The 57,671-nt window shown below is 72.7% G+C and carries 42 protein-coding genes (2 of these 42 running past the window's edge); 36 read left to right on the top strand and 6 right to left on the bottom strand.

The genetic code is table 11. The features are described from left to right. The 5 genes from JYK18_RS32820 to JYK18_RS32840 all read left to right on the top strand — a co-directional run. Positions 1 to 359 carry the 3' portion of a TetR/AcrR family transcriptional regulator gene (locus JYK18_RS32820; RefSeq protein ID WP_206807283.1) on the top strand. 223 nt of this gene lie to the left of the window's left edge, so 359 of the gene's 582 nt are visible here — the last part of the coding sequence; its start codon lies beyond the left edge, outside the window; it ends in the stop codon at positions 357 to 359. 32 nt (positions 360 to 391) lie between these two features. Next, a complete protein-coding gene (locus tag JYK18_RS32825) occupies positions 392 to 1,036 on the top strand; it encodes a CatB-related O-acetyltransferase (RefSeq protein WP_206807284.1) in 645 nt (214 codons plus the stop codon). Positions 1,037 to 1,066: 30 nt separating this feature from the next. Then, positions 1,067 to 1,975: a DUF5829 family protein gene (locus JYK18_RS32830; RefSeq protein ID WP_242582343.1), complete on the top strand. Its 909-nt coding sequence runs from the start codon at positions 1,067 to 1,069 to the stop codon at positions 1,973 to 1,975. A gap of 39 nt (positions 1,976 to 2,014) precedes the next feature. Next, positions 2,015 to 2,935 (top strand): NADP-dependent oxidoreductase, encoded by a 921-nt coding sequence (locus JYK18_RS32835; RefSeq protein WP_206807285.1) that lies wholly within the window; start codon positions 2,015 to 2,017, stop codon positions 2,933 to 2,935. 136 nt (positions 2,936 to 3,071) lie between these two features. Continuing rightward, the gene (locus JYK18_RS32840) at positions 3,072 to 3,371 is read left to right on the top strand and encodes a hypothetical protein (RefSeq protein ID WP_206807286.1); all 300 of its coding nucleotides are present in this window, start codon (positions 3,072 to 3,074) and stop codon (positions 3,369 to 3,371) included. A 17-nt stretch (positions 3,372 to 3,388) separates the two neighbouring features. Here the strand turns inward: JYK18_RS32840 and JYK18_RS32845 are convergent, their stop codons facing one another. Beyond that, on the bottom strand, positions 3,389 to 4,378 hold the full coding sequence (locus JYK18_RS32845) for a TauD/TfdA family dioxygenase (RefSeq protein ID WP_206807287.1): 990 nt from the start codon (positions 4,376 to 4,378) through the stop codon (positions 3,389 to 3,391). A 301-nt stretch (positions 4,379 to 4,679) separates the two neighbouring features. On the opposite strand from JYK18_RS32845, the gene JYK18_RS32850 reads away from it, so the two are divergent. From JYK18_RS32850 to sbnB, 22 genes are all read left to right on the top strand, one after another. Beyond that, entirely contained in the window at positions 4,680 to 6,167 is a 1,488-nt protein-coding gene (locus JYK18_RS32850) for a condensation domain-containing protein (protein ID WP_206807288.1), read from the top strand. Further along, complete coding sequence (locus JYK18_RS32855) at positions 6,164 to 6,373, top strand: MbtH family NRPS accessory protein (protein ID WP_206807289.1); 210 nt, start codon at positions 6,164 to 6,166, stop codon at positions 6,371 to 6,373. The genes JYK18_RS32850 and JYK18_RS32855 overlap by 4 nt, the downstream gene beginning before the upstream one ends. Further along, positions 6,370 to 11,250 (top strand): non-ribosomal peptide synthetase, encoded by a 4,881-nt coding sequence (locus JYK18_RS32860; RefSeq protein WP_206807290.1) that lies wholly within the window; start codon positions 6,370 to 6,372, stop codon positions 11,248 to 11,250. The genes JYK18_RS32855 and JYK18_RS32860 overlap by 4 nt, the downstream gene beginning before the upstream one ends. Next, positions 11,247 to 18,416 (top strand): non-ribosomal peptide synthetase, encoded by a 7,170-nt coding sequence (locus JYK18_RS32865; protein ID WP_206807291.1) that lies wholly within the window; start codon positions 11,247 to 11,249, stop codon positions 18,414 to 18,416. The genes JYK18_RS32860 and JYK18_RS32865 overlap by 4 nt, the downstream gene beginning before the upstream one ends. Further along, positions 18,413 to 19,366, top strand: coding sequence for an ornithine carbamoyltransferase (locus tag JYK18_RS32870; protein ID WP_206807292.1), 954 nt, complete (start codon positions 18,413 to 18,415; stop codon positions 19,364 to 19,366). The genes JYK18_RS32865 and JYK18_RS32870 overlap by 4 nt, the downstream gene beginning before the upstream one ends. After that, on the top strand, positions 19,363 to 20,589 hold the full coding sequence (locus JYK18_RS32875; RefSeq protein ID WP_206807293.1) for an MFS transporter: 1,227 nt from the start codon (positions 19,363 to 19,365) through the stop codon (positions 20,587 to 20,589). The genes JYK18_RS32870 and JYK18_RS32875 overlap by 4 nt, the downstream gene beginning before the upstream one ends. A gap of 226 nt (positions 20,590 to 20,815) precedes the next feature. Beyond that, positions 20,816 to 21,436 carry a hypothetical protein gene (locus JYK18_RS32880; RefSeq protein WP_206807294.1) on the top strand — a complete coding sequence of 207 codons (621 nt, stop codon included), beginning with the start codon at positions 20,816 to 20,818 and terminating at the stop codon, positions 21,434 to 21,436. Between the two features lie 127 nt (positions 21,437 to 21,563). After that, entirely contained in the window at positions 21,564 to 24,320 is a 2,757-nt protein-coding gene (locus tag JYK18_RS32885; RefSeq protein WP_206807295.1) for a LuxR family transcriptional regulator, read from the top strand. Continuing rightward, positions 24,317 to 26,587, top strand: a complete 2,271-nt coding sequence (locus JYK18_RS32890) for an AAA family ATPase (protein WP_206807296.1) — start codon at positions 24,317 to 24,319, stop codon at positions 26,585 to 26,587. Before JYK18_RS32885 ends, JYK18_RS32890 begins: the two co-directional genes overlap by 4 nt. Then, entirely contained in the window at positions 26,584 to 29,412 is a 2,829-nt protein-coding gene (locus JYK18_RS32895) for an AAA family ATPase (protein WP_206807297.1), read from the top strand. Before JYK18_RS32890 ends, JYK18_RS32895 begins: the two co-directional genes overlap by 4 nt. A 371-nt stretch (positions 29,413 to 29,783) precedes the next feature. Then, positions 29,784 to 30,677, top strand: a complete 894-nt coding sequence (locus JYK18_RS32900; RefSeq protein ID WP_206807298.1) for a CdaR family transcriptional regulator — start codon at positions 29,784 to 29,786, stop codon at positions 30,675 to 30,677. Positions 30,678 to 30,955: 278 nt separating this feature from the next. Then, entirely contained in the window at positions 30,956 to 32,575 is a 1,620-nt protein-coding gene (gene hutH / locus JYK18_RS32905; protein ID WP_206807299.1) for a histidine ammonia-lyase, read from the top strand. Further along, a complete protein-coding gene (locus JYK18_RS32910; protein ID WP_206807300.1) occupies positions 32,572 to 34,329 on the top strand; it encodes an AMP-binding protein in 1,758 nt (585 codons plus the stop codon). Before hutH ends, JYK18_RS32910 begins: the two co-directional genes overlap by 4 nt. Before the next feature lie 293 nt (positions 34,330 to 34,622). Beyond that, positions 34,623 to 37,253 (top strand): AAA family ATPase, encoded by a 2,631-nt coding sequence (locus tag JYK18_RS32915; protein WP_206807301.1) that lies wholly within the window; start codon positions 34,623 to 34,625, stop codon positions 37,251 to 37,253. 94 nt (positions 37,254 to 37,347) lie between these two features. Then, positions 37,348 to 38,301 carry a 2,3-diaminopropionate biosynthesis protein SbnA gene (sbnA, locus tag JYK18_RS32920; RefSeq protein ID WP_206807302.1) on the top strand — a complete coding sequence of 318 codons (954 nt, stop codon included), beginning with the start codon at positions 37,348 to 37,350 and terminating at the stop codon, positions 38,299 to 38,301. Beyond that, the gene (locus JYK18_RS32925) at positions 38,298 to 38,606 is read left to right on the top strand and encodes an acyl carrier protein (protein WP_206807303.1); all 309 of its coding nucleotides are present in this window, start codon (positions 38,298 to 38,300) and stop codon (positions 38,604 to 38,606) included. Before sbnA ends, JYK18_RS32925 begins: the two co-directional genes overlap by 4 nt. After that, positions 38,606 to 39,832: a beta-ketoacyl synthase gene (locus JYK18_RS32930; protein WP_206807304.1), complete on the top strand. Its 1,227-nt coding sequence runs from the start codon at positions 38,606 to 38,608 to the stop codon at positions 39,830 to 39,832. The genes JYK18_RS32925 and JYK18_RS32930 overlap by 1 nt, the downstream gene beginning before the upstream one ends. After that, entirely contained in the window at positions 39,829 to 40,842 is a 1,014-nt protein-coding gene (locus JYK18_RS32935) for a beta-ketoacyl synthase N-terminal-like domain-containing protein (RefSeq protein ID WP_206807305.1), read from the top strand. The genes JYK18_RS32930 and JYK18_RS32935 overlap by 4 nt, the downstream gene beginning before the upstream one ends. Next, positions 40,839 to 41,576, top strand: coding sequence for a 3-oxoacyl-ACP reductase FabG (gene fabG, locus JYK18_RS32940; RefSeq protein WP_206807306.1), 738 nt, complete (start codon positions 40,839 to 40,841; stop codon positions 41,574 to 41,576). Before JYK18_RS32935 ends, fabG begins: the two co-directional genes overlap by 4 nt. 21 nt (positions 41,577 to 41,597) lie before the next feature. Then, positions 41,598 to 42,830, top strand: coding sequence for a beta-ketoacyl synthase (locus JYK18_RS32945; RefSeq protein WP_206807307.1), 1,233 nt, complete (start codon positions 41,598 to 41,600; stop codon positions 42,828 to 42,830). Further along, on the top strand, positions 42,827 to 43,903 hold the full coding sequence (locus JYK18_RS47065) for a beta-ketoacyl synthase N-terminal-like domain-containing protein (RefSeq protein ID WP_206807308.1): 1,077 nt from the start codon (positions 42,827 to 42,829) through the stop codon (positions 43,901 to 43,903). Before JYK18_RS32945 ends, JYK18_RS47065 begins: the two co-directional genes overlap by 4 nt. 2 nt (positions 43,904 to 43,905) lie before the next feature. Next, positions 43,906 to 44,925, top strand: coding sequence for a 2,3-diaminopropionate biosynthesis protein SbnB (gene sbnB / locus JYK18_RS32955; RefSeq protein ID WP_206807309.1), 1,020 nt, complete (start codon positions 43,906 to 43,908; stop codon positions 44,923 to 44,925). Here the strand turns inward: sbnB and JYK18_RS32960 are convergent. Then, positions 44,907 to 45,785, bottom strand: coding sequence for an LLM class flavin-dependent oxidoreductase (locus JYK18_RS32960; RefSeq protein WP_206807310.1), 879 nt, complete (start codon positions 45,783 to 45,785; stop codon positions 44,907 to 44,909). The genes sbnB and JYK18_RS32960 overlap by 19 nt on opposite strands. A gap of 280 nt (positions 45,786 to 46,065) precedes the next feature. Here JYK18_RS32960 and JYK18_RS32965 point away from each other — a divergent pair, with 280 nt between their 5' ends. Beyond that, positions 46,066 to 46,362 carry a DUF1540 domain-containing protein gene (locus tag JYK18_RS32965; protein WP_153032740.1) on the top strand — a complete coding sequence of 99 codons (297 nt, stop codon included), beginning with the start codon at positions 46,066 to 46,068 and terminating at the stop codon, positions 46,360 to 46,362. A 49-nt stretch (positions 46,363 to 46,411) separates the two neighbouring features. Here the strand turns inward: JYK18_RS32965 and JYK18_RS32970 are convergent, their stop codons facing one another. Further along, positions 46,412 to 47,257, bottom strand: a complete 846-nt coding sequence (locus tag JYK18_RS32970) for a hypothetical protein (RefSeq protein WP_206807311.1) — start codon at positions 47,255 to 47,257, stop codon at positions 46,412 to 46,414. A gap of 180 nt (positions 47,258 to 47,437) precedes the next feature. Between JYK18_RS32970 and JYK18_RS32975 the strand changes: the two genes are divergently transcribed. After that, the gene (locus JYK18_RS32975; protein ID WP_206807312.1) at positions 47,438 to 49,300 is read left to right on the top strand and encodes a LamG-like jellyroll fold domain-containing protein; all 1,863 of its coding nucleotides are present in this window, start codon (positions 47,438 to 47,440) and stop codon (positions 49,298 to 49,300) included. Here JYK18_RS32975 and JYK18_RS32980 read toward each other — a convergent pair whose 3' ends face one another. Beyond that, positions 49,301 to 50,050 carry a MerR family transcriptional regulator gene (locus JYK18_RS32980; RefSeq protein ID WP_242582349.1) on the bottom strand — a complete coding sequence of 250 codons (750 nt, stop codon included), beginning with the start codon at positions 50,048 to 50,050 and terminating at the stop codon, positions 49,301 to 49,303. A gap of 46 nt (positions 50,051 to 50,096) precedes the next feature. Here JYK18_RS32980 and JYK18_RS32985 point away from each other — a divergent pair, with 46 nt between their 5' ends. Further along, complete coding sequence (locus tag JYK18_RS32985; protein WP_206807313.1) at positions 50,097 to 50,369, top strand: hypothetical protein; 273 nt, start codon at positions 50,097 to 50,099, stop codon at positions 50,367 to 50,369. On the opposite strand, the gene JYK18_RS32990 is transcribed toward JYK18_RS32985, so the two are convergent. Both JYK18_RS32990 and JYK18_RS32995 read right to left on the bottom strand, forming a co-directional pair. Continuing rightward, entirely contained in the window at positions 50,370 to 51,809 is a 1,440-nt protein-coding gene (locus JYK18_RS32990; RefSeq protein WP_374195078.1) for an MFS transporter, read from the bottom strand. A 109-nt stretch (positions 51,810 to 51,918) separates the two neighbouring features. Next, complete coding sequence (locus JYK18_RS32995) at positions 51,919 to 52,704, bottom strand: IclR family transcriptional regulator (RefSeq protein WP_206807314.1); 786 nt, start codon at positions 52,702 to 52,704, stop codon at positions 51,919 to 51,921. A gap of 123 nt (positions 52,705 to 52,827) precedes the next feature. Between JYK18_RS32995 and JYK18_RS33000 the strand changes: the two genes are divergently transcribed. The 6 genes from JYK18_RS33000 to glyA form a co-directional block, all read left to right on the top strand. Further along, positions 52,828 to 53,178, top strand: coding sequence for a bifunctional 3-phenylpropionate/cinnamic acid dioxygenase ferredoxin subunit (locus JYK18_RS33000; protein ID WP_206807315.1), 351 nt, complete (start codon positions 52,828 to 52,830; stop codon positions 53,176 to 53,178). Further along, on the top strand, positions 53,178 to 54,353 hold the full coding sequence (locus JYK18_RS33005; protein ID WP_206807316.1) for an NAD(P)/FAD-dependent oxidoreductase: 1,176 nt from the start codon (positions 53,178 to 53,180) through the stop codon (positions 54,351 to 54,353). Before JYK18_RS33000 ends, JYK18_RS33005 begins: the two co-directional genes overlap by 1 nt. A gap of 34 nt (positions 54,354 to 54,387) precedes the next feature. After that, on the top strand, positions 54,388 to 55,530 hold the full coding sequence (locus JYK18_RS33010) for an aromatic ring-hydroxylating dioxygenase subunit alpha (RefSeq protein ID WP_206807317.1): 1,143 nt from the start codon (positions 54,388 to 54,390) through the stop codon (positions 55,528 to 55,530). Positions 55,531 to 55,555: 25 nt separating this feature from the next. Then, the gene (locus JYK18_RS33015) at positions 55,556 to 56,644 is read left to right on the top strand and encodes an S-(hydroxymethyl)mycothiol dehydrogenase (protein WP_206807318.1); all 1,089 of its coding nucleotides are present in this window, start codon (positions 55,556 to 55,558) and stop codon (positions 56,642 to 56,644) included. After that, positions 56,641 to 57,261 (top strand): MBL fold metallo-hydrolase, encoded by a 621-nt coding sequence (locus JYK18_RS33020; protein WP_206807319.1) that lies wholly within the window; start codon positions 56,641 to 56,643, stop codon positions 57,259 to 57,261. Before JYK18_RS33015 ends, JYK18_RS33020 begins: the two co-directional genes overlap by 4 nt. A 97-nt stretch (positions 57,262 to 57,358) precedes the next feature. Further along, positions 57,359 to 57,671, top strand: the start of a protein-coding gene (gene glyA / locus JYK18_RS33025) for a serine hydroxymethyltransferase (RefSeq protein WP_206807320.1). Its footprint extends 989 nt past the window's final position; 313 of the gene's 1,302 nt are visible here — the first part of the coding sequence; it begins with the start codon at positions 57,359 to 57,361; its stop codon lies off the right edge, out of view.

A 57,671-nucleotide genomic window follows, 5' to 3' on the forward strand; every position in this document is an offset into this window, starting at 1 on the left:
TGCGCGAGGCGGCGGGGACCGGCACCGTCGCGGACAACCTGACCGACGCGCTGATCGCGGTCTTCGGCTCGGTGGCCGTGGCGATCGTCGCGCTGATCACCTTCCGCGACGAACTCCGGGCGCGGCTGCGGGAGACGTGGCCCGCCGGAGTCCCGGTGCTGACCGAGGCGGTGGAGATGATCAGGGACTACCTCGAAGCCGAGCGCGGGCTGGACCGGGTCGCCGGTGATCCGGACGGGCTGGCGCCCACGCTGATCGGTTCGGCGCACCTGCTCTTCGCCGACCGGACGGGCCCGGCGCCGGACCGCGCCGCCGTGCACGGGATGGTCACTTCGGTGCTGGGCCTAGGATCCGCGTAGAAGTCCGCGCGAACTTGAGGAAAGTGCCCCGCATGCCGTTGCCCGATCCGAACACGCTCCACCCGATGCCCGGCCAGACGCGCGTGGTGCTGCTCAAACCGCTGGTGACCTCACCGCTGATCGAGGCCGGGGAGTTCAGCTACTACGACGATCCCGAGCACGCCACCGAGTTCGAGACGCGCAACGTGCTCTACCACTACGGTCCCGACAAGCTGGTGATCGGCCGGTTCTGCGCGTTCGGCACCGGGGTGCGGTTCATCATGAACGGCGCCAACCACCGGATGGACGGCCCGTCCACCTTCCCCTTCCCGATCATGGGCGGCTCGTGGGCCGATCACTTCGACCTGATCACCGGGCTGCCGGGGCGCGGCGACACCGTGGTGGGGCACGACGTCTGGTTCGGCAACGGCGTGACGGTGATGCCGGGTGTCCGAATCGGACACGGCGCGATCGTCGCCTCCGGGTCGGTGGTCACCTCGGACGTGCCGGACTACGGCATCGCCGGTGGCAACCCGGCGAAGGTCATCCGCACCCGCTACGTCCCGGAGGAGGTCGACCGGCTGCTCGCGGTCGCCTGGTGGGACTGGCCGGTCGAGCACCTCACCACGCACCTGCGCATGGTGATGTCCGGCAGCGTCGAGGAACTGGAACAGGCCGCTCCAGCGAAGCCCGAGTGATCGATCCGCGGCGGGTTCTACGATCTCGGCATGCTGTTTCGCAGGTTGTCGCGGATGTCACTGGCCTTCGCCGCGGGCCTCACCCTCGCACTCACCGGAGCCGTCGAAAGCCAGGCCGCCGACGGGCAGTTGTTGTACTACAACCACTCCTACGGGGTGCTGGACCGCGAGACCGCCGACGCCATCGAGGATTCGGGTTACCTGCGCGAGTTCGCCAACTTCGAGGTGCGGACCACCACCGGTGCGGATGGGACTGTCTGGACCGGACGGTACCTGGTGGGCCGCGAGACCTATGTGGAGCTTTTCGGCATCGGTGATCTGCCCGCCCCCGACGGGGAATCGGGTTCCGCGGGCCTGGCGGTGTCCAGCGAACGGGACGGTGACCTGGCCGAAGCGGTGGCGAACCTGCACGAGCTGGGCGTCACCGATCCGGTCGAATTCCTGCAGACGCGCGACTTCGGCGACGGCGTGCCGGTGCCGTGGTTCGACGCGGTGTTCACCACCGGCCAGTACGACAAGTTCGGCGCGTGGGGCATGGAGTACCGGCCGGAGTACTTCGCCGATCCGCGGAGCAAGACCGAACCGGCGAGCTTCCCCGGTGACGTGGGCCGCGAGCGCTACCTGTCCGACGGTTACCGGGATCGCCTGATGCGGGACGTCACCGCGGTCCACCTGGCGATCACCGAACGGGATCTCGGCAACACCGTGCCGTTGCTCAAAGCCGGCGGGTTCACCGTGCTGGAGGTGCCGGGCGGGGTGGTGGCCAAGGGCGGCGGCACGACCGTCCGGCTGGACGCGGTGCCGCTCGGCGAGGTGGGCCTGCGGCAGGTGGAGTTCGCGCTGAACCGGCCGGTGGCGGGGCGGGACGCCGAGCGGATCGGGCACTCGGAGCTGGTCGTCGGGCCGGGCGCGCGGGCTGTGTGGACGTTCACCCGGTAGGGCCGGAATGCCCCGGCGCGGCGGGCTGTTGTGCTGGGCATGAAGGCGATCACCCAGGCCGGCTACGGCGGCCCTGACCAGCTCACCCTGTCCGAACACCCGGAACCGAAGGTCGGCCCCAGCGAGGTGCTGATCGAGGTGAAGGCCGCTGGGGTGAACCCGGTGGACTGGAAGCTGGGGGCCGGTTACCTGGACCCGATGATGGAGGTCCAGTTCCCGCTGGTGCCCGGCTGGGACGTGGCCGGGGTGGTCAGCGCGTTGGGGCCGGACGTGCCGGAGTTCGCGGTGGGGGACGAGGTGTACGGCTACGTCCGCAAGGACTCCGCGCACCTCGGTGCCTACGCCGAGCGCGTCTCGGCGAACGTGCGGATGCTCGCGCGCAAGCCGGCCGCGCTGAGCTGGACCGAGGCGGCGGGCGTGCCGCTGGCCGGGTTGACCGCGCTGCAGTCGATCGACCGGGTCTCGGTCGCGGCGGGTGACACCGTGCTGGTGCACGGCGCGGCCGGGGGAGTGGGCTCGCTCGGGGTGCAGATCGCCGTGGCGCGCGGGGCGCGGGTGATCGGCACGGCGAGCGAGCGGAACCACGAGTTCCTGCGCTCGCTCGGGGTGGAGCCGATCACCTACGGCGACGGGCTGGCCGACCGGGTCCGGGCGCTCGCGCCCGAGGGCGTCGACGTGGTGCTGGACTTCGTGGGCGGCGGTGCCGTGCACGCTTCGGCGGAGGTGCACAAGACCCCGTCGCGGCTGGTGTCCATTGCGGACGGTGACGCGGCCGGCCTCGGCGGCCACGTCCTGTGGGCCCGCCCGGACTCGGCGCGGCTCGCGGAACTCGCGCGCCTGGCGGACGACGGGAAGCTGGCGGTGCACGTCGCGCACGAACTCCCCTTGGCGGAAGCGGCGCGGGCGTGGGAACTGAGCCAGGAGGGCCGGACGCGCGGGAAGATCGTGCTCACCGTGTGACCTTGACCGGGGATGTCACGAATGTGGCTTTCGAGACGCCAGACGTCTCGAAAGCCACATTCGTGACATGGGCCGGGTGCGCGGCAGGTGCTGCCGTGCTTGACAGCGGTACTCGGGAAGCTGCGATTCTTTGTGCATGAGCGCGAAGAAGCTGCCGGGGCTGTACGCGGCGCTGGTGCTCCTGCTGGCCGGGTGCTCCGACCAGCTCGAGGACCGCGGCGGTGACGAGGGCGCCGCCCCCGACTTCATCGGGGACGTGGACCACGTCGAGGTCTATCGGAACGCGGACGCTTTTCCGAACATCGCGCGTGCCTGCGTCCAGGGGCTCGGCTTCGCCACCACGTCCACCGGCCGCGGTGAGTCGAGTGGCGGGGGACCGCTCGTCCGCGTCCCGGAGTGGGACGCCTTCTGCGCGTCGAAGCGGCCGCCCGGCTGAGGGCGGCCGCTCCCGGGTCAGTTCAGGACGTTGCCGTTCTCCGGGCGGGAGGGGCGTGAGCGGCGCGCGTCGAGCTGGACGTAGGTTCGCTGCAGCCAGCGGTCCTGGCCGTCGTACCGGGGGCGGAAGGACGTCCGCCCGTGCACCGCGATGCGGTTGTCCACGATGGCCAGATCGCCCGGCGTGAGCACGAAGGTCCGCCGCACGTCGTCGAAGGCCTGGCGCAGTTGGTCCAGCGCGCTCGCCGCGGTCACGTCGAGCGGGTCGGTGCTGGCGAAGTCCACCCGGATGTCGGGGTCGGCCGGGTCGCCGTCGAGCACCGGGCGCGGCAGCGGCGTCTCCGCCCCTTCGAACGAGCCGGGCGCCGAGGTGACGAACCGCGGCTGGCCCAGCACCTCCCGCGTCGACTCGGACAGCAGCTCCACCGCGCACCGCACCGACGAGGTGAGCAGGCCCGCCACGTTGTCGTGGTCGTTGCGCAGGCACATCAGGATCACGTAGTCCGGGCTGTTGCGGTGGAACGCGTTCTCCGTGTGCATCTTCAACCGCACCGAACCCGCGTTGCCCTGGAAGTCCTCCTTGCCGGGCACCGGCACCACGTTCTGCACCAGCGCCCCGCCCTTCTCCTGGCGGAAGGCCACCACCTCACCGAGTTGCATGCTGGTCAGCACCAGCGCCGCCGCGGGCACCGTCGGCTCGTGCTGCACCGAGCCGGCGACGGTCGGGGTCGGCGGCAGCGCCGGCTCGTCCACCGGCAGCCCGCGGAGCAGGAGCACCCCCTCCCGCCCGGCGTCCCGGCGGAACCGGCGCACCGCGGCACCCAGCGCCGAGGGCAACCGGCTGGCCGCCTCCCGCGCCTGGTCGACCCAGCCGGGGTCGTCGATCCGGCCCGCCGGGTCGGCGAGCTCGACGGCCAGCCCCCGCACCGCGCTCCGGTCGGCTTCGGACAGCACATGCGACATCGGGACACCGGCCTCGGGTGCACGACTGTCGAGCTGCAGCGTCATCTGGAAATCCCTTCTGTGACAGCACGTGCCGCCGAGCATCACCGGGCGGGCGCACCCCCCACATCACCCATGTGGTCACCCGCCCGCCACCCGGGGCAGGCGATAGCAACATGGGTGATGTGGCCGCGCCGGGCCCCGGACAGGGTGGTTCGTGCCGGATGAACTCCGGTGCCAGAGCACCTCTCCCCAGATCCCCACCCCAGAGCCGAAGAGGGGGTGAGCCGCGATGAACAACAACTTCACCAACGTGAACAACAACAACGTCAACAACAACAACGCGAACAACAACAACAACTGATCGGTGCCCGTGACGTCCCGGCCGGTGCGCGCACCGGCCGGGATGGCGCACCAGGACGGATTCAGCATGGAACGCGCACTGTCCGTGGGGCAGGAGGCGCTGTGGTTCATCAACCGCATGGCGCCGGACAGCTCCGCCTACAACGTGGTCTACACCATCGGCCTGCACCACCGGCTGGACCTGCCCGCGCTCTCGCGCGCGGTCCGGCTGACCGCGGGGCGCCACGACGTGCTGCGCTCGGCGTTCACCGAGATCGACGGGATGCCGCGGCGGGTGGTCCGCGAAGGCGGGCTGCTGGAGCTGGAGGTGCGCGACGTCGGTGACGTCGGCGAACAGGTGCTGACCGCACTGGTCCGCGACGAGGTCACGCGCCCGTTCCACCTGCCCTCCGGCGCGCCGGCCCGGCTGGTGCTGCTGCGCCGGGCCCCCGACGACGCGCTGCTCGTGTTCGTCGCCCACCACATCGCGCTCGACGGCCCGTCGCAGGTGCTGGTGCTCCAGGACCTGCTCGACGCCTACCAGGCCCTTCGCGACGGCGGAACCCCCGGCTGGGCCCCGCTCAAGGCCACCTACGACGACTTCGTCACCGCCGAGCGGCGCCTGCTCGACTCCCCGCGCGCGGCCGAGCTGGCGGCGTACTGGCGCGAGCTGTGCGAGGGCGCGCCGTCCGTGCTCGACCTGCCCACCGACCGGCCCCGGCCGGGCCGCCAGCGGCTGCGCGGGGCGACGCACGTGTTCCAGATGCCCGAGGACATCGTCGCCGGGCTGGTCCCCGCGTCCCGCGCCCACCGCACCACGCCCGCGCGGTACCTGATCGGGCTGTTCCAGTCGCTGCTGCACCGGTACTCGGGCCAGCGCGACTTCCTGATCGGCTGCGCGGCCACCTCGACCATGGGCCTGAACCGCCTCGGCGTGGCCGGTTACTTCGTGAACTCCATCCCGCTGCGCACCCGCTGTGGTTCGCAGGCGACCTTCCGCGAGGTGGTCGCCGAGGCGAGCGAGCAGCTGCGCGAGGGCATGGCCAGGGTGGACTACCCGTCCGCGCTGCTCCCCAAGGCGCTCGGCCTGCCGCGTGCCTCCGGCACTTCCGGCCTGTTCCAGGTGCTGGCCACCACGATGACCGCCGGGCGGCAGGCACCGCTGTTCGCGCTCGCCGCCGGCGGCCACGGCACCACGGTCGACTACGCCGGCCTGCGGCTGTCCTGCTTCGACGTGCCGCAGCAGGAGGGCCAGTTCGACGTGACGCTGGAACTGGTGCGCGACCGCACCTCGATCCGGTGCGCGCTCAAGTACGACTCCGACCTGTTCGACCCCGGCACGATCGCGCGGCTGGCCGAGCACTACCGCTTGCTGATCCGGGCGGCGCGCACCGATCCGGACGCACCGGTGGCCGGGGTGGCGCTGCTCGACGACACCGAGCGCGCCCGCCTGCTCGCCTTCGCCACCGGCCAATCCCACCTGACCGCCGCTTCCTACGGAGGAACACGATGACCTACCCCGGCGACAACGGCCCCGTCTACCGGGTCGTGGTGAACAGCGAAGAGCAGTACTCCCTGTGGCCCGTGCGGCGCGAGCTGCCCGCCGGGTGGCGCGCCGAAGGCACCGAGGGGTCGCGCGAGCAGTGCCTGGCGCGGATCGGTGAGGTGTGGCAGGACCTGCGCCCGCTGAGCGTGCGCACCGCCGGGGCTTCGCGATGACCGCCACCCTGCTGCACGACGCGTTCGCCCTCCAGGTGGCGCGCACGCCCGGCGCGATCGCCGCGGTCGACGGCTGGGACAGCGTGTCCTACGCCGAACTCGACCGGCGTGCCGGGCACGTGGCGGCCGCGCTGCAGGCGCGGGGCTGCACCCCCGGCCAGGTCGTCGGGGTGCGCGTGCGCCGCGGCACCGACCTGGTGGCCGCGCTGCTCGCGGTGTGGCGCGCCGGTGGGGTGTACGTGCCGCTGGACCCGGACCACCCCGAGGAGCGCATCGCCGGCATCGTCGAGGAGACGGGCTGCCGGATCGTGCTCACCGACGAGTCGGTCGCCGAGCTGACCGCCGCCACCGGCGCGGCGCCCCCGGTGACCCGCCCCGGGACCAGCCAGGACAGCCCCGCCTACATCATCTACACCTCGGGTTCCACCGGACGGCCGAAGGGCGCGGTGGTCACCCACGGCGGCATCGCCAACCGGGTGCACTGGACCGTGCGGACCCACGGCCTGTCCTCGCGCGACCGCGTGCTGCAGAAGACCTCGCTGTCGTTCGACGCGGCGGGCTGGGAGATCTTCGCGCCGCTGGTCAGCGGCGGCACCGTGGTGCTGGCACCGGCCGGGGCCGAACGCGACCCGGTGGCGATGATCGAGGCGGTCATCCGAGACGAGGTGACCGTGCTGCAGGTGGTGCCCTCGGTGCTGCGGCTGCTGGTCGCGCAGGAGCGGCTGGCCGAATGCACCTCGTTGCGCCTGCTGTTCTCCGCGGGCGAGCCGCTGCAGTACGAGCTGTGCCAGCAGGTGTGGGCGAAGGTCGACGTGGAGCTGTGGAACACCTACGGCCCCACCGAGTGCGCCATCGACGCCACCGCCTTCCGCTGCGACCGCGAGCAGACCACCGGCCCGGTGCCGATCGGCGCGCCGATCAGCGGGGACCACGTGGTGGTGCTCGACGAGCACGGCGAGCTGACCCCGATCGGGCTGGCCGGCGAGCTGTACATCGGCGGTGCCGGGGTCGGCCTCGGGTACGTCGGGCAGCCGGAGCTGACCGCCGAGCGCTTCGTGCCCGACCCGCTGGGCCTGCCCGGCTCGCGGCTCTACCGCACCGGGGACCGCGCCCGCTGGCGCGACGACGGGGTGCTCACCTACCTCGGCAGGCTCGACGACCAGGTCAAGGTCAACGGCGTGCGGATCGAGCCCGGTGAGGTGGAGGCCGCGCTGCGCGCCCACCCCGCGGTGCGCGGTGGCGCGGTGCTCGCGGTGCCGGGGCCGACCGGCGAACTGCGGCTCGCGGCGTTCGTGGTGGGCGACATCGAACCGGCCGCGCTGCGCACCTTCCTGCGCCGCGGCCTGCCGGAGCACCTGGTGCCGACCCTGGTGGTGCCGCTGGACGAACTGCCGCTGACGCACAGCGGCAAGGTCGACCGCATCGCGCTGCGCGCGATGGAACTGGACGACCAGCCCGGCCGCCCCGGGTACCTGGCGCCGGAGACCGCCGCCGAGCAGGTGGTCGCCGAGGCGTGGGCGGATCTGCTCGAAGTGGACCGCGTCGGCGTCGAGGACGACTTCTTCCAGCTGGGCGGGCATTCCCTGCTGATCACCCGGCTGGCCGAGTGGCTGCGCGTGCGGACCGGCAGGCGGATCGAGGTCCGCCACCTGTTCGCCGCCTCCACCGTGCGCGACCAGGCCGCGCTGCTGTCCACAAAGGACGTCGAGGCGGCGCCGGAGCCGGTGGCCCGGCCGGACGGGCGCCTGCCGCTGTCGTTCGGCCAGCGGCGGCTGTGGTTCCTCGAGCAACTGCGCCACGGCGACCAGGAGTACATCGTGCCGCTGTTCCTCCGCGTGCCGGAGGGAACCGGGCACGAGGCGGTGGCACGGGCGCTGAACGCCCTCGAAGCACGCCACGAGGTGCTGCGCACCCGGTACGTAGTGCACGACAACGAGCCCTGGCAGGTGATCGACGCGCCCGGTGAGGTGGAGCTGCGGATCGTCCGGGGCACACCGTCGAAGCACGAACTGTTCCGCGCGGAACTGGCCCGCGGGTTCGACCTGGCCAACGGGCCGGTGTGGCGGGCACTGCTGCTCGACCGGCCCGGCCTCGAAGGGGTGCTGCTGATCACCGCGCACCACATCGCGGTGGACGGCCGGTCGCTGGTCGTGCTGGCCGACGAGTTCGAACGGCTGTGCCGGGCCGAAACCGAGCTGCCCGCGCCCGCGCTGCAGTACGCCGACCACGCGATCCGCCAGCGGCGCGCGCTGACCGGCACGCTGCTGGACGAACAACTGGCGTACTGGCGGGCCGCGCTCGACGGGGTGCACCCGCTGGAACTGCCGGTGGACCGCCCGCGAGCCGCCGAACGCGCTTCGAACGGTGCCGCGCTGGACTTCCGGCTGCCGCCGGAGACCGCGAGCGCGCTGCTGGAGCAGGGCCGCCAGGCCGGGGCGACGCCGTTCATGTCGCTGCTGACCGTGTTCACCGTGCTGCTCGCGCGCTACAGCCGCGACTGGGACGTGGTGGTCGGCACGCCGGTGGCCGGGCGGACCGCGCCCGAGTCCGAAACCGCGGTCGGGTTGTTCCTGAACTCGCTGGCGCTGCGCGCGAACCTGACCCCCGAGCTGAGCTTCACCGAGGCGCTGGGCCGGGTGCGGGCCGCCTGCCTCGGCGCGTTCGGGCACGCCGACCTGCCGTTCGAGCGACTGGTGGAGGAGATCCAGCCGACCCGCGACCTGGCCAGGACGCCGGTCTACCAGGTGATCTTCGACCTGCACGAGGCCGGACTCGCCGAGGCCAACACCAACGTGGTCGACACCGACGTGATGCGGTCCATCTGGCGCACCGCGAAAACCGACCTGACGCTGATCATGCGCACCCACACCGACGGCACGGTCGACGGCATCCTCGAATACGCCACCGCGTTGTTCGACGAAGCCACCATCCAGCGGCTCGGCGCGAACTTCGTCCGGCTGGCCGCCTCGCTGACCGCCGCGCCGGAGGAGCCGATCGGCACCGCCGACCTGGTCGCCGACGCCGAGCGCGAACTGCTGCTGCGCACGTGGAACGACACCACGGCGGATCAGCCCTCGCGGCCGGTGCACCTCTCCATCGCCGAACAGTGCGCGAAGACGCCGGAAGCGGTGGCACTGGTGCACGACGGCGGCACGGTCACCTACGGCGACCTGGACCGCGAGGCCAACCGCTTCGCGCACCTGCTGCGTTCGCGCGGGGTCACCGCCGAATCCGTGGTGGGCGTGCTGCTCGACCGCGGGCCGGAGCTGGTTTCCGCGTTGCTCGGCGTGTGGAAGGCGGGCGGTGCCTACGTTCCGCTGGATCCGTCGTTCCCGGCCGACCGCGTGCGGCACGTGCTCGCCGACTCGGGCGCGGAACTGCTGGTGTCCGATTCGGAGCTGGCCGAGAACGCCGGGGACTTCGGCGGCGGGCGGGTGCTCGTCGACGTCGACCGCGCGGATCTGGCGCGGCAGCCCGCCGAAGCACCGGAGGAGGTCGACGGGAACGGGCTCGACCGGCTCGCGTACCTCATCTACACCTCGGGCTCGACCGGCACGCCGAAGGGCGTCGCGGTGGCCCACCGCGGGCTGGCGAACTACCTGGACTGGTCGATCGGCGCGTACGCCTCGCACGGCACCGGCGGCGCCCCGCTGTTCACCTCGATCGCCTACGACCTCGGCCTGCCGAACCTGTACACCCCGCTGCTCACCGGGCAGCCGGTGCACCTGTTCCCGCAGGACTTCGACCTGACCAAGCTGGGCCCGGCACTGGCCGACGCGGGGCCGTTCAGCTTCATCAAGCTGGCGCCCGCGCAGCTGGAACTGGTGCTGGGCCAGCTCGCCGACGCCGGGCCGGTGCCGCTGGCGGAACTGGTCAGCGCGGCCGGTGACTGGGTGCCCGCCACGCTGGCCGAACGCTGGCGCGCGGTGACCGGGCGGCCGGACGCGCGCTTCGCCGCCGAGTACGGCCCGACCGAGATCACCGTGGGCAACTCGGCGCTGTTCCCCGAACCGGGCGAGCAGGCACACGAGTTCCTCTCCATCGGCCACCCGATCCCGAACACCACCATGTACGTGCTCGACGAGTTCCTGAACCCGGTCCCGATCGGCGTGCTCGGCGAGATCTACGTCGGCGGTGTCGGCGTGGCGCGCGGGTACACCGGCAAACCGGAGCTGACCGCGGAGAAGTTCCTGCCCGATCCGCACGGCGAGGCCGGCGGGAGGCTGTACCGCACCGGCGACCTCGGCCGGGTGCTGCCCGGTGGCGCGGTGGAGTTCCGCGGCCGGGCCGACAACCAGGTCAAGGTGCGCGGGTACCGGGTGGAACTGGGCGCGGTGGAGGCCGCGCTGCTGGCCCACCCCGACGTGCGCGAGGCCGCGGTTGTCCTCAATGGACAGAAGCTGGTCGCCTACCACGTCGGCCGGGCCGGGGACCTGGCCGCGTTCCTGGGCGAGACGCTGCCGCGCCACGAGGTGCCCAGCGTGTTCGTGCCGATGGAATCCCTGCCGCTCAACGCCAACGGCAAGGTCGACCGCAAGGCACTGCCCGAACCCGAGGCGGTCGAGGTCACCGAGACGGCCGGGCAGGCCCCGCGCACCCCGGCGGAACGGCGGATCGCGGCGATCTGGGCGCGGGTGCTCGACCGGCGCATCGGCGTGCACGACAACTTCTTCGACCTCGGCGGGCATTCGATGTCGGCCGCCACCGTGGTGTCCATGCTGCGGCAGGAGTTCGGCGTGGAGCTCGGCATGCGCACGCTGTTCGACGCGCCGACCGTGGCCGGGCTCGCCGACGCGGTGGCCGAGCTCATCCGGGCCGAGATCGACGGACTCAGCGCGGCCGAGGTGCTCGCGCGCAGCGAGGAGGCCAAGCGATGACCATGCAGGAAACCGAGCTCTACCGCGAGGAACTGGTGCGCCGCCGGATGGCGGGCAGCGCGGCGGGCAACCGCGTCTCGATCGGCAGCGCCGACCGGAGCGCGCCGCTGCGCCTGTCGTTCGGGCAGCGGCAGCAGTGGTTCCTCAACCGGCTCGACCCGGGCAGCCCGGAGTACCTGGTTCCGCTGGCCCTGCGGCTGCGCGGCCCGCTGGACACCGGCGCGCTGCGCCGCGTGTGGACCGAACTGGTGGCCAGGCACGAGATCCTGCGCACGCGCTACGAACTCTCCGGCGCGGAACCGGTGCAGCTGGTCGACCCGCCCGCCGAGCCGCGGTGGACGGAGATCGCGGTGCCCGGCGAGGCGGCCGCGCTGGCGCGGGCCGAGCAGGAGGCGCTGCGCCCGTTCGACCTGGCGAGCGAGCACCCGCTGCGGCTGACCCTGCTGCGCATCGGCGAGCAGGACCACCTGCTGCTGGCGGTGTTCCACCACATCGCCTCCGACGAGGTGTCGCAGGAGGTGCTGCTGAACGAGCTGGGTGCGCTGTACATGGCGTTCTCCGCCGGGCTGCCGTCACCGCTGCCGCCGCCCGCCGTGCAGTACGCGGACTTCGCCGCCTGGCAGCGGGACTTCTTCTCCGAGGACGCCATCGAGCAGCACCTGTGGTACTGGCGGGACCAGCTCGCCGACCTGCCGCGGCTGGAGCTGCCGACCGACCACCCGCGGCCGCCGGTGCGCGGCTGGCGCGGCGCCGGCGTACCGGTGACCATCCCGGCCGAGGTCGCGAACCGGATGCGGGAGCTGGCCAGGGCCGGGGACGCGACCCCGTTCATGGTGCTGCTGACCGCGTTCCAGTGCCTGCTGGCCCGCTACACCGGCCAGGACGACGTCACCGTGGGCACGGTGGTCTCCGGCCGCAGCCACCCCGAGCTGGAGGGCCTGCTCGGCTACGTGATGAACACGCTGGCGTTGCGCATGCGCATCTCCGGCGAACCGTCCTTCGAGGACATGCTGGCCCGCAACCGGGTCACCGTGCTGGAGGCGCTGGACCGGCAGGCCGTGCCGTTCGGGCGGCTGGTCGACGAGCTGCAGCCGGAACGCGACATGTCGGTGACCCCGCTGTTCCAGGTCGCGTTCACCCTGCACGCGGTGCCCGAGCTGGGCGGTGAACTGGCCGGGGTGCGCGCGGAGTACGTGGACCTCAAGTGGCAGGTGGCCAAGTTCGACCTGGCGCTGCGGCTGGCCGAACTGCCCGACGGCTCGATCGGCGGGCAGGTCGAGTACGCCACCGACCTGTTCGACGAGGCGACCGCGCGGCGGCTGGCCGAGCACTACTCGCGGTTGCTGGAGAGCATCGCCGCCGCCCCGAGCGCCGGGGTGCACGAGCTGGACGTGCTGCCCGCCGAGGAGCGCGCCCTGCTGGTGCGCCAGGCCGGGCGCGCCGAGCCGGACCCGGTTTCCCGGTGCCTGCACGAGGTTTTCGCCGAGGTGGCGGCCAAACTGCCCGACGCGGTGGCGGTCACCTGCGATGGCGCCGAGCTGACCTACGCCGAACTGAACCGGCGGGCCAACCGGCTCGCGCACCACCTGCGCGCGGTGGGCGCGGCCCCGGAAACGCTGGTCGGCGTCTGCCTCGACCGCGGCCACGACCTGGTGCCCACGCTGCTGGGCGTGACCAAGTCGGGCGCGGGGTACCTGCCGCTCGACCCGGCCTACCCGGCCGACCGCCTGCGGTTCATGGTCGAGGACGCCGCCGCCCCGGTGGTGGTGACCACCGCGGCCCACCTGGACCTGGTCCGGGAAGTCCACAATGGACGCATCGTGGTGCTGGACGGGGCGGACGCCGAGGCGATCGCGGCCGCCCCGGACACCGACCCGGAACCGTTGAGCGGCCCGGAAAACCTCGCCTACGTCATCTACACCTCCGGTTCGACGGGCAAGCCGAAGGGCGTCTGCGTCACCCACGCCAACGTGCACGGCCTGCTCACCGCGGCGCAGCTGCACTACGGCTTCGGCGCCGACGACAGCTGGTCGATGTTCCACTCCTACGCCTTCGACGTGTCGGTGTGGGAGATGTGGGGCGCGCTGCTGCACGGCGGGAAGCTGGTGGTGGTCCCGTTCGGCGTCTCGCGGTCGCCGGAGGAGTTCCTCGACCTGCTGGTGCGCGAGCGGGTCACCGTGCTTTCCCAGACGCCGTCGGCCTTCCGCTCGCTGATCGCCGCCGCCGAGGCGGACGACCCGCGCCTGGCCGATCTCGCACTGAGCGCGGTGGTGTTCGCGGGGGAGAAGCTGGAGCAGCGCGAACTCGCGCCGTGGGTGAAGCGCTTCGGGCTGAGCCGTCCGGCGCTGATCAACATGTACGGCATCACCGAGACCTGCGTGCACTCCACCTTCTACGCGCTGACCGAGCAGGACCTGGCGCCCGGCGCCGGCAACCCGGTCGGCTTCCCGCTCGACGGCGAGCGGATCCACCTGCTCGACCGGCACGGCAACCTGGTGCCCACCGGGATGGCCGGGGAGATGCACGTGGGCGGGCACGGGGTGGCGCGGGGATATCTCGGCCGGCCGGAGCTGACCGCCGAGCGGTTCGTGCCCGACCCGTTCGGCGCGCCCGGCGACCGGCTGTACCGCAGCGGTGACCTGGCCCGGCGGCTGCCCGACGGCAGCCTGGAGTTCCTCGGCCGCATCGACCACCAGGTGAAGCTGCGCGGGTTCCGCATCGAACTCGGTGAGATCGCCGCCGCGCTGGGCGAGCACGCGGCCGTGCGCGACGCGGTCGTGGTGCTGCGCGAGGACACCCCCGGCGACAAGCGGCTGGTGGCCTACCTGGTCGCCGACGGTGCCGCGCCGGATCCCGGTGAACTGCGGGCGCTGGTGGCGAAGTCGTTGCCGGACTACATGATCCCGGCGGCCTACGTGGTGCTGGACCGGATTCCGCTGACCACCAACGGGAAACTGGACCGGCGCGCACTGCCCGAGCCGGACAACGCCTCGGTACGCGCGGCGGGTGAGGTGACGCCACCGCGCACGGTGACCGAGGCACGCATGGCCGCGATCTGGCGTGACGCGCTGGACACCGCCACGCTCGGCGTGCACGACGGGTTCTTCGAGATCGGCGGTGACTCGATCCGCGCGGTCGGACTGGTCGGCGCCCTGCGCACGGCCGGGTTCGACGTGTCGGTGCGCGACATCTTCGAGTACCGCACGGTGGCGCAGCTGGCCGCGTTCTGCGACGAGCGGTCCGCGCCGGCGCCGATCGACACCCCGGTCGAGCCGTTCGAGCTGATCTCCGCCGAGGACCGCGCGCTGGTGCCGGACGGGGTCACCGACGCGTACCCGATGTCCCAGGTGCAGACCGGCATGCTGGTGGAGATGCTGGCCGGGGGATCGGACAACATCTACCACAACATCAGCTCGTTCCAGGTCAAGGACGACCAGCCGTTCAGCTTCGACGCGCTGCGCGAGGCGGCCTCGCTGGTGGTCGAGCGCCACGAGATCCTGCGCACCTCCTTGCACGCGAGCGAGTTCTCGGTGCCGATGCAGCTGGTCCACGCCGAGGCGCCGATCTCGGTCGGTGTCCGCGACCTGCGCGGGCAGGACGAGCAGGCGCAGCAGGCCGCGCTGCGGAAGTTCACCGCCGCCGAGCGGGCCGCGTTGTTCGACCTGGCCAAGCCGCCGCTGATCCGGCTGTTCGCGCACGTGGTGGACAACGGCTGGTGGATCTCCATCACCGAATGCCACGCCGTGCTGGAGGGCTGGAGCTTCCACTCGCTGCTGATGGAGGTACTGACCGCGTACGGCAGGCTCCGCGACGGCCAGGCCCCGGAGCTGGCCGCGCTGCCCGAGGTCCGGTACGCCGACTTCATCTCCGCCGAACTCGCTTCGCTGGAGTCGGACGAGGACCGCGGTTACTGGCGCGAACTCGTGGCGCGGCAGCCGAAGATGGAACTGCCGCAGGCCTGGAAGGACCCGGAGCCCGGGCTGCCCTACCGGATCGACCTGCCGTGCGCGGATCTGGTCGACGGCCTGCGAGGGCTGGCCACCTCGCTCGGCGTGTCCATCAAGAGCGTGTGGCACGCGGCCTACCTCAAGACGATGAGCATGCTCACCGACCAGGAGGCGTTCAGCACCGGCCTGGTCTGCGACACCCGGCCCGAACTGCTCGGCGCCGACCGCGTGTTCGGCATGTACCTCAACACCGTGCCGTTCGCCTTCGACCGGTCGGCGGGGACCTGGCGGGAACTGATCCAGGCGACCTTCGCCGGGCAGACCGAGCTGTGGCCGCACCGGCGGTTCCCGCTGCCGGAGATGCACCGCGAGGCGGGCAGCGCGGACCGGCTGATCGACACCTTCTTCATCTACCTCGACTTCCACGTGGTCGACCTCGGCCTGGTCGACGGGGACACGGTGATCGACGACAGCCCCAACGAGTTCGGCCTGACCGTGGGCGTGATGGGCGACCGGCTGATGGTGCACGCCCGGACCGACGTGCTGCGCCGCGCCGACGGCGACCGGCTCGCCGCGATGTTCCGCACGGTGCTGGAGTCGATGATCGCCGACCCGGACGCCGACGCGCGGCAGGCCTGCCTGCCCGCCGGCGAGCGCGAACTGGTGCTGCACGCGTGGAACCGCACCGAACGCCCGCTGGACAGCGAGGGCCTGGTCGAGCGGGTCCAGGCGGTCGCGCGGCGGCAGCCGGACGCGGTGGCGGTCAGCGACGACCGGGAGGAGCTGACCTACGCCCAGCTGATGGGCCGGGCCAGCGCCATCGCCGGTCAGCTGCCCGACGCCGGGCCCGACCTGCTGGTCGCCGTGCTGGCCGACCCCGGCGCGCGGTTCGTCAGCGCGGTGCTGGGCGTGCTGGGCGCGGGCGCGGCCTACATCCCGCTGGACACCGCCGCGCCCGAGGCACGCACCGCGCGCCTGCTGGCCGACAGCCGGGCGAAGTTCGTCCTGGTCACCCCGGAACACGCCGGGCACGCGGCACGGGCCGCCGCCGACACCGGCGCGCAGATCTTCGTGCTCAGCGACGACGAGCACGAGGAGTGGGCGCGCCCGCGCGGCGCGGAGTACGACCTCGCGTACGTGCTCTACACCTCCGGTTCGACCGGGGCGCCCAAGGGCGCGATGGTGCACCGGCGCGGCATGGTCAACCACCTGCTCGCCAAGGTCGAGGACCTGGTGCTGACCGGTACCGACTCGGTGGTGCAGAACGCGCCGCTGACCTTCGACGTGTCGGTGTGGCAGATGCTGGCCGCGCTGCTGACCGGCGGCCGGGTGCGGGTGGTCACCCCGGCGTGCGCCGCCGATCCCGCCGCGTTGTTCGGCACGGTGGAGGACGAGGAGATCTCCGTGCTGGAGGTGGTGCCGTCGCTGCTGCGGGCGGCGCTGGACGACTGGGACTCGGGTGCTCCGGTGCCGGGGCTGGCGTCGCTGCGCTGGCTGGTGGTCACCGGGGAGGCGCTGCCGCCGGAGCTGTGCACCCGGTGGTTCGCCCGGTTCCCCGGCATCCCGATGGTCAACGCCTACGGGCCCACCGAGTGCTCGGACGACGTCACGCACGCGATGATCACCGAGCCGCTGCCCGCGGAGGCCCAGCTGGTGCCGATCGGGCGCGCCATCCGCAACACGCAGTTGTACGTGCTCGACGGCCACCGGCAGCCGACGCCGATCGGGGTGCCGGGTGAGCTGTACGTCGGTGGTGACGGCGTCGGCCACGGGTACCTCGCCGACCCGGAACGCACCGCGCAGGCGTTCGTGCCGGATCCGTTCCTCGGCAAGGGATTGCTGTACCGGACCGGCGACCGCGTCCGCTACCGGCCCGACGGGCAGCTGGAGTTCATCGGCCGCCGGGACAACCAGGTCAAGATCCGCGGGCAGCGGGTGGAACTCGGCGAGGTCGAGGCCGCGTTGCGCGCGGTGCCCGGGGTGCGGGACGCGGCGGCGAAGGCCGCGGGCGGACGGCTGATCGGCTACCTGGTCGGCGAGGCCGACCGCGAGGCCGTGCGCGCCGAACTCGCCAAGACCGTGCCCGAGCACCTGGTGCCGTCGGCGCTGCTGGTGCTCGACGCGCTTCCGCTGACCCCCAACGGGAAGGTGGACCGCAAGGCGCTGCCGGACCCGGACCGCTCGCAGCTGGCCGAGGAGCCGGCGGTGGCGCCGCGCACCGAGACCGAGCGGCGGATCGCCGAGGTCTGGGGCTCGGTGCTCGGCGTGGCCGGGCTGGGCGTGACCGACGACTTCTTCGCCGTCGGCGGGGATTCGATCCGCACGCTGACCGTGGTCGCCGGGCTGCGCTCGGCCGGGTTCACCGTGTCGGTGCGCGACGTGTTCGAGACCCGGACGATCGAGGCGCTGGCCACGCGGCTGGAATCCGCGACCGGGGACAGCGGGACCGCGCTGGCCTGGTTGCGCACCAGGGACACCAGCCCGCCGCTGTACTGCGTGCACCCGCAGGGCGGCAGCGCGCACTGGTTCCTCCCGCTGGCCGACCGGATGGGCCGCTCGGTGGCCGCCTTCGAGGCGCCGGACGGGATCGGCGAGCAGCCGGTGGAGCTGACCGAACTGGCCGCGCGGTACCTGACCGAGCTCCAGCCGGACGGCCGGTTCGCGCTGCTGGGCTGGTCGTCGGGCGCGACGCTGGCGTGGGAGATGGCGCGGCAGCTGGCCGCGGCCCGCACCCCGGCTGCGGCGTTGATCCTGATCGACCCGATCGGCGACCCGGCGGTGTCCCCGGAGGTGGTCACCAGCGACGCGCTCACCGACCGGCTCGCGGAACTGTGCGCCCAGCCGGAGGTGGAGCCGACCGGCGAGATCCGGTCGCTGCTGAGCCTGGCCGGGTTGTCCGCCGACGCCGGTGACCTCGGCGCGATGCGCCGCCAGGTGTACCGGGCGCAGGCGCTGACCCGCGCGATGTACGCCTACCGCTACCCGGTGGCCGGCACGCCGGTCCGGCTGGTGATCACCGACGAGTGCGCCGAGGAACGGCACGGCGTGCTGCGCGGCCTGTCGTACCCGGACTACCTGGGCCACTGGCGGGAGCTGGCCGGTGGCGGGCTGACCGTGCACCGGGTGGCCGGTGAGCACGAGGAGGTCCTGCGCCCGCGGCGGGCCGGTGAACTCGCCGCGCTGATCCAGACGCTGATGACCGATGGAGGCCCCCGATGACCGAGTTGATCGCCGCCCCGGCCAAGCTCGCCAGGAACCTGCTGTCCCTCAACGACCTCGGCGAGGAGGACCTGCAGTACCTGGTCAGCCGGGGCGCGGCGCACGCGGCCGGTGCCGCGCCGGGCGCCCCGCTCGACGGCAAGATCGTCGGCGTCTACTTCGAGAAGACCTCGACCCGCACGCGCACCGCGTTCTCCAGCGGCGCGCTGCGGCTCGGCGCCCGGCTGATCACCTACGGGCCCGGCGACCTGCAGACCAACACCGGGGAGACGCTGGCCGACACCGGCCGGGTGTTCGCCTCGATGCTGGACGTGCTGGTCGCCAGGACCACGCTGACCGCGGACCGGCTGGGCGAGCTGGCCGGGCACGGCACCATGCCGGTGATCAACGCGATGAACGTGGAGGAGCACCCCACCCAGGGGCTGACCGACCTGACCACCCTGTTCTGCCACTTCGACCGGATCAGCGGCCTGCGGGTGCTCTACGTCGGCGAGGGCAACAACACCGCGGCGGCGCTGGCGCTGGGCCTGACCCGGTTCGCCGGCACGCACCTGGAACTGCGCACCCCGCCGGGGTACGGGCTGGCCAGGCCGATCGCGGCCACCGCCGCCGAGCAGGCCGTCCGGTTCGGCTCGTCGATCACCGAACGGCACGACATGGACGGGCTGCCGGGCGGGTTCGACGTCATCTACACCACGCGCTGGCAGACCACCGGCACGGCGAAGGCCGACCGGAACTGGCGCGAGCGGTTCGCGCCGTTCACCGTGCACGCCGGGCTGTGGGACGACAACCCGGAGGCGGTGTTCCTGCACGACCTGCCCGCCCACCGCGGTGAGGAGGTGAGCGCCGAGGTGCTGGACGGGCCGATGAGCCTGGCCTTCACCCAGGCGCAGCACAAGATGCACAGCGCGATGGCGGTGCTCGAGTGGTGCGCCGGCGGGACGCGATGACCACGGCTGAAACCACCACCCCGGACCGGGGGCTGCGCGGCAACCGCGACTTCCTGCTGCTGTGGTCGGGGGCCGGGCTGTCCTTCCTCGGCTCGCGGCTGAGCGCCTTCGCGTATCCGCTGATCGTGTTGTGGGCCACCGGATCCGCGGCTTCGGCCGGGCTGGTCGGCTTCGCCGCGCAACTGCCGTACCTGCTGGTGCAGTTGCCCGCCGGGGTGGCCGTGGACCGCTTCGACCGGCGGCGCCTGCTGATCATCTGCGACCTGGGCAGGCTGGTCGCGGTCGGCAGCATCCCGCTCGGGATGATCTTCGCCGGGCTGAACCTGTGGCACCTGTCGGTGGTCGCCTTCGTCGAAGGCGCGTTCACCGTGATCTACCGGATCACCGAGCGCGCGGCGCTGCCCAGCGTGGTGCCGGAGAAGCACCTGACCACGGCGTTGTCGCGCAACGAGGCCAGGGAGCAGGCCGCCGGGCTGCTGGGCCAGCCCGGCGCCGGGGTGCTCAGCGCGGTGACCCAGTGGTTCCCGTTCCTGGCCACCGCCGTGCTGCACGCGTTCTCGCTCGGCACGGTGCTGATGATCAAGAAGAAGCTGCAGGCCGAACCGGTCGAGGCGGAACCGCAGAAACCGCTGGCCGCGCTGATGGAGGGGCTGCGGTGGATGGCCGGGCACCGCTTCGCCCGCGCGGCGGCCGGGCTGATCGCGGTGAGCAACCTGCTGTTCCAGGTGCTGATGCTGACCGTGCTGGAGATCGTGCGCGAGGACGGCGGCTCGCAGCTCGTGGCGGGGCTGGTGACCGTGGTCAGCGGGATCGGCGGGGTGCTCGGCGCGCTCGGCGCCACCTTCTGGATCCGCCGGATCTCCTTGCCCGCCTTGGTGATCGGGGCCAACGCGCTGTGGGCGGTGCTGGTGCCGACCACGCTGCTCGCCGGGGACCCGGTGGTGCTCGGCGCGGTGTACGGGCTGATGTCCTACATCGGCGCGGTGTGGACCGTGGGGGTGAGCGCGTACCTGATCGGGATCGTGCCGGACCACCTGCGTGGCCGGGTGACCAGTGTGGCCACCCTGCTCGCCTACGGGCCGCTCGCCTTCGGCTCGCTGCTGGGCGGGTTCGGGCTGACCGCGCTCGGGGTGACCGGCACCGTGCTGGCCGTCGGCGGGGTGATGGGCGTGCTGACCTTGCTCGCCGCCGCGAGCCCAGGCGTTCGTTCCCTTTCCCGGTGAATTAAAAAACAGCGTCATAAATGCGGCCCCCGGAAACTTTCGGGGGCCGCATTTGTGCCATTTCCGCGTTTCGCGGAGAGCCACTCCGCGAAACGCGGGGTCGCTCGATCGGGGGTGGGGGCAGCCCCACCCGGATTCCGGGGGCGCCCCGGGCTGATCACCGCGCCGCCGTCGACCAGCATGAATGGGGTCGGAACGCACGTGAATCGCGGAAACGGAGCACCGGATGGCGCCGGAATTGTTCGACCTGCCCGCTGCCTCACTGATCCTGCTGCTCGGCTTCGCCGCCGTGCTGCTGTCGGGGGCCACGCCGCGCCAGGTGTGGGCGCCCGCCGCGACGGCGGCCGGCGCCTCGCTGGTGCTCTCGCAGGTGGCGCACACCGGTGCGGCGACCGGATTGCTGGTCTTCGCCATCGGCGCGGCGATTGGACTGGACCAGGCGCTGGCCATGCTCCGCCAGGACCGCCGCCGGCTGCGGAAACTGGCTTCCCGCCCGCATGCGCGGCACCTGCTGGCCAACCGGCAGCGCACCACCACCGGTCAGCCGGTGCGGCTCGCGGGCGCCGCGGTGGTGGTCTCCACCGCGACCCTGCACCTGGCCGTGCACCACGTGGTCACCGCGGTCCCGGCGGATTCGGCGGCGGTGCCGGTGGTCGCGGTGGTGGCCTGCCTGCCGGTGCTGCCCGCGGTGCTGGGCAGGCTGCGGTCGGCGGCGCTGACCCGGGTGCCCGCGCTGGCGTCACGCTCCGGAGCGCGCGTGCTCTCGGTTTCACACGATCCGCGCGCCGGAATGCTCCTTTCGGTGGTTGTCCTGCTGGCCACCGCGTTCGCCGCGCTGGCAACATGAAGGAAATTCACGCAATACCGGAATTCTAGTTTTTCCCTTGGATTCCCTGTGCCCCGCGCGGCCTGAGTATTCGGTAATGTCGTTTCCGTAACCGATGTTGGTTTGTGTTGGTTGACGGAGGCCAGGCGTGGCGACTCGCGGGACGGGTGTTCTGGCCCAGCTGCCGGATCCGATGGGCCGGGCGGCCGAACTCGCCGCCCTGAGCGCCGCCGTGCGCGAGCCCGGCGGACCGCCGCTGGTGCTGGTCCGCGGTGCGCCGGGGGCCGGGAAGACGAGCCTGCTCCACGCGCTGCGGCGTGAGGTGGGGGACGGCCGGACCGTGCTCTACGCCGCCGCTCCGGCCGAGGCCGAGCCGTACGGCGTGCTGCGCGAACTGATGGTGCCGCTGGGCGGGATCGACGACGTCCTCCGCCGGCCGGAGGCCGACCGGTTCGCGCTGCTGGCCGACGTGATGTGCCCGCTGATGCGGGCGGTGGACCGCGGCGGGCTGGTGGTGCTGGTCGACGACGTGCCCTCGGCGGACGAGGAATCCTTGCGGTGGCTGGACTTCCTGCTCCGCCGGTCGGCCGGGCGGGCGCTGCTGGTGGTGGCGACCCTCGGCCAGGGCGATGCCGGCCGGGCAGCCGGGCTGGCCGCCGAGCACGAACTGGCGTCGCTGCGGCTGGACCCGCTGCCCGAGGCGGAGGTGCGGCGGGCGGTGGTGCGGGCGCTGGGCGCGGTGCCGGACGGCGGGTTCACCGCGGCGTGCGCCCGGATGTCCGACGGCAACCCGCGGCTGCTGCGCCGCCTGCTCGACGAACTCGCCGCGCGCGGGGTCCGGCCGGACGCCGCCGCGGTACCGCGGGTGGTGGCGGCAGGGGAGCGGCTGCTCGCCCTGGTCGTCCGCGACTACCTCACCAGTCGTCCGGCGCACGTCGGCGTCGTGCTGCGGGCGCTGGCCGTGCTCGGCGATGCGGGCCCGGCCGATCTGGCGACCCTGCCGGTGCTGTGCGATCTGCCGGACGCGCTGATCGCCGAAGCGGTGGACACCCTGCGCCGGGACGAGGTGCTGCGGCCGGAAGCCGCTCTGGTGGCCCATCCCGAGTTCGGCCGCGCGGCGCTCGCCCAGGTACCGGACGGCGAAGTGGTCCGGCTCCGCTGGCACGCCGCGGCGGTGCTGACCGATCAGGGCGTGCCCGCCGCGCGGGTGGCGCACCTGCTGATGGCCCTGCCCGAACTGCCCGAGCAGTGGATGCACCGGGTGCTGTGCCAGGCCGCCGCGTCGGTGCGCGGTGAGGACCCGGACGCGGCCGTGCGGTACCTCTCGCGGGTGCTGGACTGGGCGCCGGACGACGCGGAAACCGTGGTGCGCCTGGCCGAAACCGTGGTCGGCACCGATCCGGCGGCGGCGATGGCCTTTCTCGGCCGGGCGATCGACCGGATCCCCGACGTCCGCGTGCGCGCCCGGCTCGCGCACCTGTTCGGCGCCTCCGCGCTGGCCGCCCGGCGGGCCCCGGAGGCGTTCGGCGTGCTGGACCGCATGCTCACCGAGTTCGACGCGAAGCGCGGTGGCCGGGCCGACGAGGGCGACCACGACCTGCGCGGCCGCATCCAGGTCGCGCTGACCACGGTCGGCCTGAGCGAGGAGGCCACCACCGCCCACGTGCTGTCGAGGTTGCCCGAACCCCAGTCGGACAGCTGTTCCCACGGCAGCCGCGTGCAGGGCGGGCTGACCGCGTACACCACCATGCTCGCCGGGCGGGACGCCGCGGCCGTGGCCGCGCAGGCCCGGCTCGCGCTGGTGCAGGGCCTGCCGTCGCGGTACCCGCCGCCGATCATCGCCGCCGCCACCGCGCTCACCTTCGCCGGGGAACCGCAGGAGGCGCTCTCCGCGCTCAACCGGCTGCTCAAGACCGCGGGCGGGCCGGTCAGCCGGACCGCGCTCGCCGCGCGCGCCACCGTGCTGGAGGGGCTCGGCGAACTGCCCGACGCCGCCGCCGACGCCCAGTCCGCGATGCACGGCGCCGCCGAACTGGAGGGCATGGTCGCCGAGGCGGTGGTGCCCTCGGTGCGGCTGGCGTCGGTACTGGTCAAGATGGGGCAGCCGGACCGGGCGGAGGCGCTGCTGGTCCGCACGCGCTGGCCGCACTTCGGCTGGATGTACCCGCAGGCCGTGCTGGTCTCGGCGGAGGTGCTGCGGTTGCGCGGCGATCACGCCAGCGCGCTCGCCATCCTCTTCGACTGCGGCAACCGGCTGGCCGAGGCCGGGGTGCGGAACCCGGTTTTTGTGCCGTGGTGGCTGGAAGCGGCCTGCCTGCTCGCCGAACTGGACCGGCACGCCGAAGCGGCCGCGCTGGCCGAGTACGGCGAGCAGGCCGCCCGCGACTGGCAGACCGAGGAGAGCGCCGGGCTGGCGCTGCTCGCCGCCGGGGTGGCCGCGCGCGGGCGGCGGTCGCTCGACGTGCTCGCCGAGGCGGCCGACCGCCTGTCCGGCGCGTCGGCCCCGCTCAGCCACGCGCGGGCCGAGTTCCTGTTCGGCCGGGCGTTGCTGGCCCACGACGACACCAAGGGCGCGCGGGCGCACCTGCGGGCCGCGATCACCGTGGCCACCCAGTCCGGCTACCTCGCGCTCGGCTCGGCCGCGCGGGAGCTGCTGGTCTCGGCGGGCGGGCGGATGCACACCGTGCTCGGCGGCCGCCGCCTCGGCGCGCTCAGCGGCAGCGAGTTGCGGGTGGCCGAGCTGGCGGCGGCGGGGGAGAGCAACCGCGAGATCGCCGACCGCCTCTTCGTTTCCCTGCGCACGGTGGAAACCCACCTGTCGAGCGTGTACCGGAAGCTGCGGATCGGCCTGCGTGACGAGCTGCCCGCCGCGCTGCGGGCGCGGTCCGAGGGGCTGGGTGCGTGAGCGAACTGCTGGTCGACCGGGATGCCGAACTCGAGGTGCTGGCCTCGGTGGTGACCGGGCTGGCGGCGGGCCGGTCGGCCTTCGTGCAGATCAGCGGTCCGCCGGGGGCCGGGCGCACGGCGCTGCTGCGGCAGGCGATGGCGGTCGCCGCGGCCGAGGACGTGCGGGTGCTGCACGCGGCCGGGATCCCGCACGCGCCCGGCGGGTTCAGGACCGGGAACGACGTGGTCGGCACCTTCGCCGCCGGGCTGCCCGCCGAGTTCACCGCGGGCGAGCCGGTGTCGGTCGCCGCGCTGTGCGAGAACTTCGTCGCCGCCGCGCGCCAGCGCCCGCTGATGCTGGTGCTCGACGACGCGCAGTGGATGGACGACCGGTCGTGGCTCTGGCTGCGGGCGTTGCTGCGGCGGCTGAGCTGGGCGCCGCTGCTGGTGGTGGTGGCGATCAACGAACTGGGCTCGCCCGCCGAGTCGTTCACCGGGGAGCTGGGCGCCGAGGCCACCGTGCACGAGTCCGTCCGGCACGTGCTGCGCCTGCGCCCGCTGACCACCGCCGGGGTGCGGCGGCTGCTCAGCGCGAACCCGGGCGAGCCGGTCGATCCGGGGGCGGCGGCCGAGGTGCTGCACAACTCCCGCGGCGTGCCGTCGGTGGTGCGGGCGGCGCTGCTGGCGGCGGCGGGTTCGGCCGATCTCGCCACCGGGGCGGCCGAAGCCAGGGGCGACTGGGTGAGCCGGGTGATGCGGGTGCTCGCGCCCGAACCCACCGCGCTGGCCAGGACCGCCGCCATCTGCGGGGACGACTTCGACTGGCAGCTGGTCTGCGCGGTGTCCGGGCTGCCGCCCGCGGTCGCCGCGCGCGCGGCCGCGGTGCTGCGGCGGCTCGGGCTCGCCGACGACGGCGGCCCGGCGCGGCCGGTCCGGTTCACCGAGCCGGCGGTGGTCGAGCGCGTGCTGGCCGGGATGCCGACCGAGGAGCGGGCCGAGCTGTTCCGCCGGGTGTTCGCGCTGGGGTCGCGTGCCGGTGCCGAACCCGCCTTCCTGGCCAGGGTGGTGCTCAGCGCCCCGACCGGAGCGCCGGGCACCGGGGCCCTGCTCTATGGCGAAGCCCGCCGCCTCCACGCCCGGCGCAGCCATGAGGAAGCCGCCCGCCTGCTCGAACGCGCGTTGCGCGAACCGGCCGAGGAAGCGGCGAAGGCCCGGCTGATGGTCGAACTGGCCGCGGTCGAGGCGGTCACCGCGCCGGAAGCCAGCGACCGCAGGCTGGTCCGGGTGCTGCTGGGCAGCGGGCCGGTGGACCCGGCGCTGCGCCTGCGGGCCGCCGACATGCTGGTCTCGCAGGGACGGCCGTCGGTGGCCCGGCGCACGCTCACCGCGGCCGCGCGGCTGGACGGCATCTCGGCCACCGAGCGCGCCACGCTCGCCGCGTTGTGCGCGCTCGCCGAGGAGACCATCCCGGAACTGGACGACTACAGCTTCAGCACCGCACCCCCGCTGCCCGACCCGCCGGACACCCCGGCGAGCGCGGGCGTGGCCGCCTGGCTGCTCGCCGTCCGCGGTACCGACCGGCCGCGCGCGCTCGCGCTGGCCAGGACCGCGCTCGAGGTGCCGAGCCGCCAGGACGGGCCGCTGAGCCCGAGCCTGCTCGCCGGGGCGGTGCTGATGCTCGGCGGCGCGCCGGAGGAAGCCGCCAGGGGGCTCGACGCGATCCTGGTCGAGGCGCGCCGGCGCGGGATGCGCGCGGCGGCGGTGTGGGCGATGCTCACCCGCGGCTCGGTCGCGCTGGTGCAGGAGCGCTGGGACGAGGCGGCCCGCTACTTCGACTGGATGGCGCAGGAACTGCCGGAGCAGGGCTGGCACCCGATGGTGGCCGGGCACGCCAGGGCGCTCACGGTGACCCTGCACCTGCGGCGCAACCGGCCCGACGCGGCCCGCCGGTGCGCGGCCGAGCCGTTGCCGCCCGGGGTGGAGCACAGCATGGGGGGCGCGCAGGCGCTGTTCGCCACCGGGCTGGTGCGCCTGGCCGACGGGGAAGCGGCCGAGGCGCTGGAGCTGTTCCTGGAGAGCGGGCGCCGGATGCTGGCCAGGCAGTGGCTCAACCCGGTGCTGCTGTCGTGGCGGGTGCTGGCCGGGATCGCGTACCAGGCCAACGGGCAGGCGGAGGAGGCGCGGCGGCTGGTGCTGGAGGAGCGGGCGCTGGCCGAACGGTGGGGAGAACCCGGTTATCTGGACCGGGTGAAGGGGATGAGCGCGATCGTGCTGGACCGGACATGAGCGGGCTGATCACCGTGCGGCGGCCGCCCCTGCTCGAACGCGAGGGCGAGCTGGCCGTCGCCGAAGCCGCCGCCGCGGCCGCCGGGGACGGCTCCGGTTCGGTGCTGCTGGTCGGCGGGCCGCCGGGGGCGGGGAAGTCGGCCCTGCTGCGTGAGCTGCCGTCGGTGATCCAGCAGCCGAAGATGACCGTGCTGCGCGCTGGCGGCGCCCGCCTGGAACGCGAGTTCACCTGCGGGGTGATCGGCCAGCTGCTCAACCCGCTGCTGTACGCCGCGCCCGCCCCGGTCCGCGACACCTGGCTGACCGGGACCGCGGGCCGCGTCTGCGCGCGGCCGGACGACGGTTCGCCGGTGAACGGCATGATCCGCCGCGACATCCCGCACCGGCAGCTGCTGGCCGGGCTCGACGCGCTGCTGGCGAACATCAGCGCCGACCGCGGCCCGCTGCTGGTGCTGGTCGACGACGTGCACTACGCCGACGAGCCGTCGCTGCGCTGGCTGACGCACCTGGCCCAGCACGTGCAGCACCTGCCCGTGCTGCTGGTGTGCTCGATCCGCGAGGGCGACGCGCTGGCCGACGAGCCGCTGGTCCGCCAGCTCGCCGAGGCCGCGACCACCACCGTCCGGCCGCGCCCGCTGTCCGCCGCGGCGGTGCTGGGCCTGGTCAACTGGCACACCGGCGCGCGGGCCGACGAGGAGTTCGCCGCCGCCTGCCTGGCGGTCACCGGCGGCAACCCGATGTTCCTGGCCGCCGTGCTCGACGAACTGGCCGCCGAGGAGGTCGCGCCGGTGGCGGCCAACCGCGCCCGCGTGCACTCGGCCCGGCCGGTCCGGCTGCGCGACTGGCTGCTGGCGTGCCTGCGGTCGCAGCCGTCGCCGGTGTGGGAGGTGGCGAAGGCGATCACCGTGCTCGGCGAGCGCGCCGACCTCGACCTGATCGGGCGGCTGACCGGGCTCGACGAGGTGGCCGGTGAGCTGGCGCTGCGCACGCTGGCCCGGTTCGGCCTGCTGGTGGGGCGGACCCCGCGGTACGCGCAGGTGCTGGTGCGGGACGCGCTCGACGAGTCGATGACGGTCGAGGAGCGCGAGCGGGCCCACGTGCGCGCGGCCGAGGAACTGCACCTCAGCGGACGGCCCGCGGAAGAGGTGGCCGAACGCCTGCTGGGCGTGCTGTCGGTGCGGTTGCCGTGGGCGGCCGAAGCGCTGCGCAGCGCGGCCGACGCGGCGATCCGCCGGGGCGCGCCGGAGGCGGCCGTCCGGTACCTGCGGCGGTTGCTGCTGGACGACACGCTCGACGACACCGACCGCGCGGCGGCCTACGTCGCGCTGGCCACCGCGGTGGTCGGCGTCGACCGGGCCGCGTCGGTCCGGCACGTGGCGCAGGCGACCGCGTTGCTGAGCGAACCGAGGGACCGGGCCGCCGCGCTGGTCCGGCTCTCGCCCGCGTTGTTCGCCGACGCCCCGCCGTACGTGCGCGACCTGCTCGACGAGGTGATGGCGCAGCTGGGCAAGCACGAACTGACCGGCGGCGACCGGGAACTCGCGCGGCACCTGGAGGCCAGGGCGCGGCACATCGGCTCGGCCGATCCCGCCGAGCTGATGGCCTCGGCGTGGCGGCTGCGCGGGTTCGGCCCGGACCCGGCGGTGGCCACCCCGGCCGAACGGGAACTGCTCACCGTCCTGCTCTACGCCACCACCAAGGTGTCCGGCTCGACCGCGGCCGAGGTGGCCGGGCTCGGGGCCCGGATCCTGCGCCGCGAGCCCGCGACGCCCTCGCACGTGCACGGGGTGCTGCCGCTGCTGGTGGACACCCTGTGCGCGGCCGATTCGGTGGACGAGCTGAGCACCTGGCTGGACAGCGCGCTGGAGCAGAGCCTGGACAACGGCGGCGGGGTGGAACGCGACCTGATCGACGCCGAACGAGCGCTGGTCGCGCTCAACCGGGGCCGCCTGGCCGAGGCCGGGGAGATCGCCCACCGCCTGGTGTCCGGCCCACCGCCGGACTGGGCCCGCACCGGCACCGCGATGCTGGTCCCGCTCTCGCTGACCGCGATCAACAACCGGGACACCGAGCTGATCCGCCGTCTTCTCGCCGACCCGCCGGAGGAAGGCCCGAACGTACTGGTCAACGGGCTGCTCGGGCTGTTGCGGGCGACCGCGGCCGCGCTGGAGGGCGACCGCGAGTCGGCGCTGGCGTTCATCCTGGACACCGGCTGGCAGCTGGAACGGGCCGGCTGGCGCAACCCCGGCCTGTTCTCGTGGCGGCTCTCCGCGGCGGTACTGCACAAGCGCCTCGGGGATCCCGAGGCCGCCAGGGAGATCGCCGAACAGGAACTGCTGCGGGCCCACGAGTGGGGTGCCGCCGCGGCGGTCGGGCGGGCTTCGCGGGTGGCCGGGGACCTGACCCCGGGGCCGGCCGGGCTCGCCCTGCTGCGCGAGGCGGTGGACGTGCTGGAGAAGTCCGCCAACCGTTCCGAGCTGGCCAGGGCCCTGGTGCGGCTGGGCCAGCGCGCCCGGGAGACCGCGCCGGACGAGGCCGCCGACCACCTGGCCCGCGCGCGGGAGATCGCGCTCGACTGCGGTGACGCGATGGCCGAGCGGTGGGCCCGCCAGGCGGGGGAGCGCAAGCCCGGCGCGGGCACGCTGACCCCGGCCGAACGCCGGGTGGTGGAACTGGCCGCGGGCGGCAACACCAACCAGGAGATCGCCCGGTCGCTGGAGGTCAGCGTGCGGGCGGTGGAGAAGCACCTGACGAACTCCTACCGCAAGCTCGGCGTGAAGCGCCGGACGGAGCTCGCCGGGGCCCTGCGCGCCCGCACCTGGTGACCCGCGACCCCCACCCGCACCGCTCCGGGGCAGCCGCCCCAACCCACTGTGAACTGCGCGTGAAGTGCCAGCTCAGGAAGACTTTCACCAACCGTACCGGGGTGGTGTGGTCCGCCCACTGCCCGGCCGGGCGGTGGTACGGCACCACGAGATTAGCCCCGCTTCCCTTCGACCGTGTGGGTTTCGGTTGACTTGATCACCCAGCGTTCCTAGCCTCGGAAACGTATTCGAAACATGCCGCCGGCGCGCGGCGAGGGATCTTTTTCGAGGCAGGGGACGAGTCGATGCATTCGAATGTCGGCGGGCAATGGCAAAGATTCCGGGAAACGGCCGCCGGATAGGTGGCCGCCGACGGGAAGCAGGCGTATTCGATGTTGAACGAACCGATCGCTCCGCCCGCCAAGGCGGGCTGGCCGCTGCACTTGGTGCCGGCCGGGGAATCGCCGGCGGGTGAACTCGCCGAATTGATCGGCTCGCTCGCCGAAGCGGCCCCGCCGAGGGTGCGGGCCCGCTTGCGGGTGTTGCTGGAGAGCGCGGCGGCCGAGCAGGCGGGCGCCGACACGGCCGGCCCGCTGGAGGCCGCGGTGCACCCGCCCGCCGAGCTGGCCGCGCGGCTGATCGCCGACGGCACCGCGCCACCGCACGTGGAACCGCTGCTGGCGCAGCTGTACGTGGTGGCGGTGCTGCAGTCGGGCCCGCACGGGCAGGCCGAACTGACCGAGACGCTCGCGGGCTACGGCCCGGAAACCCTGGTGGCGCCGTGCCCCTCCGGTGCGGTGGCGCTGATCCCGGACGACGACGGCGACCGGTCCGCGCGGATCGTGCAGGAACTGGGCAGGCGGCTGCGGGGCCGCGTGTGGTGCGCGGTGGCCGGGCGGGCCAGGGCCGAGATCCCGGACGGGTACCGGGAAGCGGTCGACGTGCTGAAGCTGGCCAAGGCCGCGGGCAGCGAGCCCGGCGTGTACGGCCGCGACGATTTCCTGGTGGAGTACGCGGTTTCGCAGCACGAGGCGATCGCGGACAACCTGGTGGAGATCATCCGCCCGCTGATGGCGAGCACCGTGCTGCGCGAGACGCTCGGCGTGCTGATCCGCGCCGACTACAACCGCAGCCGCGCGGCGAAGGACCTCTACATCCACCGCAGCACGCTGGACTACCGCCTGCGGCGGATCGAGAAGATCACCGGTCACAACCCGATGACCGGGCGCGGCGCCCAGTTGCTCGGCGCGGCGATGACGGTGTACGCCTCGCGCAATTCCGCCTGAGCTCCACCCAACCCCCAGTGGGTGGAAAAGCACCCCGGTCACGATTGTCGTGGCCGGGGTGCTTGGCGTGCGCGAACGACCGTTCGATTACCGGAAAACTGTGAAAATTCTCAGGCTTTACGGGGGCTGGCCGGATTCCGATTCCTGCGGATAGCCCGTCCTTCGGTGGCGCACATACCTTTCGTGCGGTGATACGCGGAATGGGTGACGACGATCGCGGTGGCTGACCGCTTGATCCCCACCCAGGCCACGCCGGATCCGCCAGAGAGGACACACACATGGCCACCCCCACCGACCAGCGCCCCCAGCTCCGCGTGGTGCACCTGGACGGGCGCACGCTCGCCCTGGACGACATCGCCGGCCTGGCGCGGCGCCCGGAACTGCGCACGGTCGCCCTCGACGAGGAGGCCTCGCGGCGCATCGGCGAGTCGAACGCGCTGAAGCACCGCCTGATCGACTCCGGCACGCCGATCTACGGGGTCACCTCCGGCTTCGGCGACAGCAACCGGCGGCAGGTGTCCAAGCGCAAGACCAGCGACCTGCAGGACAACCTGGTCCGCTTCCTCTCCGCCGGGGTCGGCCCGATGGCCGAGCCCGACGTGGTGCGCGCCACCATGGTGGTGCGGGCGAACTGCCTGGCGCGCGGGCACTCCGGGGTGCGGCCGGAGCTGGTCTCCGCGCTGCTCGACCTGATCAACCACGATGTACTGCCGCTGATCCCCGAGCGCGGCACCGTGGGCGCCAGCGGTGACCTGGTCCCGCTGAGCTACCTGGCCGCCGCGCTGACCGGGCAGGGCCGGGTGCTGCACCGCGGTGAGGAGAAGTCCGCCGCCGCCGCGCTCGCCGACGCCGGCCTGACCCCGCTGACCCTGGAGGCGAAGGAGGGTCTGGCACTGGTCAACGGCACCTCGTTCATGTCCGGGTTCGCCGTGCTGGCCCTGCAGGACGCGGCCGAGCTGGCCTTCGCCGCCGATCTGTGCACCGCGATGACCAGCCAGGTGCTGCTGGGCAATCCCGGGCACTTCGCCCCGTTCCTGTTCGACGCCAAGCCCCACGACGGGGTGCTGCGCAGCGCCGCGGCGATCCGCGCGGCGCTGTACGCCGACACCACCGCCGACAACGGGGTCCGCCGCCCGGACACCGACTTCGCCGAGCTGGAACAGTCCATTCAGGACGCTTACTCGATCCGCTGCGCCCCGCACGTGACCGGCGTGCTGCGCGACACCACCGACTGGGCGCGGCACTGGCTGACCGTGGAGGTCAACTCCGCCAACGACAACCCGCTGTTCGAGGTGCCCGCGGCCGCGGTGCGCAACGGCGGCAACTTCTACGGCGGCCACGTGGCGCAGGCGATGGACGCGCTCAAGACCGCGGTGGCCAGCGTCGGCGACCTGCTGGACCGGCAGCTCGAACTGGTGGTGGACGAGAAGTTCAACAACGGCCTGACCCCGAACCTGATCCCGCGGGTGGCCGACGGCGACTACGAGGCCGGGTTGTTCCACGGGTTCAAGGGCATGCAGATCGTGGCCTCCTCGCTGGCCGCCGAATCGCTGAAGTGGACCATGCCCGCCGCGTCGTTCTCGCGCTCCACCGAGGCGCACAACCAGGACAAGGTCAGCATGGGCACGATCGCCGCCCGGGACGCGCGGTCGGTGGTGCAGCTGGTCCAGCGGATCACCGCGATCCACCTGATCGCCCTGTGCCAGGCCGCGGACCTGCGCGGGACCGAGGTGCTGAGCGCGCCCACCGCGGCGGCGCACGGCGCGGTCCGCGAGGTGTGCGGGTTCCTCGACCGCGACCGGGCGATGGACACCGAGATCGAGCGGGTCGCCTCGCTCATCGCCAGCGGTGAGCTGCGCGCGGCGGTGGAGCTGTACACCGAGGGAGTCACCCGGTGACCGGCGCCGTGGCGGCCACCGCCCGGCTCACCCGCTCCTGGTTGCCGGACGGGAGCCAGGTGATCGGCTGCGCCGAACCGCTCGGCGAGCACCCGCCGACACTGGCGCATTCGCTGCGGTACTGGGCCGGAAGCACGCCCGGCGCGGTGCTGGCCGCCGAGCGCGACGGCGAAGGCTGGCGGGAGCTGACTTACGGCGACGCGGCCGCCGGTGCCGCCGCGCTCGGCCAGGCCCTGCTCGATCGCGGGCTGGGCCCGGCCGCGCCGCTGATGGTGTTGTCCGGCAACTCGCTGAACCACCTGCTGCTCACGCTGGCGTGCTACCTCACCGGCATCCCGGTGGTGCCGACCAGCGTCGCCTATTCCCTGCGCGCCACCGACCACGCCCGGCTTCGCGCCATTTCCGGCCTGGTCCGGCCGGGCCTGGTCTACGCCGAGAACGGGGACCAGTTCGGGACCGCGCTCGCCGCCGTCGGCGCGCCGTCCGTGCTCGCCCAGGACCTGGCGCACCTGCGTGCCACCGTGCCTGCCGGTGAGGTCGAGCGGGCCTTCGCCGCGCTGACACCGGACACCACGGCCAAGATCCTGTTCACCTCGGGGTCCACGGGCATGCCGAAGGGCGTGGTCAACACGCACGGCATGCTCAGCGCCAACCAGCAGATGCTGCGGCAGATCTGGCCGTTCCTGGCGGACCACCCGCCGGTGCTGACCGACTGGCTGCCGTGGAACCACACCTTCGGCGCCAACCACAACCTGCACCTCGCGCTGACCAACGGCGGCAGCCTGTACATCGACGACGGTTCGCCGCGACCCGGCGAATTCGACCGCACCGTCGGCGCGCTGCGGTCGGTGCCGCCGACGATCTGCGTCAACGTGCCCGCCGGGTACGCGCAGCTCGTGCAGCGCTTCACCGCGGACCCCGCGCTGGCCGCGCGTGCGCTGTCGAGGATCGACATGATCCTGTACGCGGGCGCCGACCTGCCCGACGAACTGCGCGCGCGGCTGCGCGAGATCGCCAGGGACGCGACCGGCCGGGACGTGCCGGTGGTGTCCTCGTGGGGGTCCACCGAAACCGGCCCGGCGGCCACCTCCACCTACGGCGGCGCCGACCGGGGCATCGGGGTTCCGTTGCCCGGTACCGAAATCAAGCTGGCGCCGGTCGCGGGCAGGCTGGAGATCCGGGTGCGCGGCGCGTCGGTCACGCCGGGCTACCTGGGGGCCGACTTCACCGACGTGGTGGACGAGGACGGCTTCTACCGCTCCGGTGACGCCGTGCGGATCGCCGACGAGGGCGGGGATCCGCGGCGGGGCGTGGTGTTCGACGGGCGCATCGCCGAGGACTTCAAACTGGACAGCGGGACCTGGGTGGTCTCGGGCAGGCTGCGCAACCGGCTGCTGTCCGCGGCGGGCATTCTCAGCGACGCCGTGCTGGTCGGGGACAACCGGTCCTACGTCACGGCGATCGCCTGGGCGCACCCCGAACGCGTCCGCGAGATCGTCGGCGACGGCCAGGACGCCGCCGTGCTCTCGCACCTGGCCGTGGTGCTGGCGGACCTGAACCAGGGCATGGGCGCGTCGGCCAGGGTGGAACGCCTGGTGGTGACCACCACGCCGCCGGACATCGACGCCGGCGAGGTCACCGACAAGGGGCAGCTCAACCGCAGTGCGGTGCTCCGGCGCCGGGCGGAGCTGGTGGACCTGCTCTACGCCGAATCCCCGGACCGCACCAAGGTCGCCGTGGCCGCTCGGGCGTAGAACGTCCTAAAAGGACTTGAGCGCCCAGTGGCAGCTGGGCGCTCAACCCCGTTACCCGATCCGCTGACGCTCGCGGTCCCGGCGGTGCGGTCGCCGGAAGTTCCCGGCCGGGGTGGTACGGCACCACGAATTTAAGCCCGATTACCGGAGAGTTCCTTTTCCCGGGGCGGCGCGGAAACTGTGAAAATTCTCAGCCTTTACGGGGGCTGGCCGGATTCCGATACCTGCGGATAGCCGGTCCGTCGACAGCGCGCATACGTTGCGGTCGGAGATACGCGGAATGGGTGACAAAGATGGTTGTGCGTACCTGGAACGATCGTGACCGTGAGTGGTCGGCGCTGACCGGCGCGCTCGCCGCGCTGTCCGGTGGCACCGGTGGGGTGGTGCTGGTGGAGGGTGCGCCGGGTACCGGCCGCACCCGGCTGCTGGCCGAGACCGTGGCCGCCGCCGCGGAACACGGTGTGGTGGCCTGCTCGGCCCGCGCCGACGAGCTGACCCAGTGGACGCCGCTGGCGCCGCTGGCCGACGCGCTCGGCGCGACGGTGTGGGCGCTGGGCAGGCCCGACGACACCCCGATGCGCCTGTCCGCCCGCCTGCTCGGCGAGATCGAGGACCGCGCCCGCCGGGCACCACAGCTGATCGTGCTGGACGACGTGCACTGGACCGATCCGATGACGCTGGCCGCGCTGCAGTCCTTCGCGGCCCACCTGCGGGACGCGCCGGTGCTCTGGGTGCTGGCGCGGCGTGACGGGACCGAGCACGGCCGGACCGGTGCCGCCGCGGCCCGCCTGTTCGACCGCCTCGCCGAAGCCGGGGCGCCGCGCCTGCGGCTGGGCCCGCTGTCCGAGACGGCCGCGGTGGAACTGGCCGGGCAGGTGCTCGGCGCCCCGCCCGCTGGCGAACTGGCCGGACTGGTCGCCGAAGCCGCGGGGAATCCCGCGTTGCTGATGGCACTGGCCGAAGGACTGCGTGAGGACAAGGCCGTCCGGGTGCACGACGGGCACGCGGAACTGGTCGTCGCCCGGTTGCCCGCGCGGCTGACCGACGCGGTCGGCGAACGGCTGAGCGGGTTCAGCGCCGACACCCTCGGGGTGCTGGAGGTCGCGGCCGTGCTGGGGCACACCTTCCAGGCGGCCGACGTCGCCGAACTGCTCGGCCGCACCGCCGCCGACGTCGCCCGCGCGGTGCGCGAGGTGGTCTCCTCCGGCGTGCTCACCGACTCCGGTGACGGTGAACTTTCCTTCTGCTGCGGCCTTTTCCGGCGGTCGATCAGCGAGACCATCCCGGCGTCCGTGCGGACCGCGCTGCACCGCCAGGCCGGGCTCCTGTTGCTCAGCCGGGGTGCCGAGGCCCGCGCTTCGGCGGTCGACCACCTGCTCAGCGGCGCGCTGCCGGGGGACACCCAGGCCGTGCGCGCGCTGGCCGTCGCGGCGGAGCGCGTGGTCGACACCGAACCGGCCACGGCCGCGACGATCGCGGAAAAGGCGCTGGCGCTGACCACTCCCGGCGACCTCGAAGTGCCAGAGCTGGCCCTCACCCGGGCGGCGGGACTGCTCCGCTGTGGCCGGTACGACGAGGCCACCGACCTGATCTCCACCACGCTCGTGCAAGCACCCGAGCCGGCGGTGGCGGAACGGCTGTGCACCATCGCCGCCTCGATCCAAATGCTCACCGGCCGGGGCACCGCGTCCGCCGCCGAGCTGGACGCCGACGGCGAACCGGAAACCCGCGCGGTCCGCCTCGCCGCGACCGGTGACCCGAAAGCCGCCCTTGCTCTGTCCGAAGAGGACGGTCCGGTGGGCGCGGTGGCCCGCCAGGTGCTGGCCGACGAGGCCTGGTCCCGCGGCGAGATCGCGGAAAGCCTGCGCCTGAACCGGATCGCCGCCCAGTGCCCGGTGCCGTCGCTGGCCGGTGTCCCGCTGCCGCACCCCGCGCTGGTGCTGGCCGAACGCCTGGCCCAGCTCGGCGAATTCGCCCAGGCCGAACGCGCACTGGCCGACATCACCGCCCGGATCGACCAGGCCGGGCACGTGCCCTTCGCCGAAGCGGCGAAGGCGGCTCGCGCGCGCATCTCGCTCTGGGCGGGCCGCCTCGACGAGGCCGCGCAGGGGAGCGTGCCCGTCGTGCTCGGGGAACTCGCGCTGCGGCGCGGTGAACTCGGCGAGGCCGAACAGCACATCGCGGACTACCGCGAGCAGCCCGGCCACGACCCCGTCGCACTGCTCTGGCTCGAACTGCAGCTGGCCTCCGCCCGCCTCGAACCCGCCGACGTCATCGCGCTGCTCGGGGACTCGCGCCCGACGCAGCCCCTGCTGCTGCACCCGGCGGCGGCCGGGTGGCTGGTCCGCACCGCGCTCGCCGCGGACGACACCGCGCTGGCCGGGCTGGTCGCCTCCGAAGCCGAGGACCTCGCCGAGCGCAACCCCGGTTGCGCGCCGCTCGCCGCCGCGGCCGCCCATTCCGCGGGCCTGCTCCGGCGCAAGGCGGGCAAGCTGCGCGAGGCGGTGGCCGCCCACGGTCACGGGTGGGCGCGGGCTTCCGCAGCCGAAGACCTCGCCGGACTGCTCGCCCGCGACGGCAAGTCCGCCGACGAGGTGGTCCGCGAACTCGACACCGCGCTGGAGGCCTACCAGGCGGCCGGTGCCCCGCGTGACGTGGCGCGGGTGCGCAGCCGGTTGCGGGCGGCGGGGGTGCGGCGGCGGCACTGGACCTACGCCGAGCGCCCGGTGTCCGGCTGGGGCAGCCTCACCGACACCGAACGCGACGTCGCCGAACTGGTCGCGCAGGGGCTGACGAATCGTCAGGTCGCCGCGCGCATGTTCGTTTCCCCGCACACCGTGCACGCGCACCTCGGCCGCATTTTCCGGAAACTGGACGTCAATTCCCGGGTCGAGCTGACCGGGCTGCGGTTCCAGGTCGCTTGAGGCTTTTTATCAGATTTTCGCGGATTGTTCCCCGCGGTCAACAGGGAGATGATGGATTCATGGACCACTCCGGAATTCGGCGAAGGCGGCCGGTATGCCGCTGATCACCGAACCGCACCAGTTCAACGTCGGTGACCTCTACGTCGATCTGCTCGGGATCGTCGGGGAGCCGCTCTACCTCAAGTGCGAGGGATTCAACTTCGCCGGTTCGATCAAATTGAAGGCGGCCGCGGAAATGGTGGCCGCCGCCGAGCGGTCGGGCGCGCTGCGGCCGGATTCGGTGCTGGTGGAATCGTCGTCCGGGAATCTCGGGGTGGCGCTGAGCATGATCCTGGCGGCGAAGGGCCGCCGGTTCGAGTGCGTGACCGACATCCGGTGCAACCCGGCCGCGGTGCGGTTGATGGAGAGCTACGGCGCGACGGTCCACCTGATCACCGAGCCCGGGGCCGACGGCGGTTTCCTGACCGCGCGGCTGGACCACGTGCGGGCCCTGTGCACCCGCGACGACCGGTACGTCTGGCTGAACCAGTACGCCAACCCGGACAACTGGGGCGCGCACTACCGCACCACCGGACCCGAGATCCTCAAGCAGTTCCCCGACGTGGAGGTGCTCTTCGTCGGCGCGGGCACCACCGGCACGCTGATGGGCTGTGCCCGCTACATCCGGGACGAGCAGTTGCCGGTCACCGTGGTCGCGGTGGACGCGGTCGGCTCGGTGACCTTCGGCCTGCCGCCCTCGCGGCGGCTGATCCCCGGGCTGGGCACCAGCACCCCGCCGGCCATCTTCGACGCCACCTTCGCCGACGACGTGGTGCACGTGAGCGAACCGGACTCGATCGCGATGTGCCGCAAGCTGGCCGGGCACGGCTTCCTGTTCGGCGGGTCCACCGGGACCGTGCTGGCCGGGGCGCTGGACTGGCTCTCGCGCAACCGGATGTCCGGTACCGGCGTGCTGATCGCGCCGGACCTGGGTGAGCGCTACCTCGACTCGATCTACGACGACGGGTGGTTCAGCAGCAACTACGAGACGGAAGGGGCGCACAGATGAGCGACAGCGCTGAGATCGCCGAGCGCAAGGCCGTGATCAAGGAACTGGCCTGCGAGGCCTTCGAGATCGAACCCGAGGAGCTCACCGAGCACACGCTGTTCGACGAGGACCTCGGCATCGACTCGCTGAGCGCGATCGATCTGCTCGCCGCGCTGGAGAAGCGCTTCGGCGTGGAGATCGACCAGGTGGACCTGACCCAGCTGACCAGCCTGGCCACGGTCTACGAGTTCATCGCCGGGGAACTGGGCTGGTCCGGCGGGGTCGCCGCCGGGCAGCCGGTCTCCGGCGCGGTGAGCGGGGTCTGATGCCCGCCGAGCCGGCCCGGGTGGTGATCACCGGAATGGGGGCCGTGTCCAGCATCGGCGTGGGAGTGCCCGAGTTCGCCGCCGGGTTGCGGGCCGGTCGCCACGGTGCCGGCCCGGCGACCGCCTTCGACCCCACCGGCTTCCCGTCGGAACTGGTCTGCGAGGTCAAGGACTTCCACGAGCAGGAGTGGCTCTCCGGCGACCTCGGCGGGATGAGCCGGACCAGCCGGTTCGCCACGGCCGCCACCGCGATGGCGCTGACCGGCGCCGGGCTCGGGCCCGAGGACCTGCGGCCCCGGCGGGGCATGGTCGTGGTCGGCACCACCGACGGGCAGTCGCAGGACATCGACGACCTGGTGGCCACCACGGTCGGTGCCGGGCCCGAGCACCTGGACCCGGTGCTGACCGGCCGCCTCTCCGCGCAGCGGCTGGCGCTCGACGTGGCCGCCCACTTCGGACTGTCCGATGTAGACGCCTACACCCTGGGCACGGCCTGCTCGGCGGGCAACTACGCGATCGGCGACGCCTTCGACGCGGTGCGCTCCGGCGCGGCCGACTACGCGCTCGCCGGTGGCGCCGACGTGGTCAGCCGCCGCAACTTCGCCAGCTTCCACCGGCTGGGCCTGGTCGCGCCGGACGCCTGCCGCCCGTTCGACGTCGGCCGCGCGGGCATTCTCAACGGTGAGGGCGCGGGCATCCTGCTGCTGGAAACGCTCGACTCGGCACTGGCCCGCGGCGCCACCGTGCACGCGGAGGTGCTGGGCTACGGGCTCAACTGCGACGGCGGCCACCCGGTGGCGCCCGACCAGGACAGCGTGGCGCGGTGCATGCGGCTGGCGCTGGACGACGCGCGCGTCAAGCCCGACGAGGTCGACCTGATCTCCGCGCACGGCACCGGCACCAAGCTCAACGACGTCACCGAGTGCGAAGCGATCCGCGACGTCTACGGCGAGCGGCCGCCTCGCACCGTCTCGCTCAAGTCGATGCTGGGCCACACGATGGGCGCGTCCGCCGCGCTCGCCGCGATCGCCGCGACGGTGGCGCTGGAGCAGGGCTTCGTGCCGCCGACGATCAACCACCGCGAGACCGATCCGGCCTGCGGCGTGGACTGCGTGCCGAACCGGGCGGTCGAGGCCGACCTGCGGGTGGTGCAGAGCAACGGGCTGGCCTTCGGTGGCAACAACGCCGTGGTGCTGCTCGGCAAGTACGAGAGGACTCCGGTATGAGCACGGGCGTTCCGGTGATCACCGCGTGGTCGGCGGTGTCCCCGTTCGGCGCGGGGAAAGAGGCCTTCGCCGACGGGGTGCGCTCGGGCAGGCAGACCTCGGCGCCGCTCGGGGACGAGTGGGCGGTGCCGGACCCCGGTGCCTGCCTGGTACCGGACTACGACCCCCAGGAGCTGGTCGGCGGCAAGGTCGGCCGGTCCACCGACCGCGCGACGGTGTTCGCGCTGGCCACCGTCGGGCGGCTGGCGGGCACCGGGCCCGGCGACCGGACCGGGTTGGTGCTCGGGACCACCGCGGGCAGCCTGCGCTCCACCATGACCATCACCCGCGACTCGTTCCTCAGCCGGCGGCCGCACCAGGTGGACACGAAGGTGCTGCCCGCCGCGGTGATGAACTACGCGGCCGGCCAGTGCGCCATCCGGTACGGGCTGACCGGGCCGAACACCACGCTCGCCGGTGGGCCCGGGGCGGGGTTGTTCGCGCTGGCCTACGCGCACCGGCTGCTCGGCGCCGGGCGCGCGGACCGCGTGCTCGCCGGTGCGGTGGAGGAGTACTCGGCCGAGCGCGCCTGGGCCAACCACCACAACGGCGGCGGTGTCCTCGGCGAGGGCGGGGTGTTCTTCGCCGTGGAGTCCGATGTGGACGGACTGGCCGAGGTCCTCGCGGTGCACAGCCGGGTGGTGCTCGACGACGAACCGGAAGCCCTGCGAGCCACCGCTTCGGCGTTGCTGGCGCGGGCGGAGGTGACCCCGGAGCAGATCTGGGCGGCCGTGCCCGCCACCGGGTCCGGCGCCGAGCGCGCGGTGACCGCCGCGATGTTCGGCGAGCACAAGCTCGGCCGCGTCCCCGGCACCGGCGCGCTCGGGGACACCGGTGCCGCCGGTGCGGCCTTCGCGGTGGCGTCGGCGCTCTGCGCGCCCGGTCCGGCCGGGCGCCTCGTACTCGTGCTGTCCGGCGATCCGGCCGGCAGCGTGGCGGGAATCCTGTTGCGAGTGGAAGGAAGTTCATGACTGCAGGGGTGGCCCTGGTCAGCGGTGGTGCCAGGGGGATCGGCCGGGCGTGCGTGCGGCAGCTGGCCCAGGACGGCTACGACGTGAGTTTCTGCTACCGCGCCGACGAGCGCGCGGCCACGGAACTCGAGAAGGAGCTCGGTGAGGAAGGCACGCGCGTGCTGGCGGTGCGTGCCGACGTCACCGACGGCACCGCCGTCCGCGAGTGGGTCTCGCGCACCGAACGGGAACTCGGCCCGGTCACCACCGCGGTCACCGCGGCGGGCATCACCGCCGACACCCCGCTGGCCACCATGCCCGACGACAAGTGGGCCAGCGTGCTGCGCACGAACCTGGACGGGGTCTTCACCGTCTGCCGCGCGGTGGCCTACCCGATGATGAAGCGCCGGGCCGGCTCGATCACCACGCTGTCCTCGGTCAGCGGGATCTACGGCAACGCCGGGCAGACCAACTACGCCGCCTCGAAGGCCGGGATCATCGGCTTCACCAAGTCGCTGGCCAGGGAGGTCGGCCGGTTCGGCGTGCGGGCCAACGTGGTCGCCCCCGGCCTGATCGACACCGACATGACCGACGCCATGCCGGAGAAGGCCCGCACCACCCTGATCGACTCGATCGCGCTGCGCCGGGCCGGCAGCCCGGAGGAGGTCGCCGAGCTGGTCGGGTTCCTCAGTTCCGAGCAGGCGGGCTACATCACCGGCTCGGTGCTGGAAATCCACGGCGGCTACGGCGGCTGAGCGCACCGGAAGGAGCTAGGCATGGGCAACGGGGCACCGGCCGGCCGATCGGGCCGGGTGGTGGTGACCGGGATCGGGGTGATCTCGGGCATCGGCATCGGGCGCGCGGCCTTCCTGGACGGCTTGCTGGCCGGGCGCGGCAGCGCCGCCCCGGTCACCGCCTTCGACGTGACCGGGTTCGACTACGGCAAGGTCTGCGAGGTGCCCGCGTTCGCCTTCGACGAGGAGCGGCCGCACTACGGCCGGGCGACGCAGATGATCGCCGCCGCCGCGCTGATGGCGGTGGAGGACGCCGGGATGGCACCCGCCCGGCTGCGGGCCTCGCGCGGACTGGTCGCCGTCGGCACCACCGAGGGCGAAGCCCGCGACGTCGACGAGATGACCACCACCGAGGTGAACAAGGGGCTCGCCGACATCGATCCGGTGCTGGCGCGCCGGGCACGCCTGGGGCGCATGCCGGTTTCGGTGGCCGACGACCTCGGCCTCGACGACGTGGAGCTGGTGACCCTGCCCGACGTCTGCGCGGCGGGCAACTACGCGATCGGGTACGGCCTGGACGCGCTGCGCGCCGGCGAGGTGTCCTACGCGCTGGTCGGTGGCGCGGATTCCCCGTGCCGCAAGTCCTTCGCCGCCTTCTACCGGCTGGGCGCGCTGGCCCGAGACGAATGCCGCCCGTTCGACGCCGACCGCACCGGCGTGGTGCTCGGTGAGGGTGCGGCGATGTTGCTGCTGGAACCGCTGGAGGCGGCGGAGGCGCGGGGCGCGGTCATCCACGCCGAGGTGCTCGACTACCACTTCAACTGCGACGCCGGGCACCCCACGCGGCCGTCGGGGGAGCGGGTGGCCGAATGCCTGCGGGGCGCGCTGGACAACGCGGGCGTCACCCCGGCCGAGGTCGACCTGCTGATCGCGCACGGGACCGCGACCAAGGCCAACGACCCGATGGAGGCCGCCGCGTTCACCGAGGTGTTCGGGGAGGTGCCGGTGCCGCCGGTGTCCGCGATCAAGTCGATGATCGGGCACACCATGGGCGGGGCCGCCGCGCACTCCAGCATCGCCGCGATCCTGGGGCTGGAGCACGGTTTCCTGCCGCCGACGATCAACCACACCACCACCGATCCGGAGTGCCCGGTGGACTGCGTGCCGAACCAGGCGAGGCGGGCGGAACCGAAGATCGCGCTGGTCAACTCGCTCGGGTTCGGCGGGCTCAACGCGGCCGTGGTGCTCAAGCGGTACGAAAGGAGCGCGTCGTGATCATCTCGGCCATGTCGGTGATCTCCCCGTACGGCCTCGGCTCAACCGCTTTCACCGACGGCATCAGGGAAAGCCGGTCCGCACTGTCCGGAGTGGACTCCGAGCAGGAGGTGCCGTACACCGAGGCGGGCGTGGTCGACGGTGCCGCGGTGAGCGAACTGCTGATCTCCGACTGCGAGATCAACACCCGGGCGCAACGCGGTCTCGGGCGGCCCGGCGGGCTCGCGGTCGGCACGCTCGCGCTGCTGCTGCGCGAGCACCCGCTCGCCGAATACGGGCCCGCCGAGCGCGCGCTGGTGCTCGGCGGCGACCTGACCACCACCGACCGCGCGATGGACCTGATGTACGACTCGCTCACCGAAGCGCTGCCGTACCACGTCAACGGCAGGCAACTGCCGAGCACCGCGATGAACTTCCCGACCACGCAGTGCGCGGTGAAGTTCGGCTTCCAGGGCCCGAACTCGACGATCACCTCCGGCCGGGTCACCGGGCTCTCGGTGCTGAACTACGCCCGGCGGCTGCACCGCGCCGGCCGGGCCCCGATGGTGGTGGCCGGTGCGGTGGAGGACCTCAACCAGCGCCGGTCGTGGATCACCTGGCACGGGCTCGACGGGCAGGAAGCGCGCCCGCTCGGGGAGGGCAGCTGCCTCTTCCTGACCGAGACCGCGGAATCGGCGGCCGCGCACGGCCGCACCCCGATCGCCGAGGTGCTGGCACTGGAGTTCGGCACCGCGCTCGATCCCGCCGACACCAGGGCCGCGCTGACCACGCGCATCCGGCGGGCGATGGTGAGCGCGGGACTGGCACCCGGCGGGATCGACACCGCCGTGCTGTCCGGAGTGGACGGTGACGTCGAGCACGCGGCGGTGGCCGGGGTGCTCGGCGAGAACGCGCGCGTGCTCTTCCCGGCCCGGCTGATCGGCGACACCGCGGGCGCGTCGGCCGCCTTCCAGGTGGCCACCGCGGTGTCCGACCCCTCGACCGAATACGCCCTGATCACCGCGGTGGACCCGGACGGCCAGGTCGGCTGCGGGGTCCTGCGCGTCCTGGACACCCCCGAGCAAGGAGCCTGAAAGTGCCCAACGTCCCGTCCTTCGCCGTCATCTCCGGCGCGCAGGTGCTCGACGCACTGCACGGTCAGGAGAAGCACGTCATCGACCTGGTCGAGGCGGCCTACCGCACGCACGCGGCCGGGCACACGGTCAACCCGCCGTCGTACTTCCTGCGCTTCCCGGACCGGCCGTCCTCGCGGATCATCGCGCTGCCCGCGTCCATCGGGGACGACGTGAACGTGGACGGCATGAAGTGGATCTCCAGCTTCCCCGGCAACGTGGAGAACGGCCTGCCGCGGGCGTCGGCGGTGCTCATCCTCAACGACCACGACACCGGATACCCGTTCGCCTGCCTGGAAAGCTCGGTGATCAGCGCGACCCGCACGGCGGCCTCGGCGGCACTGGCCGCGGACCGGCTCGGCCGTGACCGCGGCCGCCCGAAGCGGGTCGGCTTCATCGGTGTCGGCCTGATCGCCCGGTACCTGCACACCTATCTCGCCTCCCTGGGCTGGACCTTCGACGAGACCGGCGTGTTCGACCTTTCCGCCGAGCACGCGGCCGGGTTCGTCGCCGGGGTGGACGGCCGGGCGCGGGTGCACGACAGCGCGGAGTCGCTGATCCGGAACTCGGACCTGGTCGTGTTCGCCACCGTCGCGGGCACGCCGCACGTGCACGACCCGGACTGGTTCTCGCACAACCCGCTGGTGCTGCACGTCTCGCTGCGCGACCTGTCGCCGGAGATCATCCTGAACTCGGTGAACGTGGTCGACGACGTGGAGCACTGCCTCAAGGCCGACACCTCGCCGCACCTGGCCGAGCAGGCCACCGGCAACCGCGACTTCCTCGACGGCACGCTGAACGACGTGCTGACCGGCGCGCTCACCGTGCCCGCCGACCGCCCGGTGGTGTTCTCGCCGTTCGGGCTGGGCGTGCTCGACCTCGCGGTCGGCAAGTTCGTCTACGACACGGTGACCGCGAGCGGTGAGCTCACCGAGATCCCGGACTTCTTCGCCGAGCTGAAGCGCTACGAGCGGGCGCGGTAACCGGGCGGCCCCGCCTCGATGCGCCGCAGGACCGCGTCGAGGCGGTGCAGGTCCTCGCTCTCCTGGAGCTGCCGTTCGTCCCACCAGGTCGCACCGGCTTCGGCGAGCGGGGCGATGAGGTCCGCCGACTCGGCGGGGTCACCCGGGCTGACCCCGCCGACCACCACTTCGAACGGCGATGCCTGCGTGCCGCGGTGTTCGCGCACGTAGTCGACCACGTCGCGAACCTCGTCGACGGCGGGCGGATGGCCGTGCGAGGCGGTCTTGAACAACGGGACCACCCCGTCCCACGCCGCCGCGCGGCGCATCGGCCTGCGGTTCGGCCAGACCCCGGCGATCCACACCGGCGGGCGCGGCTGCTGCACGGTCGCGGGCAGCAGTTCGACGTCCCGCACCCGGTAGTGGGGTCCGTCGTGGTCCACCCGCTGTCCCGACCAGTAGCGGCTGAGCAGGCCGAGTCCCTCGTCGAGCCGTTCGGCGAGCACCTTCGCGTCCACCACGTCACCGAAGCTGCCGAACTCGTCGCCGATCGGGCCGCCGACCCCGGCGCTGAAGATCACCCGGCCCCCGCTGAGCGCGTCGAGCGTGGCCACCTGGCGGGCGAGCTGCTCGGGACGGCGCCGCGCCACCGGGGTGACCAGCGTGCCGAGCCGGAGCCGGGAGGTGGCCAGCGCGGCGGCGGTCAGCAGCATCCACGGATCACCGAACGGCTGGCCGCGCCGCGCGGTCTTGTCGTGGACGACGTGGTCCCAGACGAACAGGGCGTCCCACCCGGCGTTCTCGGCGGCCACGGCCGCCTTCGCGACCGTCCTGGCGTCGGCGAAGTCGCCGAAGTTCGGGATGTTGATCGAGTAGCGCACGGGAGCATACTCGGGGACCCGCCACGCCGGGAGCAACCGGTTTTCCCGGGAATGAGCGAACCGCGAATTCGACGGAGAATCACTCATTGGGGTCGTGTGCGTGCCGTCGAATCATTTTCACCACCCGTGACCACCGGGGCTGAGCTGCGTGAACGCCCCCGGAAATTGCGGCCGAGGTAAGGCTTGCCTCAATGCTTCCCCGGTTGCGGGCGGGGTTTCGCGGTGGCACCGTTTTCGGTACTGACGCATTCCCACCACTCACCTTTGCGAGGTGCGGCTGATGACCACCACCGAAATGCCCGCCGTGCGCGAGTGCACGGTCACCGGGTGCTCCTACAACCACGACGGGTGTCACGCCTACGCGATCACCGTCGGCGGCAGCAACGGCGCCGCCGACTGCGACACCTTCGTCTCGCTGAACACCAAGGGCGGCCTGGACAAGGTCGTCGCGCAGGTCGGCGCGTGCTCGCGCGCGGACTGCGTGCACAACTCCGGGCTGGAGTGCACCGCCTCGGGCGTGCGGGTCGGCCCCGGCACCGGCGACCACGCGGCGAACTGCCTGACCTACACCACCTGAGCCCGCCCGCGACGGCCCCGGTCACCCGCTGACCGGGGCCGTTTCGCGTTCAGGGCAGGAAGATCGGCCGTCCGGTGAAGTGGTCGACCACGTGGTGGGCCGACCTGGCCTGCTCGCGGTGGATCCGGCACAGCCCTTCCTCGTCGGCCACGAGGTCGCACTGCTTGCCGCCGACCCACGCGCGAGCGCGGCAGAGGACCCTGGCCACTTCCTCCGGCGGGGTGCGGGGCGGTGGGGTGGGGGACTGCCGCACGCGGGCTCTCAACCGGTCCAGTTCCCGCTGGTGATCCCACGTGCGCGGAACCGTCCGGGCGATGAGCTGTTCGCGGACGGGTCGCGGCGGCGCCGCGGGCCGGGCCGGTGGCAGGGTGAAGACCGGGGTGCCGTCCTGCTGCTTCAGCCCGATCTCGTCCACCAGTTCCTCGGTGGGGTGCCGGGTGCCGACGGTCAGCCGGGTGGTCGCGTTCTCCGCCAGCCACAGGTCCGCCCAGCCGAGCCCGCGCAGCGCCGGCTTGTCGCCGCGGTGCCGCGGCAGGTCGAGCACCAGCGCGGTGACCAGGTAGTGCCCGCGCACCAGGGTCAGGTGCGCGGTGTCGCCGAGCACCATCGGCACCGTGGTGCCGGTGGTGGAGTCGCCGAACTTCTGCACGGTGAGGATCGCCGGGGTGCGGTGGCCGGACTGCCGGTGGTACCGCGGGGTGATGTCGACGTCGCTGCTGGCCTGCGCGCCGGGCGCGGTGAGGTCGTGGCGCCGGACCGCTGCAACGGGCACCGCGGCGGGCTCGGCCGGGCGGTCGCCGAAGTTTTCGATCGCCGCGTCCATCACGCGTTCCACGCCGCGAGCCACGATGAGCTGGCCCAGCCAGACGAGGGCGCCGACGAGCACGGGTTCCACCACGGGCCACCTCCTGGACCGGATGGCCGAGTCTACGTCCGGCGAACGCGCGGCAGGACCGGTTTGCCGCCCGGTGGCAGTGGTTCCTACCGGCCATGTTCGGCCGTTGTTCGGCTGTTCGTCACGACCGCGACAGCGCACGGGTGAACGCTCGCGGCGAACCCGATCTTGGAGGTCCCCGTGCCCGAACACGCTCCGCGCCACTTCGCCCGCCGTTCCCTGCTGCGGGCCGCGGCGGGCGCCCCCGTCGCCGTCGCCGCTTCTTCGGCGCTGTGGCCCGGTTTCGCCGCCGCGCAGGCGGTGGAACCGGCCGGGCCGGTCGACCCGAAGGACCCGCGGTTCACCCTCGCCGTGCTGCCGGACACGCAGTACCTGTTCGACCAGGGCGGCTCCGATCCGGAGCCGGTGCGGGAAACGCTGGTGCACCTGCTGCGCCGTCGCCGTGAGGACAACATCGTGTTCCTGGCGCACCTCGGCGACGTCACCGAACACGGCACCGACGCGGAGATGCGCACCGCCGACGAGGTCTTCCGCACCATCGACGGCAGGCTGCCTTACAGCGTGCTGGCCGGGAACCACGACGTGCCGGGCAACAGCGACGACCAGCGCGGCGCCACCCCGTACCTGCGCACGTTCGGCCCGGACCGGTTCCGGCGGATGCCCACCTACGGCGGTTCCTCCCCGGACGGGTACCACAGCTACCACCGGCTCACCGGCGGCGGCAGGCAGTGGCTGCTGCTCGCACTCGACTGGCGCAGCTCCGACCGCGGCATCGCCTGGGCGCAGGGCGTGCTGGACCAGCACCCCGAACTGCCCGCGATCCTGACCACGCACGAGATCGCCACCCCGGCCGAGGACGGGCACGCGTCCCTCTCCGGCTACGGCGATCTGCTGTGGAACCGGCTGATCCGCGGCAACGACCAGATCTTCCTCACCCTCAACGGTCACTACTGGCCGTGCGGCCGCACCACGCTGACCAACGACGCGGGCAACCCGGTCCACGTCCACCTGACCAACTACCAGGACCGCTACTACGGCGGCGCCGGCATGCTGCGGTACTACCGGTTCGACCTGGCGCGCGGGGTCATCGACGTGGAGACCTTCTCGCCGTGGGCACTCGCGCGGCGGGCCGGCGACCGCACGCCGCTGCAGGCCGAGCACGTCGAACTGAGCGGGGACGTCGAGCGGTTCACCGTGGAGATCGACTTCGACCGGCGGTTCGCCGCGTTCGCGCCGCCGGTGGTTCCGCCGCCGCGCCCGCCGGCCGCGGTGCTGGTGCCGGGCACGGTGGCCTACTGGCGGTTCGACGCGGCGGGCAGCACCCCCGGGCCGGACGGCACACCGGTGGCCCCCGGCACGGTCGCCCGCGACCTGACCGGCCAGGGCAACGACCTGCGCGCGGAACTCCTGCACGGCAGCGCGCCCGAGGTGCTCACCTGGTCGGCCGAGCACCACTCCGAGCAGCCCGCGCACGCCAGCCTCCGGTTCGACGGCGGCAAGGGCCCGGATCGCGGCGCCGTGCTGCGCACCGGGCCGTCCGCGCCGATCAACGGCATGGCCTTCCTCGACGGCTACACCATCGAAACCTTCCTCAAGCTGCCCGAGCCGTTCACCGGGGACCACGCCTTCATGGGCATCCTCAGCTGGGAGGGCCGCGCCGGGGACGCGGGCAAGACCAGCGGCTGGTCCCCGGAGGAACCCACGTGCAGCCTGAACCTGTCCGGGGAGCGGTTCCTCCAGTTCGTGGTCTACCCCAAGCACACCGACGCCGACCCGACCTCGTGGAGCCATGCCCTGCCGACCGGCCGCTGGACCCACGTCGCCGTGGTCAACGACGGCCGCCGCACCATCGTCTACGTCGACGGCTCACCGATCGCGCGCAACCCGGCCGAGGATTCGCGCGGTATCGCCACCCTCGGCAAGCCGTTCGTCATCGGCGCCACGCAGTTCGCGCTGAAGTACGGACACGGTTTCTACGGCTGGGTCGGCGACACCCGCGTGGTGGCCAGGGCGTTGCGGCCGGAGCAGTTCCTCCGGGCCTGATCACGAGCCGGGCAGGCCCAGCTGCTCGCGGATCAGCGCGTCGATCCGGGCCCACGCGGCGGAGGAGGCGTTGATCGCGGACTGGATCAGCGCCGGGATCGCCGAACCGGGGTCCTGGCCGGGCAGGTCACCCGTGCCGTAGCGGGCGCGGGTGGCCTGGACGGCGCGGCGGGCGAGCTGGTCGATGCGGGGGTCGTGCGGGTCGAGGTCGTGCGCGTGGTCGTAGTCGAGGAACATCTCGCGGTGCACCGGATCGGCGAGGAGCTGGGCCTGGTCGTGGAACAACGCGGGCGCGGTGTCCGGGTGCGTGGCGTAGACCAGGATCCACAGATCCGCCTGCAGCGCGACCCACCGCTCGCTGAACCCGAGCCGCGGCAGCTGCTGGAGGTGGGTCCGGACCTCGGCCGGGATCGCCAGCAGGCGGCCGTCGGCGAGTTCGGCGAGGCGTTCCTGGGTGGCCCGCAGCCCGCGGATGCGGCTGGTGAGGTCGGCGTCGATCTGCCGCAGCGCCAGCTGGAACTCCTCCTCGGGCGCGTCGCGGAGTTCGCGGATGCGGGCCAGCGGCACCCCGGACTCGGCCAGGGTGCGGATCTTGATCAGGTCGATCGCGTGCCCGGCGTCGTACCGCCGGTACCCGGAGGCGTCGCGCTCGGGTTCGGGCAGCAGGCCCTTGTCGTGGTAGACGCGGATGGTTTTGGTCGACACGCCGACGTACCGGGCGAGCTGGCCGATGGTGATCACCCGCCCCATCTTCCCCCTTGACCTTGCCCTAGGGGAAAGGTTGGAGCATATCGGCATGGTAAACGCGAACTTCAGCCGGGAAACCCTGCGGGCGCTGGCCGACGAGGGCAACGAGACGGCGATGGACCGCCTCGCCGACCTCGCCGACGAGCGCGGGGACGTCACCGAGCTGAGCGAATTGCTGGACGAGGGCTGCGTGCGCGCGGGGGAGGCGCTGACCCGGCGCGCGGTCGCCGCCGGTGACCTGCTCGAACTGCAGCGGATCTCGGACGCGGGGTACGAGCGGGCGAGCACCGAACTGGAGCGGCTGCTGGACGCCCCCGGCTGATCACTGCCGCGGGTTCTCCAGCGGGACCCCGGATTCCGACAGTTCCGGCGACCGCAGGTCGGCGCTGGAGGCGAGCGGGGCGGCCCCGGCCAGCGGCTCCCCGGCGGGTTCCTTCAGGAACGCCGTGCTGAGCAGGCCGATCACCCCGGCGCCGATCAGGTAGTAGCCGGGCCAGTCGAGGTTGCCGGTGGTCGTGACGGCCACCCCGATCACCGTCGGCGCGGTACCGGCGAACGCCGAGACGAAGATGTTGAAGATGATCGCGAGGCTGCCGTACCGGATGAAGGTGGGGAACAGCGCGGGCAGCGTGGACGGCGTCACCGCGGCGAAGCAGACCAGGGTGAAGCCCATGATCAGCAGCCCGGCGACCTGACCGTACGGCCTGCTCTGCAGCAGCCACACCGACGGCAGCCCGAGCAGCACCAGTGCCAGGCTGCCGGTGAGCAGGATCGGCTTGCGGCCGATCCGGTCGCTGAGCCTGCCCAGGAACACCACCACGCACAGCATCGCCAGCATCACCCCGACCTGCAGCGCGGTGGACACCGACTCGCTGGTGCCGTGGTGGCCGTGGCCGGGCAGGGTGCCGGTGAGATAGGTGGGCACGTAGTTGGTCAGCACGTAGTTGGTGACGTTCCAGGCGATCACCAGCCCGCCCGCGATCAGCGCGGCCGGCCGGTACCGGGTCACCAGGATGTGGCAGGCGCGGCGCAGCGACATCGTCGCCATCGCCGGCGCGCGTTCCATCAGCTGCCGGAACGCCGGGGTCTCCTCCAGCCGCAGGCGCAGGTAGATGCCGACCACGCCGACCGGCAGGGCGAGCATGAACGGGATCCGCCAGCCCCACGAGAGCAGGTCCGCCTCGGGCAGCACGGCGATCAGGATCGCGCAGACCCCGGCGCCGAGCGTGTACCCGACCAGCGTGCCGAATTCGAGCCAGCTGCCGAAGAAACCCCGCCTGCGGTCCGGGGCGTATTCGGCGACCAGGGTCAGCGCGCCGGTGTACTCACCGCCGGCGGAGAACCCCTGGAGCATCCGGATGAACAGGACGAGCAACGGGGCCGCGATGCCGATCGTGCCGTAACTCGGGATCAGGCCGAGCAGCACGGTGGCCACGGCCATCAGCAGCACAGTCGCGGCCAGCACCCTGGTGCGGCCGATGCGGTCGCCGAGCGGGCCGAGGATGAACCCGCCGAGCGGGCGCACGACAAAGGCGGCGGCGAACGTGCCGAGGGTGAACACGGTGGCCCAATCACCCGCCTCCGGAAAGAAAACCCGGTCCAGCGCCACGGCCGCGAGATAGGAGTAAATGCCGAAGTCGTACCATTCGGCGACATTTCCGAGGGTGGCCGCGGTGGTCGCGCGGCGGATCGTGCGTTCGTCCTCGACCACGGTCCCGCGGGGCACGGGCTGCTCTCGCTGCTGCTCATCCACCCTGCTCACCCCGCCTCGTCCGGTGCGAATCCATGATCACCCTTGCTTCATCAGACGACTGATATATCTGTGGAAGGTATTAGATGTGTCACAAGGGGTCAAGGGTGGTTCCCGCGGGTTACGGCAGCGTCAGCCGCTGCAGTCCGGCGCGGATCTCTTCGACGGCCTGGGTGAGCACCCGGGCGATGTCCTGGAAATCGTCGAGGCCGAGGTGTTCTTCGGGAGCGGAGACGGCGAGCGCGCCGGCGATGCGCCCGCCGGGTCCGCGCACCGCCACCGCGACGGAGTTCAGCCCGGTCTCCAGTTCGCCGATGGTGGCGGCCCAGCCGCGATCGCGAACGCGGTTCAGGTCCGCCAGCAACGCGCCGCTGGCGGTGATGGTGTTGGCGGTCAGCCGCTGCCGGGGCCGTTCGAGCGCGATGCTCAGTTCCTCGAAGCCGAGGCTCGCCAGCAGCACCTTGCCGGTCGCGGTGGCGTGCAACGGCATCCGGACGCCGATCCAGTTGCGCTCGGTGCCCGGTTCCTGAACCACCGCCGTGGCGCTGCCGCCTTCGAGCACGCTCAGGCTCACCGTGCCCCGCAGTTCCGCGGCGAGCTTCGCGCAGACCGGCCGTCCCTCCCGGCCGATGTCGAGCTGCGCGGTGGTCGCCCCGGCCAGCCGGACGATGCCGAAGCCGAGCCGGTACTTGCCCCGATTCCCGTCCTGCTCGACGAACCGGAACTTTTCCAACGCCGAGAGCAGCCGGGTGGCCGTCGACTTGTGCACGCCGAGTTCGCGGGCGAGTTCGGTGACGCCGGACGGGCCCCGCTGGGCCAGCAGGGTGAGCATGGAAAGCGCTCGATCCACGGTCTGGGCCGAGGATCTGGGTTCGCCAGCGCTGGTGGTGTCGCCGGTGTTGTACATGTTGCAACTCCGAGCCTGCGAGTGGGGGTTGTCGGTCCGGGAGGGTTGACGCCCGGCGGGAGCGTGCCGGATTCTCCGTTGCGTATAGCACGCCGTGTTCCGCCATATGCAACAGGAGCCACGATGATCTTAGTTGGCGCGGTGTCCGAAATTCCTGTCGGAGAGTCTGTACGCGTGCAGGGCCAGGTCGCAATCGCGGTCTTCAACGTCGACGGGGAGTTTTACGCGATCGACGACACCTGCACCCATCAGGACGCTTCGCTGTCCGATGGCTGGCTGGAGGGATGCGCGGTCGAATGCCCGCTGCACGCGGCGTGTTTCGACCTCCGCACGGGACGGCCGAGCGGGCCGCCGGCACGCAAGGCCGTGCGCACCCATGAGGTGGTTCTGGTCGACGGTCAGGTTTACGTGCACGAAACCATCGGCACCGGCGACACCGTCGAGCGCCCGGCCTACGTGGAAGAGGTCGCCTGATGCGGGCGGTCACCGTCGTCGGCGCTTCGCTGGCGGGTCTGACCGCGGTCCGCGCGCTGCGCGACCAGGGCTACGACGGCCGGATCACCGTGGTGGGTGAAGAGGCCTACGCCCCGTACGACCGGCCGCCGCTGTCGAAGGAGTACCTGGCGGGCACGGTGTCCGAAATCGACCTGGACCTCAAAACGCCCGAGGACACCGCGCTCGACGCCGACTGGCGGCTCGGCCGCACCGCCGCCCGGCTGGACACCGGCGAGCGCGCGGTGGTGCTGGACGACGGCGAGCGGATCGTGTCCGACGGCGTGGTGCTGGCGACCGGCGCCCGCGCCCGCCGCCTGCCGGGGCGCCCCTTCGACGGGGTGCACACGCTGCGCACCCTCGACGACGCCATCGCCCTGCGCAAGGCGCTGGTGCCCGGGACGCGGCTGGTGGTGATCGGCGCCGGGTTCATCGGTTCCGAGATCGCCTCGACCGCGGCGGGCATGGGGGTCGAGACCGACGTGGTCGAGGCCGAGGCCTCGCCGCTGCACAAACCGCTGGGCGTGGAGATGGGCCGGGTGTGCGCCCGGCTGCACGCGACGAAGGGCGTCCGGCTGCACACCGGCGCCGGGCTGGCCGGGCTGATCGGGACCGGGCGGGTGACCGGGGTCCGGCTGACCAACGGCCGGGAACTGCCCGCGGACGTGGTGGTGCTGGGCATCGGCGCGTCCCCGTGCGTGGACTGGCTGATCGGCTCCGGGGTGGAACTGGTCAACGGGGTGCGCACCGACGCGCGGGGCGCGACGAACGTGCCGGGCGTGGTCGCGGTCGGGGACTGCGCCAACTCCGATCGCGACCACGCGGCCGGCCCGGTGCGCTTGGAGCACTGGACCAACGCCGTGCAGCAGCCGATCGCCGCGGTGTCCGCGTTGCTCGGCCGCGACTACACCGCGCCCGCCCACCACCGCCTGCCCTACTTCTGGTCCGATCAGTACGGCCACCGCATCCAGTTCGCCGGGCACCGCACCGAGGACAGCACGGTGGAGGTGCTCGAAGGCGAGGTGGCCGAGTTCGACTTCCTCGCGCTCTACCGCGACGCCGCCGGGACCCCGGTGGCCGTGCTCGCGGTGGACCGCGCCCGTTCCTTCGGGCGCTGGCGCCGCCAGCTGGCCGGTCGTCCGTCCACTTCGAACTGATCCGTTCCCGCCGGAAGCCGCAGAAAGGACCACCGTGAGTTCCGTCGAAGTCCGCGCCCAGCAGCCGGAGCCCGCCACCAGCCTGATCCCCACCCTGCCCGGGGCCCACTACACCGATCCCGCCCTGTTCGCCCGCGAGCAGCAGCGCATCTTCCAGCGGAACTGGTTCGCCGCCGCCCGCAGCAGCGATCTGCCGGAGCCGGGCAAGTTCCGCACGGTCGACGTCGGCGGCGAGAGCGTGCTGATCGTCCGCGGCCGCGACCGCTCGCTGCGGGCCTTCCTCAACGTGTGCCGCCACCGCGGCGCCCGGTTGTGCACGGAGGACGCGGGCGAGGTCCGCCGGTCCCTGCAATGCCCGTACCACGCCTGGACCTACGGCCTCGACGGCAAGCTCATCGCGGCGCCGAACCTGACCTCGATGAACGACGTCAACCGCGACGAGTACGGGCTCATCGGCGTCGCGCTGCGCGAATGGCTCGGCACGGTGTGGGTGTGCCTGGCCGACGAGCCGCCGTCGTTCGCCGACACCGTGCAGGCCGCGGTGACCGGCCGCCTCGGCGAAGGCGACGTGATCGAGAAGTGGGGCATCGACGAACTCGTCGTCGGGCGCCGGATCACCTACGACGTCAAGGCGAACTGGAAGCTGATCGTCGAGAACTTCATGGAGTGCTACCACTGCGCGACGATCCACCCGGAGCTGACCGAGGTGCTCCCGGAGTTCGCCGACGGGTACGCCGCGCAGTACTACGTCGGGCACGGTGCCGAGTTCGGCGAGGAGGTCACCGGCTTCACCATCGACGGGCAGACCGGGTTCGACCGGCTCGCCGGCGTCGACGAGCACCACGACCGGCGGTACTACGCGATCACCGTGAACCCGCAGGTGTTCATCAACCTGGTGCCCGATCACGTGATCTTCCACCGGATGTACCCGATGGCGGTGGACCGCACGATCGTCGAGTGCGACTGGCTCTACCCCCGGTCGGTGATCGACAGCGGGGCCGACCTGAGCCGGTCGGTGGAGCTGTTCCACCGGGTCAACGAGCAGGACTTCGAGGCGTGCGAGCGGTGCCAGCCCGCGATGTCGTCGAAGGCCTACGCCGCGGGCGGGGTGCTGGTGCCCAGCGAGCACCACATCGGCGAGTTCCGCGACTGGGTCGCCGACGCGATCTCCGACTGACCGCCCGAGAACAGGAGCAGAGAGCATGGCCCAGAAAGTCCGCGGTGTGGTGGCGCTCGAAAAGGGCAAGCCGGTCACCGTCGAAACGATCGTGGTCCCCGACCCGGGGCCGGGCGAGGCGGTCGTCGGAGTCCAGGCGTGCGGGGTGTGCCACACCGACCTGCACTACCGCGAAGGCGGGATCAACGACGAGTTCCCGTTCCTGCTCGGCCACGAGGCCGCCGGGATCGTCGAGTCCGTCGGCGACGGCGTGACCGACGTCGAACCCGGCGACTACGTGATCCTCAACTGGCGCGCGGTGTGCGGGCAGTGCCGGGCCTGCCGCAAGGGCAAGCCGCAGTACTGCTTCGACACGCACAACGCCACGCAGAAGATGACGCTGACCTCCGGGCGGGAACTGAGCCCGGCACTGGGCATCGGCGCGTTCGCGGAGAAGACACTGGTCGCCGCCGGCCAGTGCACCAAAGTGGACCGTCGCGCCCGGCCGCAGGCCGCCGGGCTGCTCGGCTGCGGGGTGATGGCGGGCATCGGGGCCGCGGTCAACACCGGCGGAGTCGGCCGGGGCGACACGGTCGCGGTGATCGGCTGCGGCGGGGTCGGGAACGCGGCCATCGCCGGGGCACGGCTGGCCGGTGCCGCCACCATCGTCGCGGTGGACCGGGACCCGAGGCAGCTCGACAAGGCGCGGGAGTTCGGCGCGACCCACGTGGTGGACGCCCGCGACCTCGACCCGGTGGAGGCGATCCGGAGCCACACCGGCGGCTTCGGCGCGGACGTGGTGATCGACGCGGTCGGCCGCCCGGAGACCTGGAAGCAGGCGTTCCGCGCGCGGGACCTGGCGGGCACGGTGGTGCTCGTCGGGGTGCCCACACCCGAGATGAAGGCGCCCGACCTGCCGTTCCTCGAGTACTTCTCCCACGGTGGCGCGCTGAAGTCGTCCTGGTACGGCGACTGCCTGCCCTCCCGCGACTTCCCGGCGCTGATCGAGCTGTACCTGCAGGGCAGGCTCCCGCTGGACGGCTTCATCACCGAGGAGATCGCGCTCGACCACGTCGAGGGCGCGTTCTCGCGGATGAAGGACGGCGGGGTGCTGCGTTCGGTGGTGGTCCTGTGATCGAGCACCTGGTCACCTCCGGCACCTTCTCGCTCGACGGCGGGACCTGGGAGGTGGACAACAACGTCTGGATCGTCGGCGACGAGCACGAGGTGCTGCTGATCGATCCGGCGCACGACGCGAGTGCGGTCGCCGCGCGGGTGGGGGACCGCCGCGTGACGGCGATCGTGTGCACGCACGGCCACGACGACCACATCGGCGAGGCACCGGCGCTGGCGGACACCTTCGGCGCGCCGATCCTGCTGCACCCGGAGGAGGCTCCACTGTGGAAGCTGACTCATCCGGAACGCTTGCCGGACAAGGAGTTGACGCACGGGGAGATGCTCTCTGCCGGTGGGATCGAGCTGCGGGTGCTCGTCACGCCGGGGCACTCACCCGGCTCGGTCTGCCTGCACGCCCCCGATCTGGGCACGGTTTTCTCGGGCGACACGCTGTTCCGCGGCGGCCCGGGCGCGACCGGCCGGTCGTACTCCGACTTCGGCACGATCATCGAGTCCATCCGGGAGACGCTGCTGGCGCTGCCACCGGACACCGAGGTCAGGACCGGCCACGGCGAGGCCACCTCGATCGGCGCGGAGGCACCGAACCTGCACGAGTGGATCCACCGCGGATTCTGACCTCGCCTGGCCTATTGACCGGTGCCTACCTGGCCCTTAACGTGACATTTGGTTGATATATCAGAACTTCGGCTGAGATATGACAGGAGTGGGCCGCATGTCCGTAACCGTTGACCGCCCCGGGACCCACGGTCCCGAACGGGTGCTCGGCCTGTCGCTGGCGCAGGCCGATCCGGAGGTCCACCGGGTGCTCGGCCAGGAGGTGGCCCGCCAGCGCGGCACGCTGGAGATGATCGCCTCGGAGAACTTCGCCCCGCTGAGCGTGCTCGAGGCGCAGGGCTCGGTGCTGACCAACAAGTACGCCGAGGGTTATCCCGGCCGCCGCTACTACGGCGGCTGCGAGCACGTCGACGTGCTGGAGCAGCTGGCGATCGACCGGGTGAAGGTGTTGTTCGGCGCGGAGTTCGCCA

The sequence above is a fragment of the Amycolatopsis sp. 195334CR genome, from assembly GCF_017309385.1.
Classification (GTDB): domain Bacteria; phylum Actinomycetota; class Actinomycetes; order Mycobacteriales; family Pseudonocardiaceae; genus Amycolatopsis.

Excerpts from the sequence above, each read along its gene's own strand:
- JYK18_RS32875 (WP_206807293.1), top strand. The coding sequence starts at position 19,363 with ATGACCACGGCTGAAACCACCACCCCGGACCGGGGGCTGCGCGGCAAC.
- JYK18_RS32860 (WP_206807290.1), top strand. The coding sequence starts at position 6,370 with ATGACCGCCACCCTGCTGCACGACGCGTTCGCCCTCCAGGTGGCGCGC.
- JYK18_RS32900 (WP_206807298.1), top strand. The coding sequence starts at position 29,784 with ATGTTGAACGAACCGATCGCTCCGCCCGCCAAGGCGGGCTGGCCGCTG.
- JYK18_RS33015 (WP_206807318.1), top strand. The coding sequence starts at position 55,556 with ATGGCCCAGAAAGTCCGCGGTGTGGTGGCGCTCGAAAAGGGCAAGCCG.
- JYK18_RS32855 (WP_206807289.1), top strand. The coding sequence starts at position 6,164 with ATGACCTACCCCGGCGACAACGGCCCCGTCTACCGGGTCGTGGTGAAC.
- hutH (WP_206807299.1), top strand. The coding sequence starts at position 30,956 with ATGGCCACCCCCACCGACCAGCGCCCCCAGCTCCGCGTGGTGCACCTG.
- JYK18_RS32865 (WP_206807291.1), top strand. The coding sequence starts at position 11,247 with ATGACCATGCAGGAAACCGAGCTCTACCGCGAGGAACTGGTGCGCCGC.
- JYK18_RS32995 (WP_206807314.1), bottom strand. The coding sequence starts at position 52,704 with ATGTACAACACCGGCGACACCACCAGCGCTGGCGAACCCAGATCCTCG.
- sbnA (WP_206807302.1), top strand. The coding sequence starts at position 37,348 with ATGCCGCTGATCACCGAACCGCACCAGTTCAACGTCGGTGACCTCTAC.
- JYK18_RS32845 (WP_206807287.1), bottom strand. The coding sequence starts at position 4,378 with ATGACGCTGCAGCTCGACAGTCGTGCACCCGAGGCCGGTGTCCCGATG.
- fabG (WP_206807306.1), top strand. The coding sequence starts at position 40,839 with ATGACTGCAGGGGTGGCCCTGGTCAGCGGTGGTGCCAGGGGGATCGGC.
- JYK18_RS32870 (WP_206807292.1), top strand. The coding sequence starts at position 18,413 with ATGACCGAGTTGATCGCCGCCCCGGCCAAGCTCGCCAGGAACCTGCTG.
- JYK18_RS33005 (WP_206807316.1), top strand. The coding sequence starts at position 53,178 with ATGCGGGCGGTCACCGTCGTCGGCGCTTCGCTGGCGGGTCTGACCGCG.
- JYK18_RS32895 (WP_206807297.1), top strand. The coding sequence starts at position 26,584 with ATGAGCGGGCTGATCACCGTGCGGCGGCCGCCCCTGCTCGAACGCGAG.
- JYK18_RS32965 (WP_153032740.1), top strand. The coding sequence starts at position 46,066 with ATGACCACCACCGAAATGCCCGCCGTGCGCGAGTGCACGGTCACCGGG.
- JYK18_RS32935 (WP_206807305.1), top strand. The coding sequence starts at position 39,829 with ATGAGCACGGGCGTTCCGGTGATCACCGCGTGGTCGGCGGTGTCCCCG.
- JYK18_RS32985 (WP_206807313.1), top strand. The coding sequence starts at position 50,097 with ATGGTAAACGCGAACTTCAGCCGGGAAACCCTGCGGGCGCTGGCCGAC.
- JYK18_RS32980 (WP_242582349.1), bottom strand. The coding sequence starts at position 50,050 with ATGGGGCGGGTGATCACCATCGGCCAGCTCGCCCGGTACGTCGGCGTG.
- JYK18_RS32945 (WP_206807307.1), top strand. The coding sequence starts at position 41,598 with ATGGGCAACGGGGCACCGGCCGGCCGATCGGGCCGGGTGGTGGTGACC.
- JYK18_RS32825 (WP_206807284.1), top strand. The coding sequence starts at position 392 with ATGCCGTTGCCCGATCCGAACACGCTCCACCCGATGCCCGGCCAGACG.
- JYK18_RS32830 (WP_242582343.1), top strand. The coding sequence starts at position 1,067 with ATGCTGTTTCGCAGGTTGTCGCGGATGTCACTGGCCTTCGCCGCGGGC.
- JYK18_RS33000 (WP_206807315.1), top strand. The coding sequence starts at position 52,828 with ATGATCTTAGTTGGCGCGGTGTCCGAAATTCCTGTCGGAGAGTCTGTA.
- JYK18_RS32880 (WP_206807294.1), top strand. The coding sequence starts at position 20,816 with ATGGCGCCGGAATTGTTCGACCTGCCCGCTGCCTCACTGATCCTGCTG.
- JYK18_RS32835 (WP_206807285.1), top strand. The coding sequence starts at position 2,015 with ATGAAGGCGATCACCCAGGCCGGCTACGGCGGCCCTGACCAGCTCACC.
- JYK18_RS32925 (WP_206807303.1), top strand. The coding sequence starts at position 38,298 with ATGAGCGACAGCGCTGAGATCGCCGAGCGCAAGGCCGTGATCAAGGAA.
- JYK18_RS32930 (WP_206807304.1), top strand. The coding sequence starts at position 38,606 with ATGCCCGCCGAGCCGGCCCGGGTGGTGATCACCGGAATGGGGGCCGTG.
- JYK18_RS32915 (WP_206807301.1), top strand. The coding sequence starts at position 34,623 with ATGGTTGTGCGTACCTGGAACGATCGTGACCGTGAGTGGTCGGCGCTG.
- JYK18_RS32840 (WP_206807286.1), top strand. The coding sequence starts at position 3,072 with ATGAGCGCGAAGAAGCTGCCGGGGCTGTACGCGGCGCTGGTGCTCCTG.